Origin of the sequence: Oceanobacillus sp. FSL K6-3682 (assembly GCF_037976165.1) — a bacterium.
GTDB lineage: Bacteria > Bacillota > Bacilli > Bacillales > Amphibacillaceae > Oceanobacillus > Oceanobacillus sojae.
In genome coordinates, this window is sequence record NZ_CP150263.1 from 4,092,211 (window position 1) to 4,149,881 (window position 57,671).

The following is a 57,671-nucleotide window of genomic DNA, read 5'->3' on the forward strand; positions in this document are numbered from 1 at the left end:
TTGTATTGAGATTAGTTTAATTTGTTCCTTCACTTTTCGTACCTCCAACATCGTTATACATCTTCTACAAAAAAATTCATTATTAGTACTTCATTTACATACTCACTCTGTTGCAATCCAAACACTAATATTATTTAAATGTCAATTATATTATTTTACACTCTATATTATATAATTGTAATAGAAAAACGTCGTAATTTGATAATTGTTACCCAATTGTTAATTATTCAATCCAACCCAGTAGGATAAACAGGCCTAAAGACTTATTTTTGTTAAGTATAAAAAGGAAAATTTCGATATTATAGTCCATTTAATATTATTTCTCAGTAAAAGAAAATTTATTTAGCATACAACCGTTTATAACTCTGTTTAATTATTTCACTTGCTATTAGAAATAAATACCACTTCTCTTTTTCATTCATTTTTGTTACTATATTACTAGATAATTAATCACATTTAACCTATTTATTAATTATCTTTTAACACCTTAAATTCTTATTACTTGTGTTATAATAGATTCCAAATAATTAATTGGAGGTTATGTACTATTATGAAGAAAGTAATTACGTACGGAACGTTTGATTTACTTCATACAGGGCATATCAATATACTACGACGCGCAAAGGAATTTGGAGATTATTTGATTGTGGCAATTTCAGCTGATGAATTTAATGCAATTAAAGGAAAGAAAGCTTATTATTCGTTTGAACAGCGGAAAGCGATTTTAGAAGCAATTCGCTATGTAGACGAAGTAATAGCTGAAGAAACATGGGAGCAAAAAATTGAGGATGTGCAAAAGCATGATGTCGATGTTTTTGTCATGGGTGATGACTGGGAAGGTAAATTTGACTTCTTAAAAGGTTATTGTGAAGTCGTCTATTTGCCTCGCACAGTCGGTATTTCAACAACGAAGATAAAAAAGGATTTAAAATTAAGTGAAAATGGCTAGAGAATTTGCGATTACAGCATATTTATTTGCTTTTCGCATCCTCTTCGAAATAGGTAAATGGTTTCCCCAAAAGAACAAAACGGTCGCCGTCGCTTCTTTTGGGGATAATATTTCCTTCACTATCGCTTCATTGCGAAATTTGTCGAACGAAGAGATTTATATTTTAAAAGATTCTTCCTGTCGATATGATTTTGACGATTTGGAGGCAAAGGTTATCCCATTTACCATGAAGCATCCCATCCATTTCTTGAAATCAATCTATCATTTAGCAACAGCGAAAACAATTCTGCTAGATACGTATCAGGGTTTCTTAGCATCTGCTAAATTCCGGGGCGGAACAACTTGTATTCAGCTATGGCATGCAGCCGGTGCCTTAAAACGATTTGGTTTAGAAGACCCAACTAACGAATTACGCAGTAACCATGCAATGAAACGATTTAAGCAAGTGTATTCTCGTTTTGATTACTCTGTAGTTGGTTCGGAAAAAATGGCAGATAGTTTTAAACAGAGTTTTGGTCTGTCTGATCAACAAATTATTCGTACTGGCATTCCACGCTCTGATTTACTATTTAATCAAAAACGTCGTGAGCAAGTGTATAACGATATAAAGAAACATTTTCCTAGTATCCGAGAGCGGAAAATTATTCTCTACACACCGACGTTTCGCAACAATTCCTTAGAAAGCTATGATTTAGAGCTTGATTTGCATCGTATGTATCAAGAGCTTTCTGATGATTACGTGCTATTTATCAAGTTGCATCCAGCTGTTTCTGCGTCCTTTAACTATGAACTGTATGAAGACTTTGTGTATAACGTATCCGATTATAAAGATACCAATGAATTGCTGCTTATCACTGATTTATTGATTAGTGACTATTCTTCTATTCCATTTGAATATGCGATTTTAGAGAGACCAATGATTTTCTTTGCATATGATTTAGAAGAATATAAAATCGAGAGCGGCTTAATTCATGATTATGAACAAGAAGTTCCTGGTCCGGTTGTCGGTTCGACCTATGAGATTATTCGAGTAATTCAGGAAGACGCCTTTGATTATGAAAAAATCCGTCGTTTTAATCAGACTTATAATGAATATTCACAAGGTCATTCCAGCAATGATTTAGCAATGTATATTACTGGGACGGAAGAAAAAGAAGCTGGAAAAATTTCTGTTTAAGCATATGCGCACTTTTTGCGTATATGTTTTTTTGTTTTTCAAAAATGGTATTCCCCTTCATCTTCTATTTGCTTGGACGTTCCCTCTCTTTACTCTCCCATCACTTTTGCTATTATTGCATTTTCGCGAAAGACTTATACATACTCTAACTTTTTCAATATCCCTCTTCTAAAATCCACTTTTCTGGATAGACTAACATCAAAGCATATTTATATAAGCATGATTAAAGAAATTCCCTTCCCCCAATCGCTTAAAAAGGAGCTTTGCCGATGCATCCACTATTCAAAGGAGCTTTATTTCTTACGGTTGCCTCTGCACTGTCAAAATTGATTGGCAGCCTGTTCCGTATTCCAATGCAAAATATTGCGGGGGATGAATTACTTGGTATCTTCAGTATCGTTTATCCAATCTATATGCTGACGTTAACACTGTCTGTCGCAGGAATTCCAATTGCTGTTTCTAAATTGATTTCTGAAAAGCGGATGTATGGTGACAATGCATCTATTACTTCTTTATTTCATTCTGCCCGTCTGCTGGCTGTTCTATTTGGTATCAGCTGCTTTCTGACTATCTGGCTGTTTGCTTCTCCTTTATCTTCTCTTTTGGGCGGTGAACAGACTCGTTTTGCATTAGTAATGGTCTCGGCTACTTTGATTATTGCACCTTATATGGCTGTATACCGCGGATATTTTCAAGGGTTTGAAATGATGCATCAAACAGCTATCTCACAAATTATCGAGCAAATATTCCGTGTAGGAATCATGCTTTTGGTTGTCTATATTCTTGTAGGGCTTGATTTCAGCTATCCGGAGATTGCCGGCTGGATGATGCTTGGTTCTTTTCTGGGAGCAGGTATTTCCCTGATTTACTTATTATTTGCTTATCGAAAGCAGCCCCCGTCTGCTTCGGCTCATAGAACGGCAAACTGGGCACAATTAAAAGCAGATAGTACTTCTCTTTTAAGTCTGGCTATTCCAATTGCATTTGGTTCGCTTAGTTTCTCTCTGATACCTGTGGTTGATTCCTTAACCATCCCATATGGGTTACAGCACTTTGGTATCGCTGCAGAAAATGTACCGTATGCATTTGGAGTGTACAGCCGCGGTATTGTCTTTGTCCAGGTTATTACGATGATTGCAGCTTCGCTTGTTACACCGCTTATTCCCCACCTTTCCCGTATGCGGGCAGCTGGAGATTTATTTCCGGTGCAACAAACCGTTTCTAAAATCATGTTTATTGTGCAATTAACCACCTGGCCCGTGGTTATTATTTCCGCTTTGCTTATTACGCCGCTGAATATTACATTATTCACCAATACAAGTGGCAATTCCATTATTGTTGTCCTTATTATCAGTGGCGGATTTTTAGCGCTGGCAATGCTTAGTACAGCTGTTTTGCAGGCGCTTGGTTATGAAAAACAGGCAGCCGGGTTCGTTTGTATAGCCATCGTCAGTAAGGTGATTGGTAACCTGATATTTCTGCCTATATATGGTTTAATGGCTGCTGCCAGTATGACGTTATTTAGCTATGGTATATTAGTCATTTTCAATTTCTTTTTATTGAAGCGTCATCTGAATGTGCCTTTATTTCCAGTTTCTTTACGCATTGTATTGGTTGTTTCTCTCTGTTTAGGCCTTATCCTTCGCTTTCCAGTGTCCATGTGGGAAGTTGGTGTAAATAGCCGGATAGAAGCGTTTCTCTATTCCCTGGCTGTCGGGATATTTTTAATTATTATCATTATTGCTTTTTTGTTTTTCTGGCGAAAGTCCGGCAAACAAAGCAAGTAGCAAGAAGGAGTTTATATTTCATGAAAAAGCCATTTTATATTTTTAGTCTGGTTGTGCTTTTACTTATTATCAGTTTGCCGGGGATTTTCAATCGGGCTGAAGTGGAGTCTGCCAACCGCATTTATGAGATTATGGTGCCATTTGAAAATTTACGAGCAATTGCTGAAGCAGAAAATCGCTCAGATTATGAAGTACTTCAAGAATTCAAAGCAGCCGGGCTTGAAAAAGTACAACTGGATTATTTAACCCTGGCACGGATGGAAGAGAATCAGCTTTTAAGTATTTATTCCAATGCGGAGCTTACAGAGGCGTTACGCTTTTCTCCAGAATATAAGGATAGCTATGTAGAAAAAGGAATCTATGTGACAATCCCCCGCCAGTCCTCCTATGAAAGTCTTTTGGCGCAGCATTTTTATTTGGATTATCGCATTATTGGCGGAGAAAGATTTTATTATTTCACCGATCCAGGCGTTCTGGAAGAAAACATCGGCTATGATACCTATTATATTCAAATGCTGCATAAGGCAGCTATGGACTATGTATTTAACGTGCCTAATCAAAATAGTTCTGAATCAAGTACACTTTTACATAACTATAAGCACCCTTCCCTTCAAGGTGTTTTATTCTCATCAGGGGAAGTTACCGGCTTTCCTTTCGAGGAAAATATTCAAGTTATTCGTGATGCTCTGCAAAAGAATGACCTTCCTTTTTATCAGCAGGAATTTTCTGCTCTCGCTGGATTGCCCAGCTTAGCAAAAGAAACAAACTATCAATTTATTCGGCAGCATATGATTGCGCTTGGTGAAAAATCGTTGGAAGAAAGTGTGCAGCAGGCTGTCCGTGCAATCAAGGAAAGAAATATCCGTTCGATTCTTGTTACTGTTAATCCTGAAAAAGCAACGGACGGGATTACTTTTATAGAGACACTTCAACAGCAAATGCCTGCTCATTTTATCCATGGGGATGCCCGGCCTTTTCAGACGATTGCTGCGGCAAATTGGATCCAGCCCTTGCTTCTTTTGGCAGGTGTTCTTTTTGGTTATGGATTGTTGAGCTTACTTCCTTTTAAAATGATTCGAATAGCAATGGTTTCTCTGCTGTTTCTCGCAGGTGCTGCCTGGCTGATAACGGATTATCTAATCCTTTTAAAGCTGTTTGCGTGGCTGATTGCTGTATTAACTGCTGTCTGTGCTGTTCTAATCAGTGCAAATTCTAGAGCAAACCTGTGGAAGTCTGCTGAAAAAGGAGCAACGGTTTGGCTTTCTTTTTTGCAGGCGTTAGGAATAACGGTGATTGGCATCCTGCTGATTATCGGGCTATTAAATGGCAATGAATTTATATCGGGAGTAGAGCTTTTCCGTGGAATCAAGCTATTGCATATCGTCCCGCCATTCTTGGTACTTCTTGCTTTATTTGGTTATTACCTGACAAAACAAAATCGGCATTCCTTACTAAATATTTTTAATAAGGAAGTTCGTGTCTGGCATGTTATTATATCCGGCGGTCTCCTGCTGATCTTTGCTTATTATATTATCCGGACAGGAAATAGCAGTCTGGTAAGTCCTTTGGAAATTACCATTCGTCATATCTTAGAAGAAATATTATATGTTCGTCCACGTACGAAAGAGTTTCTGATCGGTTACCCGTCAATGATAGTCGGTCTCTACTTTTTGCCGAGGAAGCCAATTATCGGGAAATTTCTGTTAATCTTTGGTTCTATTGGGTTCTTATCGATGATTAATACGTTTACCCATTTCCACTCCCCGCTCTTTGTCTCTCTATTAAGATCTGTTTATGGCATCGGATTTGGAGTTATTCTGGGATATCTGCTCCTGTTTCTTGTAGTATGGGGACGCAAATACTGGGCAAAATAAGTAAATAAAAGGTTATTTATAAACACTGAAATTCTAAAAGGAGAATGTAGCGATGCATGTTATTTTATCTGGCTATTATGGTTTTGATAATGCCGGTGATGAAGCAATCTTACATAGTATTATTGCAGCCTTGCGCCGGGAGAATCCAGGTCTTGAAATCACCGTTTTATCGAACCATCCTCATCAAACTGAAAAGACATTCCAGGTTAAAAGTGTAAACCGGCATCGCTTCGCTGAAATTAATCAGGTCATGCGGAAGGCAGATGGTTTAATCAGCGGTGGCGGTTCCTTATTTCAGGATGTTACCAGCAGCCGGTCGCTTTTATATTATGCCGGTGTTATTCAGCTTGCCCGGTTCCATAAGATCCCTGTATGTATCTATGCCCAGGGCATCGGCCCATTACGCCGATTATCCAGCAGACGCCTCGTTTCTTATCTATTTAATCGTTCGCAATATATTTCTGTCAGAGACAAAGATTCCAAATCACTTTTACAAATCATTGGTGTAAAGGAAGCTATTCAGGTTGTACCAGATCCTGTTCTTGGACTGCAAACCTCTTTTCCTGAAAAGAAGTGCTCCAATATCATTTGTGTTGCCGTACGCGCCTGGATGGATTATCACGCCTATAAAAAACAGTTAGCTATCTGTTTAGACCGTCTCTATCAGCAAGGGTATACCATAGAATTTCTACCGATGCATGGACAGCAGGATTATGCTGCCTCTCTCGAAATTCAGCAAGCGATGCACGCTCCAAGCAATTTGATTCCCGTTACTTCTTCTTTCACAGAAAAAATGGCGCATATTCACCAGGCAGACGCACTTATTGGGATGCGCCTTCACGCACTTATTTTTGCAGCAATGGCAATGACGCCTTTTGTCGCTTTGTCTTACGATCCCAAAATTGACGCACTCACAAAGCAATTTGAACAGTCTGTCGTCGGTCATGTTGATAAGCTTAATTGGACAGCAGAAACTTTATTTAAACAGGTTCTGGAGCTGTTAGATACAAAGGAGAAACATCCCGCTCTCTGGCAGCAGGTCAAACAATTGCATCAGGAAGCACAGGCTACAGCATCAACAGCTTTAAATACGTTTAAAATGCATAAAACAAGCTAGGTAATCGAAACAGTGATCTTCCTTTAAATCAAGAAAAAGCAGTGACCTCAATCACTGCTTTTTCTTGATTTCTTTCTTTTTTTAAACGGTTTAAATATAAATGTCTTGCCCCGGCGGAGCATGGTTACTACCGGCCTTTTGCCTCCCATAACAAGCCCGGCCAGCTCGGCAAAAATATGTAGAAGAAATATCATAACAGCTGTAAAGAAAAGAGAAATTGTTAAATCAGCTTCTGAGAAGAGAATTCCGATTATCCCGAATAATGCGCTGAACAGATAAATGATGACAACTGTTTTTTGATGGCTGTAGCCGGCATCAATTAACTGGTAGTGAATATGACGGCGGTCTGCTGTCATAATGCTTTCTTTGTTATACATGCGCCGAATCATTGCAACCAGTGTGTCAAAAATAGGCACTGCCAGGATCACAACTGGAATAATAAAACTGAAGAAGGTAATGTTTTTAAACAAACCTAAGATTGAAATGATTGCCACAATGTACCCCAGCAAATTCGAGCCGGTGTCCCCCATATATATCTTGGCGGGGTAAAAATTATGATATAAAAAGCCGATATTAGCCCCGATAAAAGTAATACACAAATAAGCAACCAGGACCTGATAATCGACAAGCGCCATTGCGAAGATGCTGATCAGGGCAATGGTTGTTACCCCTGTCGCCAGGCCGTCTAGTCCATCAATTAAATTAATCGCATTGGTAATTCCGATAATCCAGAAGAAGGTAAGCACTGGACCTAAAAACCCCAGCTCAATAACTCCTAAAAGTGGAATCGTGATACGTTCAATTACCAGGCCTGCATAAATAAGCAGACTTGCAGCAATAACCTGCCCTGATAATTTAATGATGGGACGTATCGTGTACTTATCATCAAGCGCCCCTGTAATCAGAATGATAATAGAACCAATCAGAATTTCATCCACATAGATATGGCTTGGCTGCAAGTAAAGCATACCAAACAGAGCGCCAATAAAAATGGCTAACCCGCCTAATCTTGGCGTAGCTTTTTGATGTATTTTCCGGTGATTCGGTTTATCCATTATTCCTAATTTCACTGCCAGCTTCTTTACCGGGTACGTAACCAGTAATGCCGTAATTGCAGAAATAAAAAAGGCTATTGTTAAATCCAAATAGTTAAACATAGTATTCTCCTAGGTATTACAATTCGCTTGTCTTCAGCATCCACTTAGTTGACAGCAGTAAAAGAGAACAGGGTAAGCTCCCTATTCCATTTCCACTACCTTTCTTTTTTCGACATTATTTCCGGTCGACTTCTTTAAATTATATAAGACTCTTCCTAGATTGCGCAATGATTTATCCGATTATTCTTCAGGAAACTTTCATGGCGGGATTCTGCTCATACAGAAATAGGTAAAGTGCAGCTTTTATTAAGAATAAAGTTATGGTACATTCATTACTAAACAGTTTCTCTAGAAGGAGGTGCTCCAGCATGTATTTGTATATTTTTGTATTAGCAGCTGCTATTGCTGTAGTGGGAATAATCGGTGTATTCCGTTCCACAGTGGATAATATGCTGACCGAGCCTGAAAAGATTCCGCAGTATATGTCGAGTTTTTTCACGAAGGTTGCTCTCGTAGAATTTTTGCCTATCGTCATGGTTGTGCTTGGCTTTACTTTTTCGCCGGGGGAACCGCTGGAAATGGCCGACGCATATGTTCCAATTGCAATTATTGCCGTTTTAATTGTTTTTAATATGTTTTATATTTTCTCCCAGCGGTCGCCTGCAGGTAATGTCGAACAAGACGTGAAGCAGCGTCTTCAAATGTTGATATTTCTTACGATTGCTTTAGCAAACTCGATACCTTTTATTGCAATTATTTTTATACTTTTGACAGTACTTTAATCCTGATGTGCTTTACATCAGGATTTTTTCTGTCTGCTCTTTTGCTGTACCTGAAAATCCTCAGCTTATCTTAGAAAATTTGGTTTATAGCTTTATTTCGCAGCTTTGATTACTTATAATATAGAATGTTATCGTTCTGATTCGGAAATGGGGGTTATGTTTTGAGTAAGCCGTCTGTTACAGTAGAAAAAATTTGTTTACTGGCCGGGAAGATAATGCTGGCTTCTGGAGCTGAGACTTACCGAGTTGAGGATACAATGGACCGGATTGCACGGTGTTACGGTGTAGAAAACCCTCAAAGCTATGCTACATTGACCGGCTTACACTTCTCTCTCGATTATACATCAAGCAGTTATTTCCTACGGATTACCAAGCGGGCTACTGACCTGCATAAAATAGATGAGGTAAATCAGCTTTCCCGGGAAATTGTTGCCCATCAAATGCCGCTTTCCACTGCTTATGATAAGCTGAAAGCCTTAGAAAAAAATGTGCCGACTTTTTCGTTAAGCTTTCAGGTGCTGGCGGCAGCATTGGTGAGCGGATGCTTTTCCTTAATGTTTGGCGGAATCTGGCTGGATTTTCTGCCAGCTTGTCTTGCCGGAGGAATCGGCTATCTGACAATGATTCTTTTTGATAAAATGATTGAAATTCGTTTCCTGGCAGAGTTTTTTGGAGCATCGTTCGTCGGTTTAATAGCCTTATCCTGTTTTTCATTTGGATTTGGCGGCAGTCTGGAAATGATTATTATCGGTGCTGTAATGCCCCTTGTCCCCGGTCTTCCAATTACCAACGCCATCCGTGATTTAATGGCCGGTCATCTTGTTTCTGGTGTTTCTAAGGGAATTGAGTCCTTGCTCACCGCTGTGGCTATTGGGGCAGGGATTGCGATTGTTTATGGATTTTTCCCGGTTTAAGAAGTTTTTTTTAAATTTTCAGGCAGCCTATTGAATGGAGGATGGAACAAAATGTTAGAGATAATCGTACAGCTTGCCGCCAGTTTTATTGCATCTGCAGGCTTCGGGGTATTATTTAATGCACCTAAAAAATCATTAATTCCATGCGGTCTTGTCGGGATGATCGGCTGGATTTTCTTTTATACGCTGACGAATTATCAAGTGGATATCGTTGCTGCAACAGCGTTCGCAGCTATTCTTGTCTCTATTCTCAGTCAGGTATGTTCACGTATTCTAAAGCGTCCAATTATTATATTCACTGTATCCGGCATTATCCCGCTTGTTCCCGGCGGTGTCGCCTATAATGCAATGCGGAACTTTGTGGAGAATGATTATAATACAGCTATCCAGCTCTCCGCCCAGGTGATGCTGCTGGCTGGAGGTATTGCGATAGGTTTAATGTTTTCCCAGGTTATTAATCAAATTATGACAAAGCTGCAGAAGGCGAAGCAGTAATCTGCGCAGGAGTTCTTTAATTAAAGCTTTATTTTGATATTAAAAAGTGAGCCGATTAGGGCTCACTTTTATTACTGTTATATTGCGGGTTGCTTATTCGTCTGCAAATTTTCTAATTTCTTCCTGGCTCAGTTCTGTAATGTCTGCGATTTCACTGATAGGCATACCTTTTTCTATCAATTTTAAAACTACTTCTTGCTTCTCTTTTTCTATTCCTTTTTTCATTCCCTCTTCTATACCTTCCAGTTTTCCTTCTTCTATACCCTCTTGTTTCCCCTTTTCAAAATATGAATTTGGCAATTGCAACATGACTTCCTTCTCCCCTTCCGGCAAGTTTTCGGTTTTCTCCATCATTTGCGCCTCCTCCTCTTTATTTAGTTTCAAATAAGTCTCGAAAAATCCATATAGGAATTCCATTTTAGCTGGATTAATTTTCATCCGGATGATTATTCGCAGAAATTCTAATTTCACCTGGACACGTTCATGCGCTTCATAGCCCATCTGGCTGAGTAATGCTGCCACAGCCAGGTTATCCAATTGAATATATTCTCTCCAGTTTTTCTTGGTCGAGTGCAGTTGTAAAAAATTAAATTGGAGTACGTCCTGGGTGGGTGTATCTATTCTGAATTGAGCCGGCTCTTCTTTCTTCCTATAATAACTCAAATCGGTTTGCGGTGTTTGGCATAGAAGTAAGAAAAATAAAGGAACATTCTTTCGAGGAGGCTGAGCTCAAGCCCACGGAAAGCGGAGTGTATTTCTGTAGCGGCTGACTCCAGTATTTTTATATACTGTCTTATTTTTTAAAAATACAGATATTCTGTTTCCACTGTTAACGCTTTATTTTCCAACAATAACAGGTTATTCCATTTAAATTCTGAAAAATTAATTAATTTTCTGGTTTTCACAGGTATATATATTGACAAAGATACTGTTCATTCTGTAAAGTTAATGATTAATCCCCTTCTAATCTTTAGGGTATTTTTAATGTTTTTAAAGAATGTTCAAAAGCTCCATAAAATAGCGAACTGACAGCAGAAATATCAGCAGATGCGTCATTTTTCAGCTTTTTGAACAAGTACTGTTAACATCTTTATAAACTAAAGAATTGAGGAATATAATCATGAGTGAAACTATACAACCAAAAGCAACTATTGTGATTTTTGGAGCAACTGGAGATTTGGCAAATCGCAAGCTGTACCCATCCATCTATCGTCTTTATAAAAGCGGGAAATTAGATGAGGATTTTGCAGTTATCGGGCTTGCCCGCCGCGGATGGGATAATAATATTATCCGCGAAAAAGTAGAGGAATCGATTCAGGGCTTAATTTCTGAAGGCGAAGACGTATCCGAATTCACTTCTCATTTTTACTATAGATCGTTTGATGTGACATCTACGGATTCCTATAATGACTTAAAGGATATGGTGGAATCTCTCGAGAAAAAATATCAAACGGGTGGAAACCGCCTGTTCTACTTAGCAATGGCCCCAGACTTTTTCGGTACCATTGCAAATCAGCTGAAAAACCATGGTTTAAAAGAGACTTCAGGCTGGACACGATTAGTTATCGAAAAACCATTTGGACATGACTTACCATCCGCTAAAAAATTAAATAAGGAACTCCAGGCTGCTTTTGACGAAAATCAAATCTACCGTATTGATCATTACCTTGGAAAAGAAATGGTTCAAAACATTGAAGTTATCCGTTTTGCGAACGGGATCTTTGAGCACCTGTGGAATAATCAGTTTATCAATAATATTCAAGTTACCAGCAGTGAGACTCTTGGTGTAGAAGAGCGTGCGCACTATTACGATAAATCTGGTGCAACTAGAGATATGATTCAAAACCATATGATGCAAATGGTTGCCCTGCTTGCTATGGAGCCGCCGATTAATCTAAGTACGGAAGAAATCCGTTCTGAAAAAATAAAGGTATTGCGTGCATTGCGTCCTATAAAAGAAGAAAAAGTCAGCAAGTATTTTGTCCGCGGCCAATACGGTGCGGGGAATGTAAACGGTGAAGAGGTCATCGGCTATCAGGATGAAGCAGAAGAGCTAAAAGATTCTGAAACAGAAACCTTTGTTGCCGGCAAGCTGGCGATTGATAACTACCGCTGGGCCGGTGTTCCTTTTTATATTCGTACCGGGAAGCGTATGAAAGAAAAATCAACAAAAATTGTTGTCGAATTTAAAGATATTCCTATGAACCTTTATCATAAAAAAGATGATTTACGCAATCCTAATTTACTTGTCATTAATATTCAGCCAAATGAAGGAATTACACTTCACCTGAATGCGAAGAAAACTGGTAATGGCAATTTAACAGAGCCTATTCAGCTTGCTTATCATCAGGATGCTCAATCCGGCATTAACACCCCAGAGGCCTACGAAAAGCTTATCTACGACAGTATGCTTGGCGATGCGACCAACTTTACACACTGGGATGAGGTAGCATTGTCTTGGGAGTTTGTCGATCGTCTTTTAGCCAGCTGGGCCAAACAAAAGGCGGAGTTCCCGAATTATGAATCTGGATCTATGGGGCCAAAAGCTGCAGACGAATTACTTGAAAAAGATGGCTTCCGCTGGTGGCCTGAATAAAACTATCCAATGATAACGAAAAATAAGCCTCTTGCTGAGATTGCAAGAGGCTTATTTTTAATATCTTCTTGATTGAAATACGGAAACAATAAGCACGATACTTGTTATCCAATGCATCACCATACCAACAATCGGGATAAATCCAATAATACTTGTAATAATTCCTAAAACACTTCCCGCTATCCATCTTCTATCACGGCTGGCAAGCACCAGCGTGATAATATGAAGAACCAGCATTACAAATAATGGCGTATAGCCGGATCCCATAATATATAGGCCGCCAAAAAGCGGAATTCCAAGCAGCCCTTCAAATATTCCTGTCAGTAATTGCATAATTTGAGATAATACCATTTTATCCACCTTCTCCTTGCTTTCCTTTTCTTTTCTTTTATCATACCCGATTTTCGACTAAAACGGACATTTTTTACAGAAAATCGATATATTTTTACTTTATCATTAAAAATTTTTCTACTACGCTAAACTTTATTAAAAAAGGAAGCTCCCGCCAATAAACTTTTTACCTTTATAGCGAGAGCTGACCTTCTTTTTTCACTCTTTTAATTAGCTTTTTGCCGCTTTCTTACGTTTTCTTCTTCCCTTTACTTTCTTCGTCATATTATCAAATATCAGATAGATGACAGGTACAAAGAATAAGGTAAAAATACTGGAAACAGTCAGCCCAAAGATAATCGTTACTGCTAATGGCTGCTGCAATTCTGCTCCTTCACCGATGCCAAGTCCTAATGGAATCATTGCCAGAATTGTGGTGAGGGATGTCATTAGAATTGGACGCAGTCTGGATCGTCCCGCTTCAATGATCGCTTCCAGCTGATCCATGCCCCGTCTGCGCAGAATATTGATATAGTCTACAAGAACGATGGAGTTATTTACAACAATACCGGCGAGCATTATGATGCCGATAAATCCGGCCACACTAAGGGAGATATTGGTTATAAATAATCCGCCGATAACACCGATAATAGTTGTTGGCAGTGCAAACATAATAATAAATGGCTGCAGGAGATTTTCAAATTGTACAGCGAGAACGATATACACTAAGAAAATTGAAAAGATGAGTGCTAATCCAAGATCCATAAAGGCATCTTCCATATCTTCTGCCTGGCCGCCAATACTATAGCTGTAGCCTTCAGGAAAGTCCATTTGATTAAGCTTCGATTCTATATCCGATACGACGCTTCCTAAATCACGGTCAACCACACCGGAGCTGATATTCATCTGCGCCTGCTGATTTTCTCTCAATAGTGTCTGTGGGCCTTCTGCCTGTTCTATCTCGACCAGTTCATCCAATGGCACTGTTGCTCCTGATGGTGATTGAATGCTTGTATCCAACAGATCCTCAATGCTTGTACGCGTATCTTCCGGATAGGAAAGACTAATATCAATTTCCTGTCCACCTTCACGATACTGCCCAATTACCTGCCCGGAAAACTTCATTTCCAGCTGGCTGGTGATTTGCGCTCCTGATAAACCATAGCCGGATGCAAGATCCTCGTCTACACGAATCTCCATTTGCGGGATACCATCTTCTGCTGTGGAGGATAGATTAGTAACGCCTTCTATCTCTTCTACCTCTGTGAGCACCTGCTCCGATAAATCAATAAGTGTCTCATTTTCAGGCCCGTTTAATTGTATAGTAATCGGGTCTCCCATCTGCATACCGCCATCCATGGCAGAGGCCGCAATGTCAGCACCTGCAATATGCTGTATCCGTTCATCAATCTCCACCATAATCTGCCCAGTTGAGCGGTCACGTTCAGATGCCGGTACTAATTGCAGTGTATAGTTTGACTGATTTATGCTCCCTGTAAAGTCGGAAGATCCAATGGTTACATAATTGACCTCCATATATTCCTCATAGTCTGCTAAAATCTCATCCACTTGTTCTGTAATATTCATTGTATACTCTAAACTGCTTCCCGGCGGAGTTTCCACTGAAATCTGCGCCTGCCCCTGGTCTGCTGACGGCATAAATTCCATACCGATTCGCGGGATTAGAAAAAGACTTCCTGCAATCGCTAAAATCGTTACCAGCACGGTTGTTTTTCTAAATTTCAAGACCTTTTCCAGGCCATTGCCATAGCGATCCTTTAACCAGTTTAAGAATTGATCAAACCAATATCTTTTTCCTGAGCCTTCCATGACATTAGCTAACAGCTTGGAAGACAGCATTGGAACCAGGGTAACTGCAACAACTAAGGAAGCCACCAGAGAGAAGGATACCGTAAGTGCCAATGGTGTAAATAAATCAGATGATATACCTTCTACAAAAACGATTGGCAGGAACACTACTAATGTCGTTGTTGTCGAGGCAATAACTGCCGGTGCCAGCTCAATAGATCCCTTGGTTGCTGCTTCAAACAGACTGTAGCCTCTTCTGCGGTACGAGAAGATATTCTCCAATATAATTATTGAACAATCAAGCATCATACCGATTCCGAGTGCCAGTCCTCCCAGAGAAAGAACATTCAATGTCTGGCCTGTAAAGTACATAAGCGCAAAGGTTGCGATAATAGCAATTGGGATTGATAATCCAATAACAATCGTTGCCCGAATACTCTTTAAGAATAAGAGCAGAATTACAAAAGCAATTGCTCCTCCAATTAAAATATTATTCATTACAGAATCAATGGACATCTCGATAAATTCAGATGTATCAATGATTGTTTTCAAATCAAGACCTTCCGGCAATTCTTCAATGACTCCCGGCATTGCATCCTTGATATTTGTTGCCACTTCTACTGTATTTGCATCCGTCTGCTTCATTACAGACAGAACAAGTGCATGCTCCCCGTTTACCATGGTTTCAGAGGAAACATCCTTAAAATCGTCCTGTACCGTTGCAATATCGGAAACACGAACAATACCGCCTGCCTCTGATTGAATTTGTGTATTTTCAATGTCTTCGGTTGTTTCAAATTCACCGACGACACGAATTTGTAAATCCTGATTCCCCTGTTCGACGGTGCCAATGGAAGAAGAGCTGTTTTCACTTCTTAGGGTATCCATCACCGCTTGGGGGGATATGCCGTATTGCTCCAGACTTGCTTCATCTAACTCAACCTGAATCTCTCTTTCCAGTCCTCCTTCAATGGAAACGGAGGCTACGCCCTCCTGTCTTTCAAAGAAAGGGACGATTTGCTGATCTGCTATTTCTGTTAGTTCTGCTAAATCATCACCAGTCAATCCTAAGTACATTACCGGAAGCGAATCTGGGCTAAAGCGAAGAATATTCGGCTCTCCTGCTCCTTCAGGTAAGAATCCTTTTACTTGATCGACTTGCTCCCTTACATCAAGTAAGGCCTGATCTAAATCTGTTCCATTTTGAAACATCATCATAACCATGGATGCACCGGATTGCGATTGTGATTGAACGGTATCTATTCCTTCGACTGCACTCACCGCTGACTCAAGTGGTCTGCTGATTAAATTCTGCACGTCTTCAGGCGCGGCATCCTGATAATTAGTGGCTACAACAGCTACCGGCAAATCTATTTCAGGGAAAAGATCAACTGCAAGATTACGCAGTGACATGAATCCTAAAGCAAGAACAGCTAATACAATCATAATGACACCAATTGGCCGTTTTACAGAAGTTCTTATAAGCTGCTTCAAAATCTATTCCCCTTTCACTACTTCGACAGCATTGCCGTCTTCTAATCCTGTTTGACCTGTTATTACGATTTCTTCTCCTGCTTCTATATCGCCCTCTACGGCTGTTTGCTGTGATTGCATCGTAACTATAGAAACAGCTCGCTGCTCTACCGTTTCATCATCTGTTACAACAAACACAAAGGTTTCTCCTTCAGTCTCTACAACAGCTTCTGTCGGTACTAATAAGGCATCTGATTCCACTGTTTCATCAACTGTTATCTTAGCAACCGATCCGGAGATAAAGGATGAATCTCCAGCTTCAAAGGTTGCCGTAACAGAATATAATCCTGTATCATCAGGAACCCGGTCCATATTTGTAACAGTGGCTGTCTTTTCTTCTCCATTCACTGTTAAAGCTACTTCATCACCGGTATTCAGCAGTCTCAGCATACTTTCCGATACGCCGCCAGCGGCCTGCCATTCATCTGTATCGGCAATCAGCATAAACGGTTCTTCCCGATCAATATTCTCTCCTTCTCCTGCCTGAATTTGAATGATTTCTCCAGCTTCAGGTGCATCAACAGACTGTGTATTGCCGTCGAAAGACAATTCGGCAACTTTATCGTTTTCTTCTACTTTATCTCCTGCCTTTACTTCTAATGTATCCACCTCTAACGGCTGTTCAATCATAATCGGGGTTACTTGAGAGGCTTCAATCCGGGCGTTAAACGTTCTTTCCCTGGTTAAATTCCCTTTCTTGACTTCATCTGTCTGTACAGAAGTAATTCCATCGTCTCCATTTTCTTCTGCTGATTCATTCTCATCTTCTGTGCATGCTGCTAATATAAGCAGCAAAAAAACCAATCCTATTACTCCTATCCTTCTTTTCATCGTTATGTATATGCCCCTTCCATATTTTATCTGGAGATAAGCTCCTCCAGTTTTTTATTAAATTTCACTTCTTTATGTAGTACGAAAGTTTCGTATGCTTTGTTTCAAATAATTCCTCATTTTAGTATATCCGTTGAAATATGCCCTCGCAAACTTAGTCTGGCTGATGAAATTAAACACTTAGCCGGGTATCCAGCTTTCATTTATTAGCTAATTTAACGCCTGGTGCAGGTTTAATCCCTTTTATATGGGGGAACGTATAAACAAATTTTATTTTCTCTCTATTTCGACAAAAATTAGATTTCACTCTTCCGGTTTTCATGACAACTTATATGTATTTTAGAGTATTCTCGACAATTATAAAGATAAACACATCTAAACCTGCTTTAACTTCGCTATATATAGAAATATGCACATTTATACACTTTTAAGCGCTTTGTTTATTCTTACGAGTATAAGGTATAATAAAGAATCGAATCACCGTCATCTTCCATACTAATGCACTATCCTCACTCTGCTTTCGGCACAAATATATAAGTTTATTTGCCCTCTACAAAAGGTTCTTTAAGTTTTAAATACTAGTTTATTTTGAATTTTTATCAAAATATATACCTGAAAATTGCCAAAATAAAAAGGAGACGGAAAAAATGAAAAAATTACTATTTGCTTTGATGACTGCGTCATTCCTGGTGTTAGCTGCATGTGGTGACTCATCAGATGGAGAAATTGATACAATTGTTTTTACTGATGCCGGCTGGGACAGTGTGAATGTACATAACTATATTGCCGGAAAAATTATTGAAGAGGGGTACGGTTATGATACAGATATAACTTCTGGATCGACAGCTGCAACGATGCAGGGGTTAAAGGATGGAGACATTAATGTAAATATGGAGGTATGGACAGATAATATCCGGGAGCTTTATGAAGAGCTGACGGAGAATGGTGATATTGAAACATTATCTGTTAACTTTGATGATAATAATCAGGGGATTTACGTTCCCGCCTTTGTTATTGAAGGAGATCCAGAAAGAGGAATTGAACCGCTTGCTCCCGATTTAAAAACGGTAGAGGATTTAAAAAAGTACCCGGAAGTATTTGAAGACCCGGAAGATCCAGGCAAAGGGCGTTTGATTAATGCTCCAAGCGGCTGGGAAGTAGAGCAGGCAATTAATGATAAGTTTGATTTTTATGGACTGGATGAAACGTTTAACAATTTCAGCCCGGGATCTGACTCTGCCATTATTACAGATTTAGCCCGTGCCTATGAAGCTGGAGAAGGCTGGGTTGGCTACTACTGGTCACCTACTGCAATTACAGCTAAATATGATTTAATTTTACTGGAAGAAGCTCCATATGATGAAGCAATTTGGGAAGAGTCCAGAGGAACAGAATTCCCGCCAAATGATGTCGTTATATCTGTGCATTCTGATTTTCCTGAACAAGCGCCAGAGGTTACAGAATTTCTGGAGAAATACGAAACTAGCAGTGCATTGACTGAAGAAGCTTTGGAGTACATGGAAGATAATGGAGCGTCTACAGAAGAGGCTGCTCTGTGGTGGATGCAGGAGCATGAAGATATTTGGACAGAATGGGTTCCGGATGACGTCGCTCAGGATGTACTTGACTCGCTTGAATAATAGAATATGAAAATATGAAAACATGGAGTAGCTTGCCACCAGGCTGGCTGCTCTTTGTTTACCACTTTAAACACATTAAAGAAGGAGAGGTATATACTGCTTTTTTCAGCAGTTATAATGCTTATGATTAGTTTTCCAGATATTACTTTCGAAGCCGGTAAATATGTTGATGATCTTGTCAGCTTTCTTGCCGATAATTTAGAAGCTTTATTTGATTTTATATTTTTTGTAACCTCCAGATCCATTAGCGGATTGACCGATTTCCTTATGATTATTCCATGGTGGCTGTTTATTATTATCATCTTTTTACTTGGGTGGTATTTTAAATCGATTTTCTCCGGTGTTTTATACGGCATATTCATATTTCTTATCGGGAGTTTTGGACTTTGGGAAGAAATGATGATTACGATTTCCATTATTTTAACTGCTGTTATTATTTGTTTAATTATCGGGATTCCGCTTGGAGTTGCGATGGCATTTAATAAATGGGTTTCGATGATATTGCGTCCAATTCTTGATGCTATGCAGACGATGCCGAGTTTTGTGTATTTAATTCCAGCTATTTTCTTTTTCGGACTGGGTAACGTTTCCGCTATCTTCGCTACTTTGATTTATTCCTTGCCGCCGGTTATCCGTTTAACAGACCTGGCTATCCGCGGTGTAGATAAAGAAGTGGTTGAATCGGCACAGTCTTTCGGTTCTTCCAGATGGCAGACCTTATCAAAGGTTCAGCTGCCGCAAGCATTGCCGACCATTATGGCCGGTGTCAATCAGACAACCATGATGGCACTCGCAATGGTTGTTATTGCATCGATGGTTGGAGCTTCCGGTCTTGGGGAGCAGGTTCTCGTATCAATTAACCGTATTGATATTGCTCTTGGTTTCGAAGCTGGTATCAGTATCGTATTCTTAGCAATTATTATTGACCGAATTACAAATGGAATTGCTGAAAAAGTACAACGTCGTGGGGGTAATAAATAATGACTGTACAAATTCAAGTAAAAAACGTATCTAAAATATTTGGTTCAAAGCCAAAATCCGCTATTCCTTTGATAAAAAAAGGATTATCCAAGGAAGAAATTTTAAAGAAGACCAATCATACAGTTGGTGTTTATGATGCTACCTTTGATATTAATAAAGGCGAAGTTTTCGTGATTATGGGACTGTCCGGGAGTGGAAAATCAACATTGATCCGCTGCTTCAACCTATTGAATAAGCCGACAGACGGTTCAATATTATTAGACGGACAGGATATTACCAAGTGCAGCAAAGACGAATTGAAAAAGGTCCGGCAGGAAAAAATTGCAATGGTGTTCCAGCATTTCGGTCTATTCAGCCACCGGACTATTTTAGCAAATGTAGAGTATGGTTTAGAAATCCGCAATATACCAAAGGAAAAACGACGGGAAATTGCGCAGCAGAATATTGAAACAGTAGGGTTAAAAGGCTATGAGGATAAATATCCGGATGAATTATCCGGCGGGATGCAACAGCGCGTAGGCTTAGCCCGTGCACTCACCAATGACCCCGACATTCTCTTAATGGACGAGCCTTTCAGTGCTCTTGATCCATTAATCCGCCGGGAAATGCAGCTTGAACTGCTGGATATTCAAGAGCGGCTGCAAAAAACCATTATTTTTATTACACATGATGTGAATGAAGCCTTCCGGATTGGTGATCGTGTCGCCGTGATGAAGGATGGTCATGTGGAGCAGGTCGGGACTCCGGAAGAAATCATTGCAAATCCAGCTAATGAGTATATTTCCGAGTTCATTAAGGATATCGACCGTTCAAAGGTATTCCAGGCCAGTCATATTATGACGAAGCCAAATGCGCTTGTTTCCAGTAAAGATGGTTTAAATGTGGCGATAAAAGAAATGCGTGAGAACGGGATTTCCAGTGTATTTGTCGTTGACCGGTCCAGACGTCTTCAAGGGATTGTTACCATTGACGATGCTATTCAGGGGATTAAAGAAAAGAAATCATTAGGCGATATAATCAGAAAAGATATTACCATTGTTAATGAAGAGGAATATATCAATGATTTAATTCCAAAAGCATTAGAATCAAGCTTTCCCTTAGCTGTTGTAAATGAGGATAAAAAGCTTGTCGGCTACATTTTACGTGTGCATGTACTATCCGGACTCACCTCTGATGATGTGAATGAAAGTGAAGAATATGTTTACTAAGCCGTATTAATATAGAGCATAACTGCTCAAAAAGAAAGAAGAAGGTAATGGATGTAGGAGGTTCATTCCCTTCTTCTCTATTTTTTAGAGCTGCTTACTCATTGTTGCGGGGAAGTTCATCATCTTCATTTAAGTTATTATTGTCATCTCTTTCCATCTGATCATTGTTGTCATTGTTGTCGTTATTAAATTCATCTTCTCTTTCTTCATGATCGATGGTTGGGTTATCATCCGCCGGTTCTTCATCATTAGATGTACCGCATGCAGTCATCAATGTAAGAGCAAAAACAGAAGTACCAACTTTTAATAATACCTTTTTCATAAAAAATTCCTCCCTTCTAAAATAACCTATTGCTCGAAATTAGGTTCTCCCAGAAAAGAGGAATCATACATTTTTTATAATATTCATTTAGGAAATTTATTACATTTCTCTTTATTTAATCGCAAATGTAATTTCTGCTTCACATGCAGTTTCTCCATTGACGGTTGCAATACCTTTTCCTTTGCCGATTGGTCCCTTCATGCGGATAATCTCAACTGTCAGCTCCAACTGATCTCCCGGCTTCACTTGACGTTTAAAACGGCATTTATCTACTCCTGCTAAAAAGCCAATTTTACCTTTATTTTGTTCCATCCCTAAAACGGCAATCGCCCCTGTTTGTGCAAGAGCTTCTAATATAAGCACGCCCGGCATTACTGGATAGTCAGGAAAATGGCCGGGGAAAAATGGCTCGTTTGCTGTAACATTTTTAATAGCTGTGACTTTTTTCCCTTCTTCTATATCCTTTACTTGATCTACTAATAAAAACGGATAACGATGTGGCAATACTTCTTTAATTTGTTGAATGTCCATCATTCTTCAACAACTCCTTTTTATATGTATGTATTGTCATTATAGCTGATTTAGAAATTGAATGAAATGGAAAGCCTGCCTTCCTCGAATCAGCTGTGAGAATAGCTTTATGCATTATCTGCAGGGAACAGAAATAATCTTTTACCCATGGATAACTGCCCGGAAAACTTCTACATATGATTATTTGATTTTTACATAAGTCTCTAAAAAGCACGAAAACATATTCGTCCATCATCGAATATGTTTTAATCTACTTTATTTACAATATCGACAATATGCTGCCAGGTTTCCATGCGCAGCACATCTAACGGAGACCCGTCACCCAAGACGGCAAAGCCGATCATTAAACCAACGATAAAAGCAGCTGCGGCGAATATCAATACAACGATAATACGCAACCAGATTGGGAAAATACGCAATCTCGGTCTGCTGAGTTTCTGTCTGCGTTTACTTTGCTGCTTTTCTTCCTTTTCCATTTTCCTGGAAAATTCTTGTTTTACTGCTTGTTCCTCACCCGCCGCTGCTGATTCTTCCTCTGCTTTGTGTGAGGTCTTTTGTGAAGATGGATTATTCGTCATTTCTGTAACTCCTTATAAGAAGATGTTTAAAAAGTTTCATAAAAGTGACACATCGAAGTTTCGGGTCCTTTTTTCCATCTTTTTAAACACTGACTATGTATAGCCCTGTTTATTCCAGCTGTCAGAGCACAACTAATGGATGAGACTCAGGAACGGATTGTATTCACTAATCCGGACATTTGATCACCCATCGTAATCGAACGTGAATTAAATTGATAAAGTCGCTGTGCTGCAACCATATCTGTCATTGCACGTGATAAGTCAACATTAGACTGCTCCAGAGATTGTGGATGAATAACAGCACCCTCTCCGGCATATGCCTGAATAATTTCATCTGCATCAGCCTCTGCTGATACGGAGAAGAAATTATCTCCCTGCGCTTCTAAAGCACTTGGACGCACAGCTTCCATAATGGCTAACTCGGCTTCTGCAGCCTGGTTATCACCGCGGGTCACTATTAACTGCCCCTGATCATTAAATTCAACGGAATCAAATCCATCCTGAATTTCAATAGGGCCTTCTTGTCCGATAATAGGATGTCCATCGGAAGTTGTCAAGGCAAGTGTATCTCCCTCAGCTGGAGAAAGATAAAATGAGCCGTCTCTTGTATAGACTGTTTCTTCTTGTCCATTTTCTACCCGATTCACTTGGAAGAACATATTCTCTCCAGTTAAAGCAGCATCTAATGCCCGGCTCGTCTCAATCAGGCTTCCCTGCTGCTGGTTTAAATGAATTGCACCCAGTCCTGCTCCGGTTCCAACGCGGATTCCATCCGGAGTCAGCCTTCCCTCGGCATTTTCTGGCGAATTTAAATTATTAATCTGTTGGTTTAACAAGGAAGAAAATTCTACTTGTCTGCTCTTATATCCGGTTGTCCCATTATTAGAAATATTATTCCCAATAATATCGAGCTTGTTCTGAATTTGATTCATTGTTACTGCTGCCTGATTCATAATGCGTGACATGTCAGATTCCTCCCTAACTTAAGCGGCCAATTTCTGTGACTGCTTTTCCCAGACTTTCATCATATACCCGTAAAACGCGCTGATTCGATTCAAATAAGCGGTATGCGTTCATCATATCCGTCATTGATTGTGCGGTATTTACGTTAGATTGCTCCAAAGCACCCTGCTGTAACGTATAATCGGTATCTCCCGGCACAGCTTCTGCATCGCCCTGAAAAAGATCATTTCCTTCTTTAATCAATGTGTTTGCATCAGCTACATACTGGGTACCAATTGTAATATCTACGCCAGCTGTTGGAATAACTCCTTCCGGGCTGATGATATCAATGGTTCCATCTGTTTGGATGTTATTGCCGTTTTCATCTAAAACATAGTACCCCTGATTTGTTACGAGGTACCCATCTGCATCAATCGTAAAATTCCCGTTTCGAGTGTAGCGCACATCTCCATCATTATTCTGAACTGTGAAAAAGATGGCTCCATTCTCATCAGGAACCTCTCTTTGATTAATGGCAACATCTGTTGGCAAACCAGATTCGACTATATCTCCTTGAGCATAATGCGGAATTGTTTCCTGGACATATACACCTGTATTCAGCCCGCCTAATTGACGGGAAGAAGGAATGTTGAAACCTCCCTGTGTTGTCGGAATACGATTCGTACCACCCATCTGTTCAATTAATAATTCTGGAAAAGCGCGAATAGCCGTCTGGTCGGACTTATATCCTGGAGTATTTGCATTAGCAATATTATTAGACAATGCTTCCTGTTGCCGCTGCTGCGTTAGCATACCACTTGCTGCTGTGTATAGACCTCTTAACACAAAGCCGCCTCCTCCGTAATAGAAAGTGCTAAAAAGACGTGCCGGCAGCAATAAATAGATTTAATATTGCTGCCAATGGCTGTCTTTTACTGAAGCTTGTCAGTTAACACTTCTTTTTTCAAGCTTATCAATGTTTTCAAGCATAATTCCTGTTCCTTTTGCTACACAATCCATCGGATCCTCTGCAATAAAGATAGGAACCTTTAATTCTTCAGCCAATAATTGATCCACGCCGTGAAGCAGTGCTCCACCACCGGTTAAAATAACACCTCTGTCAATTATGTCTGCTGATAATTCTGGTGGCGTCTGCTCAAGAACTGCTTTTGCAGCTTGAACAATAAGGGCTACAGATTCCATTAATGCCTGCTGGATTTCCTCCGATTCAATCGTTATTGTTCTTGGTAATCCGGATACCATATCACGGCCTCTGATATCCATTGATTCCTTGCGTGAACCAGGGAATACAGTAGCTACATTAATTTTAATATCTTCTGCTGTACGTTCACCGATAAGCAGTTTGTATTGCTTCTTAATATATTGAAGAATATCCCAATCAAATTTATCTCCAGCCATTTTAACGGATTGAGAGGTTACAATACCGCCCATAGACAGTACAGCTACATCGGTTGTACCTCCTCCGATGTCTACCACCATATTTCCGCTTGGCTGATAAATATCCATGCCGGCACCTATTGCAGCTACTTTCGGCTCTTCCTCTAAGTATATGCGTTTTCCGCCAGACTTTTCTGCCGCCTCTTTAATTGCTTTCTGCTCTACCTTTGTTATGTTTGTCGGGCAGCAAATAAGCATTCTCGGCTTCGATAAAACACCTTTGACGTTAATCTTATTTATAAAATATCTTAACATTGCTTCTGTGACATCAAAATCAGCGATAACCCCGTCCTTTAACGGGCGCAGCGCTTCTATGTTACCCGGTGTACGTCCAACCATACGGCGGGCTTCCTCTCCTACTTCAAGCACACGGTTCGTATTACGATCCATGGCAACGACAGATGGTTCATTTAAAACTATTCCTTTTCCTTTAACGTGTATCAATACATTTGCGGTACCAAGATCAATCCCAATATCTCTGGAAAACATGAATCTAAATCCTCCTAGCGTTACTATCTTGCACCGTCCTAAGACAAAATGCTACTAGTATACTATTTTACCACAAAATACGGTAATTAACTGTATGAAAAAAATATTTTTTTGTTTTTTTGGCGGTCTTATTTAAAAAAATTCAAATTATTATCTTTTGGTTGGGTGCATTGATTATTAAAAGCTATAATTTACTCATTTTCATTAAAACAAACAATGTAATTTATTATCTCAACTTTTTCAGCCTATAATAATTAACTCAACTTTCGCACCTAAGAATAAACATATAAACCTTGCTGTTCCAAGATGTTCATGATCTCTATTATCATGCTTGCGGAGGCGGACCGTTTTGACTCCTGAGGGATTAGCACCATCTGAAGATCCACTTTTGCCAAGTGATCTTCTTGGCAAAAGTTAGCTGAAGAGCGTGCCCCTAGGAAAGCGAAACGGTCCGCCGTAGCGGTCGCTTTACACTTTACCTTCTATCTCTGTCAACAGATATATGGAAGTAATGCAACCCCCTGTTCTTATGGATAGGAAGTTACTTTTTAAAGTGCGAAAGTTGAGTAATTAAGTAAATTTATATTAGTCACTATAATATTTGGTCATAAATCACTCCATTTTCTTGTAATAAATCAGTATTTATCATTTAATCAAAGATTTTCCGAGCACCTAAAAAAGCAGTAAAACTATTTTTAATCATTGTTCTACTGCTTTTTTAACATATTTATAATATAAAAAAAATAAATTGCATGGAGATTTTTTAACTACCCTGAGTCTTTGGTCTGCTTGATGAAGCAAGAAATTTTTGTGTGATTTTCGTTTCTTTTAATGTATCTTCTTCATCCTTCGATATTTTGTATTTTTTCCTTGTTGCTTCGCCTCCGCGCAAATGACGGATTGCTTTATGATATTCAAGTATTTCTTTTACTTCCTGAGCCAGTTTAGGATTAATTTCCGGAAGCCGTTCTGTCAGATCTTTATGGACTGTGCTTTTGGATACGCCGAACTCTTTTGCAATCGTCCGGACTGTTTTTCTTGTTTCTACAACATGCCTCCCTATTTTAATTGTCCTTTCTTTGATGTAATCATGCACACCGTTCGCCCCCCTAAGTTGTAATTCCGAGGTGTCGCTTGGACAGGGTGTATGTTTTGGGATAGGACTTATGGATAAGCGGCTGACTATTTTTTATGTAGTCATTGGTCTAAAAAAGAAAAAGGGTTCCACTTTAGATGAATGGTATTTATAAATTACATGTCTTTTCACCTCAGACAGTTCGATTGCATGGTTTGTAATATCATCATATTAAAAAAATCGTTCCTTTATGCTTAAGTTTTGTACAAATAATCATGGGGACAAGGTGTATTTTCAAAAGTATGTTAATAAATTGCTTTTAGGGGAGTCCAAAAAGCCCAATAAAAAAATCCGGCAATGAATTTTATTCATCACCAGATTTTTGGTTTTCCCAGTTACTTTTATTATTCTTCAGACTCGTCCAGTTCTACATCAATTTCTTCGTCTTCACTTGGTGCTTCGTCTTGTTCTACATTTTCTTCTGCATCTTCTTCTTCTTCAGGCTCTACAACATCTTCTCCTGAAGTTGGTTCCTCACTTACTGCTTCATCTTCCGCAGTGCTATCTTCTACAGCAATGCTGGATGCCGGCTGTTCAAAGTAGCTTTCTGGATTTACTTCTGTACCATCTTTACGGATTTCAAAATGCAAGTGTGTTCCATTGTCTTTACCAAACAAGTTTTTACCAGCTGTTCCCAGCTTATCTCCTTGGGCAACTTGGTCACTTACAGAAACTGCTACATCTCCAAGACTAGCATAATACGTTTTTAAGTCTTCACCATGTGATAACACAACTACGTTACCTAGTAATGGGTCTTCCTTCACTTCTTCTACTGTTCCGCTGATAGATGCTAAGACATCAAAAGTTTCTGCATCTGCTGCTGCAATGTCTACTCCTGTACTTTGATAGTAACGATTGTTGTAAAGTACAAGTGCATTTTCTCTGTCTTCCTGCTCTGCGTTGTAATCAAAAAATTTAGTTACGATTTCTGCTTCATCTGTGTTTTCCAGTGGCATTCCTACCAATTCCTGCTGGTCAACTACTGGTACAGCATCTTCATCATTCATTGATGGAAGGTAGTGATCCTCTGCATTTCTTTGGTCATCCTGCTCTGAAACATCAGATCCTGCATTTTGATACCAAATGACTGACGCTAATAAAACAGCTGCAATACTTAAATACAATGCTGGGAAAAACCATTTCTTGCGGAAAATTTGGCTCCATTTATTTTTTGGGCCTTTGAATTCCTCTTTCATTTTCATCACCTCTGCAACCATTGTGAGCAGAAAAAGAGAATTATATACATGACTATGAAAAAAATTTTTGATTTTCATAATAAATAGGTTGCATAGAGGGTTTAGTAGAAACGTTTTTACCTTTACAATAAAAGTAGTTTTACCTATTTAGACAATTAAAACCCCCGCTTAGTTAGAAACGAGGGTTGGTGCAATTTCACTTACCTGACTGATTTCTACATCTGTATAGTAGTAGTGAATAATGTCTTCATAGTTTTTTCCTTCTGCTGCCATGCCATTTGCGCCGTATTGGCTCATTCCGACACCATGCCCATAGCCCTGAGTCGTAAAAATCAGATGATTGTCACTCTGTTCAATGGTAAAATCACTGGATCTCAAGCCCAATTTATCGCGAAATTCCGGTCCTGTAAAAGCATTCCCGGCAACTGTTATTTCTTTTACCCTGCCGCTGTCTGTATGGCTGATTTCCATTGGGATTTTCTTATCATCCTGAAGCGGTATTTGTAATGCCTCCGATACTTCTGCGACACTCAGCGTTGTCTGACTGGTGAATTCTGGTGCATTCTTATCCCAGGGACTCTCTACACTGCGCAGATAGGCAACCTCACTCTCCCAATAATCCTCCGAGTTTTCCGTATATCCGTTACTTGTGGAGAAAAAAGAGGCTGTAATCGGTGCCTTATTATAAGTTATGATTTGTCCTTCTGTTTCCTTAACTGCCTGATTTATTTTATTCATTTTCTCCTGATATTCTGCTCCCCATTGCTCTTGCAGCTCCTGTTCACCTTTATATACCTGATGCTGTGTTGAATCAGTCAAATCATAGTTGCCATTCTTTTCTCCATTCAGCAGGAAGTTGACAGTAAATGTTCTCGCAGCAACTGCCTGGGCTTTTAACGCCTCCATTTCAAACTCTGTCGGCATTTCGGAGGAAACAACACCGGCAACATATTGCTCTACCGGAACATTCTCCACCTCGTCATTGCTCACCCGCATGACAGATACATCAAATGGAGATGCCCCGACCTCCACTGCTTCCTCCCCCGCCGCTGTTTCTTCAGAAGTATCCTCTGCCCCGTTTTCTTTATCAGGATTTTCTTCACCTGTATCCACCACTTCTACACCTGCACTAATTTGATTATCCGTCTTTGTAATCTGGACAATAATTGCCGGGACTGCCAGAATAAAAATAATCAGTACTGCAAAAACACCTATTATCATTTGCTTCCAAGGAGATGGGCGCTGATGATTATAATACGTTGATTTCCGGTTAGAAAAAGGTACGATTTTCTGTAATGGCTGGTTCGGTATCCTTTTCTTCTGCTGCAGCTGCTTCATTTTCTTATGAATTGCTGTGTTTTTCTGTTTATACTTTTTGTTATGCACGTTCCTCCTCCTTTTCTAAAACTTTCTGAATATCCTCTTAAGCTGTTTATCTATCATGCCTACTATTAAATCTATACATTTTATTGGCAAAATAGACCTTTTTCTTATGATAATTTTAGAGAAAAAATATGTGGGAGGCTGGAACTGCTCATAATATGTATGCATTCAAAAACCATAGAAGCTCTCCTTTATTCGTGCAAAGAGCATTCTATGGTTTTTAATTTTATTAAGCCTGTATTTCCTCTTCTTCAATTTCTCTCGACCGCTGTGGTCCAGTCGTCGGACTGTCTTTATAGTTCTCATCATAAAGATGGCAGGCAACGCGATGGCCGGACTTTATTTCCTGCCATATCGGCTTCACATCCTTGCATATATCCATTGCCATCGGGCACCTTGTCCGGAACACGCACCCTGAGGGCGGATTTATAGGGCTTGGCAATTCCCCCTCTAAAATAATCCGTTCTCTCTCTTCTTCTATATCCGGATCGGGAATAGGAATGGCTGATAGAAGAGCTTTTGTATATGGATGCAATGGATTCTCATAGAGATCCTCGCCGTCGGTCTCCTCTACCAAATTCCCTAAATACATCACGCCAATCCGGTCTGAGAATTGCTTAACCATCGATAAATCATGGGCAATAAATAAAAATGTCAGCCCTTTTTCCCGCTGTAGCCGCTTCATCAGATTCACTACCTGCGCCTGTACGGAAACATCCAATGCAGAAATCGGCTCATCGGCAATAATAAAGTCCGGATTCAGTGCCAGCGCTCTCGCAATTCCGATCCGCTGCCGCTGTCCGCCGCTGAATTCATGTGGATAGCGGTTTACATGGTCCCTGCTTAGTCCAACCTCCTCCAGCAGTTCGTACACACGGTTCATCAAATCCTTTTTCTTCTTAAAGATACCATGTACCTCTAAAGGCTCGGAGATAATTTCTTTGATGGTAGACCGTGGATTCAACGAAGCATAGGGATCCTGAAAAATCATCTGCATCTTCCGGTAAAGCGCGAATTGTTCCTTTTCGCTTAATCCATGCACATTTTCATAATTAAACCAGACATCTCCGTCTGTTTTATCATATAATCCCAGAATCGTACGGCCGATAGTAGATTTTCCACAGCCGGATTCTCCAACCAGGCCATAGGTTTCCCCTTTAAAAATATGGAAGGATACACCATTGACTGCTTTTAAAATATCTGCCTTTCCAACATCAAAGTATTTCACAAGGTTTTTTACTTCCAGTATTTTATCTTCCATCTCTTCACCTCCAGTACCTTCTTGCTGCGCATAGCTCCCTTTCATACTTGGTTCCTTTTAAAGGTGTAATTTCAATTCCTTTTCCTGTTTGTGGTGAATGCAGCATCTCTCCATTTCCTTTATAGATGCCGACGTGATGAATTTCACCTTTTCCTTCCTGATATGCAAAGAAGAGTAAATCTCCCGGCTCTATTTTCTCAAAAGCAATCTCTTCACCTGCATCTGCCTGGTCCCCTGCATCACGGGCAATCCAGTAACCATTTGCTTTATGTGCCGCATATGCGAGCCCAGAGCAATCATAGCCAAAGGAGCTCATACCGCCCCAGAAATAATCGAGGCCGATAAAAGAGAGGCCGGCAGCCACAATATCTTCGCCGCTACCCGGCTCTATGCCAGCTTCATTGGCAACTATTATTGTTTTTTCTTTAGCAATCTGCTGTTTTCCTGTTGGAGTCTGCACATAAACATGTATATCATCCTCATCTAAGTAAGGCAAAATTGTTAAATAACTCAGCTGCATACTGATTTGCTCGTCTGGATCTTCCAGCCGGGCATCCTTTGCGATCACGACGCTATATTTATCCTGCAGCCAATTTTCTTTGTTAACACGTGTCAACTGCCGAATTGGAATATAGCCCGGATAGCCTCTTTTATCTTTTTTGGATGGCTGAAATGGAGCAATAACATGTGCCCACTCTCCTTCTTCCTCCAGAACAAGAACAGGCTCTCCATATAAAGTCTGCGACTGTACCAGATTGTCATTACATAAAGCCAAACCCTGCTCATATGTTAAGCTGTTCACCCACTTAAGTATATCTGTCGGGCTTGAGACCCCATATTCATCCTCTGCTCTGGCAGACTGCGGATTAGTCCAAATCGTTGCAGCCTGCACATTTGTTACATGAAACATTTCCGGGAGCTTCTCAAACATCTCTTTCATTCTACCAACTCCTTTCACTTTTGATTCCTCCAAGATAAGCTTCTTTTACAGATTTTATTCCAAGTCCAGACTGATCAGGAAATGTAATTTGATTTCCTTTTCCCACGTAATGAATACCGCCTTCTAAAATATCATCTGACAGCATAAGAGGTGCATCAAAGTCAAAGCGTGTCACTGCCGGATGGCTAGCTGCAAAATGAGCAGCTGCTGTAATTCCCAGTTTAGTCTCAATCATGCTCCCAGCCATACAGGAGATTCCATAAGCTTCACAAAGGTTCGCAATTTTTATCGCCTGGTGGATTCCTCCAGACTTCATCAGCTTAATATTAATCAAATCTGCAGCACCCATTTCCAGGACACGCCGTGCATCGTGCACAGAGAATACAGCTTCATCCGCCATAATTAGCGTTGTGGTATGGTCGGTAATATATTTAAGCCCGGTGATATCATAGGCTGGCACAGGCTGTTCTACCAATTCAATATTTAAGCCCAGCTCTTCCATTTTTGTTATTGCTTTAACAGCTTCTTTTGCGGTCCAGCCCTGATTTGCATCTAATCGGATCAGAACATCCTCTCCTGCCGCTTTCCGGACAGCAGCTATCCGTTCTATATCTTTGTCTGCCGAATCTTTACCTACCTTTACCTTTAAAATATCGAACCCATTTTCTTTATATAATTTTGCATCCTTCTGCATTTGATCAATCTTATTCACACTGACGGTATAATCATTTTCAATCTGAGAACGGTATCCTCCCAAATATTGATATAAAGGCTGATTTGCTGCTTGTGCCAGACAATCATATAACGCCATATCCACAGCAGCCTTGGCACTGGTATTATGAACAATCGCCTTCTCCAACTGCGTAAAAATATGTGCGTAGGATGATAACTCTGCATCCTTTAAAATCGGGCGGATTACCTTATCGATTGTGTAGTGGATGCTTGCCAGACTATCTCCTGTAATCACATGCGTCGGCGGGGCCTCTCCCCAGCCGAGGACGCCATTATCACAGGTGATTTTCACAAAAATACTTTCTGCAACAGTTACCGTTCGCAGTGCTGTTTTAAAAGGTGTATGCAAAGGGATCGAGCTATGATAAAGTTCTAAATCAACTATCTTCACGGTAAACGCCCCTTTCTAAATATATGACTCCTCTTATATGCTTAACGCACTCCCGGTGACAGCTGGAGAGTCTTCGTCCTGCTGGATAAAGTTGCTTCTACTCCCAAAGGGATAGAGAAATGTGGAAAGCAATGACCAATTCGGAAACCGGCAATAACCGGCTTTCTATAATTTTTAAAATAATGCTTCCAAACTTCTTCCAATCTCAGACTTGGTTGTACTTTAGGGTCTGCTTCTGCAAAATCACCGATAATTATCCCGGCAGCCTGCTGCAGCTTGCCGGCCAAACGCAGCTGATTCATCATCGCGTCAACCCGGTAAGGCTCCTCACCAATATCCTCTATGAATAATAATTTATCCTTTGTGGAAATTTCATAAGGGGTGCCAAGCGTTTGTACCAGCAGCGACAGATTTCCGCCGACGATTTTCCCTGATGCCTCTCCTTCTCGATAGACAGTAAGCCGGGAAATACTCTCCGAATAAATAAGGTTAGTCGGACCAAACAGCTGCCTGAATAATTGACTCGAAAGTGTATCAAAGTCTTTTTTCACCATATCCGATGCCGGCATTGGACCGTGAAAAGTAATTAAGCCGGTCGCTTGGCGGATTGCTGTATGTAAAAATGTAATATCACTGTATCCCCAGATAATTTTAGGGTTCTTTTTGATTAATTCCATGTCTATTTTATCAATGATGCGACCTGTTCCATAACCTCCCCTTGCGAAAATAATTGCTTTCACATTCCGGTCAGCAACCATTCGATGAAAATCGGCTAAACGATTTGTGTCCTTCCCTGCTAAATAGCCATATTGATCATAGACATGTTCTCCTAACTTTATCTTTAAGCCCATATTTTCAAAAAAGGAGAATGATCTTTCCAGTTTTTCTTGCTCTATAGGACCTGCCGGCGCAATAATTCCAATGGTATCCCCAGGCTTTAAACGATAAGAAAGCATGTATGTATCCCCCTTTTCCGACAAACAGGAAAGTATATTTCTTTAAAATAGAGATAGGCTCAAGGGACCTGAAGGCCGGTACATGAGCCTATCTATTTTCTTATTCTGTCTTGTCTGCGTATTTCAGATCAAAGTATCCTACCGGATGACGAAGAATTCCTTCCACACCATCTGCTTCAAGTACAACTACATTGTAGTAGCGGATTGGCATAGCAATCATTTCTTCAGCCAGAATTCTTTCAGCCTCATATAAATACTCATAGCGCTGCTCTTCATCTGTTTCACTTTTACCTTTTTCAATAAGCTCATCGTATTCTTCACTTGAAAAACCAGTCCGGTTCATATAAGAATCCGTTATAAAGCTTTCCAGGAAGTTGACCGGGTCAGCATAATCATTAAGAAACGAACTTCTGGAGAACTGTAATTCAAGGTTTTGCTGTGCTTCTGCGAATACGTTCCATTCCTGATTTTCCAGTGTGACATCGACACCCAAGTTTTCACTCAACATATTTTGCATTGTTTCTGCTACTGCCTGGTTAACATCACTAGTACTGTAAGTTAAAACAACCGGCGGAAGTTCGTCATATCCTTCTTCCTGCATTCCTTCTTCCAGCAGTTCCTGAGCAAGCTCCGGATCAAATGACAGCAAATCACCATTTTCTTCACGGAAATCTTTTCCGTCCGGCGCTGTAAAGCCTGGTGATACAAAACCATATGCCGGTTCTACTCCCTGTTTTACTACGTATTCTGCAATATCATCTCTGTTAATTGCGTAAGAAATTGCCTGCCTGATTTTCTTATTTTGAAATGGCTCTTCTGTCAGATTAAAACGATAGAATTCCAGACCGCCGCTTTCGCCGATAAATACATTGTCTCCATCAATTAATTCATCTGACATTTCTGGAGGAATGCTCGCTGTATCTAACTCACCTGTCTGGAACATTTGATATTGTGTATTTGTGTCGTTAACCATGGAAAAATGCACATAATCTAAATTAACTGCATCGGCATCCCAATACTCCGGATTCTTGGCAAAAATCATTTCACTGTCATGTTCCCATGAGTCCAGCATAAATGGCCCATTTGCCACAAATGTATCTGCTTCTGCATACCAGTCAGGTGTTTCTTCTGCAACCTGATGATTAATCGGGAAAAATGCCGGATTTGTAAGCAGGTCTAAGAAAAATCCAGTCGGCTGGATTAAAACGACTTCCAATGTCTTATCATCAATGGCAGTTACATTCACATCATCGGCTGATCCTTCACCGCTGTTATATTCCTCGCCGCCTTCAATGTAGTAAGCTAAAAATGCTGCCGCAGAAGCTGTTTCTGGATCTAACATATGCTTCCAGGCAAAGACAAAGTCCTCTGCTACTACCGGATCCCCATTGGACCAGTTGGCATCTTCACGTATATGAAAGGTATACGTCAAACCATCTTCAGAAATGTCCCAGCTCTCTGCCACACCTTCAGCAGCCTCTGAATTTTCATCTAAACGCGTTAACCCTTCCATCAGGTTGTTCAAAGGATCCCAGGATAGCTGATCAAATCCAACTGACGGATCGAATGATGTCGGTTCCTGGCCGTTATTAATATATAATGTCTTTCCATCCAGATCTGGCGTTTCTTCTGCTGCTTCACCATCTTCACCATTACCTTCTTCTGTTGTGTCTGTATTCTCCGGCTCTTCCCCAGCATCCTCATTCGCTGTACATGCAGCGAGAAATAGTGCCGTTAACATCACCAGGAGAACCCATAAAAGCTTCCTTTCCTTCATTGTCTTGCCCCCTTTTTAAGTTTGTAAGACTTCAGCAGCTATAAGCTGCTTAGCCCGTTCATCCTGCAGCCAGCAATCCACTTGATGTGAATCACTGACTCTATTGGAAACGGGATAAACTTTATCACACACCTCCATCGCAAAAGGACAGCGTGCCGTAAATGGACATCCTTTTGGAGGTGAGAATAAATCAGGTGGAGTGCCGGCAATCGGCTTCAGCTCTTCTTTTGCGTCTAATCTGGGGACAGAATTCAGCAGCCCCTGCGTATATGGATGCTCCGGCCGATAGAATATGTCCCGCTTACTTCCAGATTCAATAATTTTTCCTGCGTACATGACGATAATACGGTTCGCTATTTTTGCAACAACACCTAAATCATGCGTAATCAAAATAATTGATACACCAGTCCGCTGCTGAATCGTTGAAAACAGCTCCAGTATCTGTGCTTGAATCGTTACGTCCAATGCAGTTGTCGGTTCATCTGCTATCAGTAAATCAGGGTCACAAATAAGTGCAATAGCTATGACAATCCGCTGACGCATTCCTCCGCTGAATTGATGAGGATATTGTTTTAAGCGTTCTTCCGGATTGGGAATACCAACCAGATCCATCATTTCAATCGCTTTTCGCTTCGCTTGAGCACCTGTAATTTTCTTATGTTCTTTTAAACCTTCCATAAGCTGTGTACCTATCGTTAAGGTCGGATTCAACGCTGTCATTGGGTCTTGAAAAATCATAGAAATATCAACACCGCGAATGGCACGCATTTTTTTCTCTGAATAAGCTGCTAAATCCTGTCCTTTAAAAATAATGGAGCCCTTTGTAATTTTTCCTGGAGGATCTGGAATCAGCCGCATAATGGCATTAGAGGTAACGCTCTTACCACATCCTGATTCACCGACAATCGCCAGTGTTTCCCCTTTATCCAAGTGAAAATTGACACCTCTGACAGCTTGGACTGTCCCTCCATAGGTTGTAAATGTAACATGCAAATCATTTACTTCAAGTATTCTTTCCAAGTTGTCCACCTACTTTCTTAATTTCGGATCGAGTGCATCCTGAAGACCGTCTCCCAGCACATTAAAAGCAAACATCGTAAAGGAAATAAAGAATGCCGGGAAGAACAATGTCCACCAGTTTCCGGATAAAATGGCCCCCAGCGAATCATTTGCCATTACTCCCCAGCTGGCAAATGGAGCCTGAATTCCCAGACCGATAAAACTTAAAAATGCTTCGGCAAATATTGCTGATGGGATCGTCAAAGTCATCTGAACAATAATTGGCCCCATCGCATTCGGCAGGAGATTCTTCCGGATAATCCGGGATGTTTTTGTGCCAAATGACTTAGATGCGAGGACAAATTCATAGTTCTTTATTTGCAAAACCTGTCCCCGCACGATTCGGGCCATCCCTACCCAGCCGGTGATTGTCAGTGCCAGAATAATGGTTCCAAGGCTTGGACCAAGCACAACTAAGAGTAAAATAACAACTAATAAGTATGGTAAACCATATAAAACTTCAATAATACGCATCATCACGTTATCAGTACGGCCACCTTTATAGCCGGAGATTCCTCCCCAGATAATACCGATGGTTACGTCGATTAAAGCAGCTATAAAACCTACAAACAAGGATATTCTGGCGCCATACCAAGTACGTGTAAAAACATCTCTCCCTGCATTATCTGTACCGAACCAATGCTCCATAGACGGCGGCTGATATTGATCGGGAAGGCTCTGTCTGTTCACCTCATAAGGTGAGAATATTGGACCGATAATTGCCATAATAGTAAGCAGCACCAAAAATATAAGACCAAGCATAGCCATTTTATTTTTAACTAAGCGGCGCCAGGCATCCTGCCAATAGGACAGGGATGGCCGGGATACCTGCTCCAGCTTTTCCTTATCCCGTTCTTTCCAGGAAAACCATTCATCAGGGACATTGGCAGCAGCTTGCGTGTTTTCCATCTCTTCCTTTGATTTCATCTCTATCTGCCCCCTTTTTGGTGCATTTTAATACGTGGATCCAGTATGCCGTAGACAATATCCACGATAAAAAGCATAATAATCAAAAAGGCGCTGTAGAAAACAGTCGTCCCCATAATAACCGGGTAGTCACGCTGATTAATACTTTCCACAAAGTATCTTCCCATTCCCGGGATCGCAAAAATTTGTTCAATCACAAAGGTTCCTGTCAAAATTCCGGCAAATAGAGTCCCCATAATTGTTACTACTGGCATTAATGCGTTTCTAAGCGCATGTTTAAAGATTACCTTCCAAGGAGACAAGCCCTTTGCTCTAGCCATTTTGATATAATCCTGTGTCAGCACCTCCAGCATGGTGGATCGAGTCAGCCGGGCAATGATTGCCATTGGCCCGGTGGCCAGCGCAAGCACCGGCAGCACCATATGAGCAGGGCTTCTCCAGGTAGCTGTCGGGAATATTTCCAGGTTTACAGCCAACTGTTGGATAAGAAGTGTCGCTAAAATAAAGTTTGGTATGGAAATACCTAAAACTGCGATTCCCATTGTTAAATAATCCAGAAATCCGTTATGTCTGAGCGCGGCAATGATTCCAACTAGTATCCCTGAAACTACTGCAACGGCAATCGTGATAATCCCCAGCTCAAAAGAAATCGGAAATCCTCTCGATAAGAGATCGTTCACAGTCTGGTTAGGTTGTTTGATAGAAGGTCCAAAATCAAAAGTGACAATCGATTTTATGTAGAGCAGATATTGTATATAATAAGGCTGATCCAGATTATAATGGGCCTCCAGGTTGGCCTGTACCGTCGCATTGGAGGACTGATCGCTATTAAAAGGAGAGCCGGGTATATTGATCATCAATATAAAAGTAAGTGTAATAATCACCCATAGTGTGATAATCATAATTAATAAACGCTTTAAAATATATTTCAGCATATGTTTCACCACGCTATCCTAAAATTTTTCATACACTATTCCTGTCAGACATCCCCTTCATAAACAGAAGGAGAAAAGTAAGCTTGTATAAATAAGAGAATAAACCGGCTTGTTATTAATGATAAATATGTTTGTTTTTTGTATTCATTACACTTTAAGAGGATGTTCAAGAACTCTAAGAAAAAGTTGTCTGCATTGCTAATTCTGTCATTACCAGCATAGCTTGATAAGCTTCCTTTATATCTTTTGCCTGAAAACGGACTTTTGTTGTACCTGGAATCCATATTGTTCCTGGCATTAAATTCGCCCATTCTGCCTGACCGCTATTATTAAACTCCATTGTCAGCTCTGGCTTTTCTGGAGGTATCAGCGGCTTTACAAGACCGCGTTGATCGAGGGCAAGCTTGACTTTTTCCTTAAGCAGCAGCCCGGCCTTTTTTGGTGTTAAACTTTTTACGGATGATCTGGAAATGGTCTCTTTCACAGCAGCAGTAGTCACATTAGGTATTAATTTCTCTGCTTCTGCTGCTGCCTGATCATCTCCTGCTACAAATAAAACAGGGACACCATAATATCCGGCAAGATAGGCATTCATCCCCATTTCACCAATACAATGATCATTAATATAGAAATTCCTGACAGCATGTATCATGGAATGTGACATCACTCCATACTGTCCAGCTCTTGCATGATAGCCTACAAAAAAAGCACCGCTATACGTATCATTTAAGCCTTGCATCATCGAAAACGGTTTCACTTCTCCAGTTATTAAAAGTGCATCCGGATGAATTCGATCAATAAGCAAATTATTCATCTTAGAATGACTGTCATTAACTAAAACTTCTTCGGCTCCATAATCAAACGTAGCCTGAATGACATAATTCGCTTCCTCCGTCATGATTTTTCGGGCTCTTTCATAATTATGCTTTCTCCAGTCTACAAAGGTAGCATCTGGAAGACCAGTTATTCCTTCCATATCAACGGACATATAAATTTTCATTCTCATCATCCAATCGAAATATTAGTAATTTTCTCTAAATATAGCATGTTTTTGCCAAAGTGAGAAGAGATATATTGGGAAAAAGTGAATTGATATTCATTTTATTTTCTAACCATTTTTTCAGAAAAACGAATAGACTGCTATTTAAGCATAACATATTACTAATCATATCTATTTAATACGAATTCAAAAAATAATTCTTTGTACCTACGTACGCTGTATAGAAATATATACTGCTACCATTTAGGAGCATTCTAACAATCATTTGATCTTTAAAGTTTTGGTGTTCTTGCCAAGAAGATGTCCGCTCCGGGAAGCCGCTCCCATCTATGAATAAATATGCTTCATTTTGCTTTCTTACAAGAAATGAAACTAATGCAAGCGGACATTTTTTGGTGGAACGAATAATTGTAGTCCTAGTCCCGTTGAAAAGAGTAACGCGGGAACGAATGTTCTTATTTTTTTACTAGGGGATAAGCGACACTTTAGCTCTGGCTGCACCTATAGTTTGGGAGCCACAGAAAACGTAGTGTATTTCTGGGCCTAATAAGATTACTTGCCCAATCAAACCCGTTGGAGCTGCTATCTTTTATATAGATTGTAATAAATCAAAAAAAGATGTACCCGCATAAGGTACATCTTTTTTTGATTTATTCATAGTTAATTATTCAGTGATAAATTCATTTAATTCGACATTTTCTTCTGCGCCCAACGGCTGAATCACGACACCATTTTCATCGATGCGTCTAATGTCTGCGCCAAGATTCGCTAATTTACCTACGATATCGACATATCCGCGATCTAAGTGTTTTAATTCTGTAACCCTTGTATAGCCTTCACTTACAAGTCCTGCAAGGATAAGTGCTGCCGCTGCACGTAAATCTGTAGCTGCTACTTCTGCACCTTGAAGTTCAGAAAGACCTTCGATAATCACACTGCGACCTTCAATTTTAATATTTGCATTCATACGGCGGAATTCTTCCACATGCATGAAACGATTCTCAAATACAGTTTCTGTTATTACGCTTGTTCCTTTAGCACACAACATCAATGCCATCATTTGTGATTGCATATCTGTTGGGAAACCGGGATGAGGTAAGGTTTTGATGTCTGTAGAGCGAATAGCATCGGAGCCAATAACCCGTAAGCCGCCATCTTCGTCTAAAACTTGAACGTTCATTTCCTCTAATTTTGAAACAACAGAACTTAAATGTTCACGTACAGCATTTTCTATTAGTATGTTTCCATTTGTAATTGCTGCTGCAACCATAAATGTTCCTGCTTCAATACGATCTGGAATCATTGTATGTTCTGTACCATGAAGTTTCTCCACACCAATAATACGAATTGTTTCTGTACCAGCTCCAACAATTCTTGCTCCCATTTTATTCAGGTAGTTAGCTAAGTCAACAATTTCAGGTTCTTTCGCTGCATTTTCGATAACAGTTTTTCCATCTGCTAATGCAGCTGCCATCATAATGTTTTCTGTAGCTCCTACACTTGGCATATCTAAATAAATTTTCGCACCTTGAAGACGGCCGTTTGATTTTGCTTCTACAAAACCATTACCGACATGAATGTCGGCGCCCATTGCTTCAAAGCCTTTTAAGTGTAAATCAATTGGACGTGATCCAATTGCACATCCTCCCGGCATAGCTACCTTTGCGTGTCCATAGCGGGCTAATAACGGTCCCAGCACAAGCACGGATGCACGCATTTTTCTTACATATTCAAATGGGGCTTCTGTTTCCAACTTGTTAGAAGCGTCAATCATTACTGTATTTTCTGTTGAATCAAATTCCACATTGGCATTTAAGTTTCGAAGTACTTCATTAATTGTGTATACATCTGCTAATACTGGCACTTCTTTTATAATACTTTTTCCTTCACTAGCAATTAAGCTAGCAGCAAGTACAGGCAGGACTGCGTTTTTAGCACCTTCTACACGTACAGTGCCTTCTAACTTTCGTCCGCCACCAACGATGATTTTTTCCATGTCATAAATCCCCTTCAGAATCTAATTTCCCTATTATTAATATTCATTGATTAGGATAGGTGTTCCTACCATAAAACTTATTTCCCCTTGACGATCAGCAACAGCAGCAATTTGCACATTTTTTGGGTTATTTTCCATGTAATAAAACTGCTCCCATGTTTTTGTATACCCATATGTACTTTTTTCAATCCTTGAATTTTCTATATTGTCATATTTAGTCGATATATGCTTTATATTAAAATATATTTTTGCTTTATTTACAAATACATCGTGATTCATTATACCACTATCTTGTACAGATAGACAAGTATATAATTGTGACTCTTTTGTTAAATAATCCTTTAGTATAGCTGTTTTTTCTTTCTGATACTTTTGGCTTATTTGATTATCCCAATCAGTCCCGTGCAATACAATAATTACTTCTGCTGATTCATTCTTATCCAAAGGAAGAATCACATTATATATTACGTAGAAAGGATCATTTTTGTGACGACTTTCAAATGTATATTTTAAACGGTTTTCATCCTTATCCTCATATGATGTATACTTTGCTTCCAAGTTTTGAATAAGACCCTCTGCACGCTCTGTTTCCAGCTGTTCTTTCATTGTAACCTCCCAAAAGTTAATTGACAGATCATACTCTTCTGCAAAAGCCGCTAAGTCTTCCATTTCATCTGTCTGATGAGGCTGACTGAAGGCTTGATTCACAACAAAGCAAATAACAAGCAGTAAGCAAAAAGCCTGCTTTTTAAGCTGAACCGGATTTTGAAATGCATGAAAGAATCTTACGTTTATAAAGGGGAAATTAGAACTGAAAAGAATTCTATGAAACATAAAAAACCCTCCTATCAAATCTATTAATCTTAGTTTTGACAGAAGTGTTTAGTTCAATACATATTTATGAAAGAAAACAGATAAATTAAATCACCTGACCATTTTAATATATCGAGGAAAAAATTGCTTACTCCTGTTCCGATAACAATCGTTATAAACAAAAGAAAAACTCTCGCTTCGGCAGATCTTCCTTTTTTAAATATTGTTTCAATCCGAATCGCTGTAATAACTTTCCAGGTCAGATAAATAAACATGAGATGTGAAAAGATACTGATTAAAGCCAATTGGCCTGCTGAAAACATGGAAATCTCCTTTCTTTCAATGGTGGATTAAAAATTACCTCATAGGAATATATGATGACAATTTCATTAGAGATTATATGGTGAGTACTCACACCCCGCAAAATGGATGGCAATTTTAAAATTTTTACTCTAATTCATCCGCATTGAAAAAGTAAGTAAATAAATATCTAATCCAACTTTTATATTTTGTCTTATAATGCAAAATCATATTTGCATCAAATCATTTCCCGGGAAATTATAACATATTTCACTTTTTTTTCGGTAATCACTACTTTAAGAATGAATTACAGTGTCAATTTATGATGATTTTTTCTACTGCTTATAAAATAAACTCCCTGCCTAAATAAATGGACAAGGAGTTTATTTCAAAATATTCTCTTATGAATTTGCGATTTCCAGACGATTAATTGCCCGTTTTAATGCAAGTTCAGCACGATATCTATCTATTGTATCGCTTTTATCCTGAAGACGTTTCTCCGCACGTTCTTTTGCCTCTTTTGCACGCAGAATATCAATATGATCAGCGGTTTCAGCAGACTGTGCCAGGATAGTAACCTTATCAGGCTGTACTTCCATAAAACCTCCACTGATTGCAACCTGCCGCGTATCGCCTGCTTTTTTCAAGCGGGCAATACTAATCTGTAATGGAGCGACAAGCGGAATATGTTTTGGCAGGATACCAATTTCACCGGTTTCCGCTTTACAGACGACCATATCAAAGCTATCTTCCAGAATCGGACCTTCAGGAGTGACGACACTTACTGTTAATGTACTCACTGTTTACCCCTCCTAACAGCTGGCTGGAAGGCCTTAAAGGATGATACACTTTTATGAATTATCCTCAGCTGTCTATTATTCCGAAGCTTTTGCTTTTTCAACAACTTCTTCAATTCTTCCAACAAGACGGAAGGCATCCTCAGGAAGATCGTCGTACTTTCCTGCGAGAATTTCTTTAAAGCCTTGAACCGTTTCTTTTACCGGAACATACGAACCAGGCTGGCCAGTAAACTGCTCAGCAACGTGGAAGTTTTGCGATAAGAAGAACTGAATACGACGTGCGCGGGAAACAACTAACTTGTCCTCTTCACTTAACTCATCCATACCAAGGATTGCAATAATATCCTGCAATTCACGATATTTTTGAAGTGTACGTTGTACTTCTACTGCTACTTCATAATGCTCCTGACCAACTACTTCCGGGTCAAGCGCACGGGAAGTTGATGCTAATGGATCCACGGCAGGATAAATACCTTGCTCAGAAAGCTTACGATCTAAGTTAGTCGTTGCGTCTAAGTGGGCAAAAGTAGTTGCCGGTGCCGGATCAGTATAGTCATCGGCAGGAACATAGATTGCTTGAATAGAGGTTACAGAACCTTTATCCGTTGAAGTGATACGTTCCTGTAATTGTCCCATTTCGGTAGCAAGTGTCGGCTGGTAACCAACGGCTGACGGCATACGCCCAAGAAGTGCGGATACCTCAGAACCTGCTTGTGTGAAACGGAAAATGTTATCAATGAACAATAATACGTCCTGACCTTGTTCATCACGGAAATATTCTGCCATTGTAAGACCAGTTAATGCTACACGCATACGTGCACCGGGCGGCTCGTTCATCTGGCCGAATACCATTGCTGTTTTTGCAATAACACCAGAGTCACTCATTTCATAGTAAAGGTCATTTCCTTCACGAGTTCGTTCACCTACACCCGCAAATACGGAAATACCACCATGCTCCTGAGCGATATTGTTGATTAATTCCTGAATTAATACGGTTTTACCTACGCCGGCTCCACCAAACAGACCAATCTTACCACCTTTGATATATGGTGCAAGTAAGTCTACAACCTTAATACCAGTTTCCAAAATTTCAGTTTCTGTAGACAGATTTTCAAATTTTGGAGCTTCACGGTGAATTGGCTCTAAGCGTACATCATTCGGCAGCGGCTCATCTAAGTCAATTTTTTCACCTAAAACGTTAAATACTCGTCCTAATGTAACATCTCCAACCGGTACAGAAATTGGTCGACCTAAATCTTCTACTTCTGCTCCACGCTGGAAACCATCTGTTGAGGACATAGCAATTGTACGAACACTATTATCCCCAAGATGAAGTGCTACTTCCAGCGTTAAATCTTCACCTGGTCTTTCACTGCGTACTATCAGTGCATTGTTTACAGCCGGGAGCTGTCCATCTTCAAATCGTACATCAACGACCGGCCCCATCAGCTGTGTTACGCGTCCTTTCGTCATCTGTTTCCCTCCTGACTTAACTTACCTGAGTGACTATTCAAGTGCTGCTACACCGCCGACAATCTCGGTAATTTCTTGTGTAATAGCTGCTTGACGTGCACGGTTATATGAAAGTTCTAAATCACCAATCAGTTCATTTGCATTATCAGTAGCACTTCGCATTGCTGTCATACTTGCAGCATGCTCACTTGCTTTTCCATCAAGTAATGCACCAAAAATCAAGCTTTCAGCATATTGAGGTAAAAGTACTTCCAGAATTTCTTCCTGATTCGGATCAAATTCATAATCAGACGCAGGAGCTTCCTGTTCACCTAAATCAGCAATTGGTAAAAGCTGTTTGTTTGTAACTACTTGAGAGATTGCACTTACATAATGATTATAAATAATGTGAAGCTCATCAATTTCCTGATCAGCATACATTTGCACTGCTTCAGAAGCAAGGTTTTTCACATCCGCAAATGTTGGATGGTCCGGCATTCCCAATATACTTTGAGAAACCGGAAGTCCGCGCTTACGGCAGAAATCATAACCTTTTCTTCCAATAACAATAATTGTATATTCATCCTTGCTGGAATGTTTTTTCTCAATGTTATTTACAAGACTTTTTAAAATATGACTGTTGTAAGCTCCAACCAAACCACGGTCAGAAGTGATAATTAAATAACCAGTTTTCTTCACTTCCCGTTTAATAAGCATTGGATGCTGTGCATCCGTACTGGAATTCGCAATACTGCTCACGACTTCCTGCAATTTATCCGCATAAGGAACAAATCCACGTGCATTCTGTTCTGCCTTGGACATTTTCGATGCTGATACAAGCTCCATTGCTCCGGTGATTTGTTTTGTTTTTTTCGTTGAGTCAATTCTTCCTTTTAAATCTCTAAGTGATGCCAAGCTTTTCACCACACTTTCCTATAAGGAATGCGGACCGAAGATTTTCGTTTCGGTCCTTTTTACTTCTCTATTATAGACATCTTATTGATTAGATGGTAAGAATGTTTTCTTGAAGCTTTCGATTGCTCCGCTGAATTCTTTTTCATCCGGCAGGTTGCCTGTTTCACGAATTGTTGTGAAAATATCATTTTGATTATGCTCAATCCAGATATTCATTTCTTCTTCAAAGCGTAAAATATCTTCAACAGGAATATCATCTAAGAATCCTCTTGTTAATGCATAAATAATTGCAACCTGCTTTTCAACGCTCATTGGTTTATGAAGACCCTGCTTCAATACTTCAACAGTGCGTTGACCACGATTAAGCTTTGCCTGAGTAGCTTTATCCAAATCAGAACCGAATTGCGAGAATGCCTCCAATTCACGGAAGGAAGCTAAGTCAAGACGTAATGTCCCGGCAACTTTTTTCATGGCTTTAATTTGTGCGGATCCACCTACACGAGATACGGATAAACCTGCGTTAATCGCCGGACGTACCCCTGAGAAGAATAAGTCGGATTGTAAGAAAATCTGACCATCTGTAATAGAGATAACGTTTGTAGGGATATACGCTGCGATATCGCCTGCCTGTGTTTCAACAAAAGGTAATGCAGTTAAAGAACCGCCGCCTCTTGCATCACTCAGCTTAGCTGCACGCTCTAATAAGCGTGAATGCAGATAGAATACGTCTCCCGGGAATGCTTCACGGCCTGGCGGGCGGCGTAATAGCAAGGAAAGTTCACGATAAGCTACTGCCTGCTTAGATAAATCATCATATACAACAAGAACATGCTTCCCGTTATACATGAACTCCTCACCCATCGCTACACCTGCATAAGGTGATAAGTATAGTAATGGAGCCGGATCAGATGCACCTGCAGTTACAACAATCGTGTAATCTAACGCACCATGTTTACGGAATGTTTCTACTGTAGCACGGACGGTAGATTCTTTTTGGCCAATTGCCACATAAATACAAATCATATCCTGGTCAGCCTGATTCAAAATGGTGTCAACGGCAACAGTTGTTTTACCTGTTTGACGGTCACCAATAATCAACTCACGCTGTCCACGTCCAATTGGCACAAGTGCATCAATTGCTTTAATACCTGTCTGTAATGGCTCATCAACGGATTTACGATCCATTACACCTGGTGCCTGCGCTTCGATTGGGCGGGTTTTGGATGTTTCAATTGCTCCTCTTCCGTCAATTGGCTGACCAAGAGGGTTGACTACACGTCCTAAAAGCTCCTCCCCAACCGGTACTTGCATAATACGACCTGTGCGACGAACTTCGTCACCTTCTTTAATATCCTGGTAAGGCCCAAGAATAACGATACCAACATTGCTTTCCTCTAAGTTCTGAGCTAAGCCCATTACTCCATTAGAAAACTCCAGCAGCTCTCCGGCCATTGCATTATCAAGTCCGTGTGCACGTGCAATACCGTCTCCAACTTCAATAACTGTTCCAACATCAGTAACTTCTATGTCTGAATCAAAATTTTCAATTTGCTTTTTTATCAGCGTACTAATTTCTTCAGCATTAATGCTCATACCATTTCACCCCTATCATCAATTATTAGCAGACACAATACTACGGGAGATTCGATTTAGCTTACCCTTAACCGTACCATCATAAATCGTATTTCCAACTCTGATTTTTACTCCGCCAAGAATGGACGGGTCGACGATATTGTTAAGCTGAACTGCGCTTTTTCCCAAACGGACAGCAAAAGAGCGTTCTAATTGACTCTTTTCTTCATCCGATAAACTTCTTGTCGAATAAACTGTAGCATCTGCCATTCCTTTTGCATCATTTACTAAAGAAATGTATTCGTCGATAATGGTTGGAATGATCGATGTTCTATGGCGATCCACCAGTAATTGAAGTGTATTCAAAACGGTCTTGTCCAACCCTTGGAATGCTTCAACTACAAGCTGTTTCTTTTTTGCATTATCAATCTTTGGATGCGTCAGGAATTTAGCTAATTTCTTATCATTTTGAAAAACAGGCTTTACAACTTTTAAATCTGCTGCAAACTGTTCTAATTTTTGCTGTTCTACTCCAAGTCTGAAAAGAGCATCTGCGTATCGTTTTGCAACTACTGCACTACTCATCGCTCTTCTCCTACCTCTTTAATGTATTCGTTGATCAACTTCTCCTGATCCTGCTCGCTTAGTTCTTTCTCAATAACTTTGCTTGCAATTAATACAGATAGAGAGGCCACTTTATCTTGTAATGCTTGAATAGCTCTTTCTTTCTCATTTTGAATATCTGCCTGAGCTGCTTCTTTAATACGCTCTGCTTCTTTTCTTGCAGATTCAATAATTTGTTCTTCCTGCTTGATACCGGCTGATTTTGCATCTTCAATCATTTTTTGAGCTTCTGCTCTTACCTGATTTAATTGCTCAGCTGCATCTTTAGAAGCTTTTTCTGCATCTGCTCTGCTTTTTTCAGCTTCTTCGATTTCATTCGCCACGTATTGCTCACGTTCTTCCATTTTATTCATTAATGGACCCCAGGCGAATTTCTTCACCAATGCAAGGAGTACAATAAAGAAAAATAGCTGAACCAGCATATCCGGCCAACGTAATCCGCCGACACTTGCACCAACTGTTAATAAATCAATATATGAATGCACGAACTCCACTCCTTCCGCTAAGACATCATCATAGAATAGAACTGGTTCTATTCTGTATGTTACACACGAAAACTTGTACTAGTTGTTTTTTGTAAAATGTTTATCCTGCATAAAGGAATGGCGAAGATTCTCCCCTAAGATGAACTTCGCCATTATATTTTAGAAAATGCGGTTTATTGGAAAATTGCCATAAACGCGATAACCGCTGCGATAATTGGAATCGCCTCAACTAGTGCTACCCCGATAAACATAGTACCTTGTAGCGGACCTCTTAATTCTGGCTGACGTGCAATTCCCTCTACTGTTTTACTTACGATCATACCGTTACCAAGACCAGCACCTAATGCTGCTAATCCTATTGCGATTGCTGCTGCTAAAGCTCCCATAAATAATTTCCTCCTTTTTATGTGTAAAAAATAAATTATTGCTTTATTTAATGGTCTGAGCTCACTTTATGAGACATGTACACCATTGTTAACATGACGAATACATATGACTGAATACCGCCGATAAACACACTGAATCCTTGCCATGCCAGCATTGGAATGGCAGCTCCAAAAAATCCGAATATACTTGATGTTGCTAAACCTACCAGGAGTCCTAATAAAATTTCTCCAGCGTAAATGTTACCGAATAGACGAAGACCCAACGTTAATGTATTTGTGAATTCTTCGACAATTTTAAATGGCAACATAAGCGGTACTGGACTTACATATGTTTTAAAGTAAGCTTTTGTACCCTGAACTTTTATACCGTAGTAATGTGTCAACACGATGATCATTGCTGACAGCGTTAATGTCATAACAGCATCTGCTGTCGGTGACTTCCACCACAGGGTATGTCCGACTGTTCCAACAGTGGCTACCCCAATAAGGTTACTTACTAAGATATAAAAGATAAGTGTTAATCCAAGTGGAAGAAATACTCTTCCTGTTTTCCAATCCATATTGTCTTTTATAATGCCTCGTACAAACTCTACTGCCCACTCCATAAAGTTTTGCATCCCTTTAGGCTTCATTTGTAATTTTCTGCTTCCCCATACACAAAAAACAAATACAATAAGTGACACAATAAAAGTCATTAATAGATTTGAAAGATTTAAATCCGCACCTGGTATCCCAAAAATATCATGAACTATTGGATTATCGTGATCCAAAATTATCACCCCTTTACCAAGAACTATTTGTAAGTAAAATGGAATACTGGAGGATTAGTCTTCTTTCTGGTTACGCATAGTAATCTGATAGACAATAAAATCTATCATCATAATCAAGTAAGAAGAAACAATCCCAATAATTACAGCATATAGATGAAAATACTCCTCAAAACGCATGGCGATGACAACTGCCAAAACTGCCGCAGCCATTCTGGAGAATGTACCTAGCCCACTCCTCGATTTCCTGCCTGCCGCAATCGTTTCGCCGAGTTTTTCCGACTTGTATTGCAGTAACCACAAGTTATAAAGACTAATACTACTACCTAAGATTAATCCGAGAAAAATTCGGGTATAGGGTAGAAATCCAGCGCAAAGTACCAAGATTGCTAACCAGTAAAGCATCCATTTTCGTTGACGTGTAACCATACTATCAAAATTAGACATCATTGCTGTTTCACTCCTAATGCTGCCCGTCAACTAGATACACTACTGCGATAGAACATAGGTTTGCATCCGTTTTCAATCAAGTTGGGGAATTTCTTGCTAGGCAATACTACTTGTAGTCTTAGATGCGGAGGTGTTACATACTATTTGCATCTATGTATAGAAGGCAGAGAAATGCTGTTTAGCATCCTTTAGAAAGCGTCTTAATTTCACATGGGCTCTACCTGCTCTCCCTTTTTCTCCACACTAAATAAGTTTACAATACGCCTGTAACAGTTGTCAATGTGTATAACGCAATATACGAGGTATTTCTTAAACCGTAATAAATTGCTTCAAATCAACCTTTATACTTATTAAAATAAGCACTTGTGAACCCCATTTCCGGCAAATGGATTCACAAATGCTTTTTGTTCAATTTGACAGTTTTGTGAACATGTCTTTTCAACTATAAAAAATGTCGAATTCTGGTTTATTTTATTGTATAAAAATCAGGGTCTCTACCTGTTCAAATTCTCCGTTCTCAAGCTCAGCAGTAATTAATGCGAGGTAATATCCGGGTGCTCCGGCCTCTTCTTTACTGAGAACTCCTTCATGCATCCCTTTTTCAAGCTCTGCTTCCTTCAGCAGCTTCCGTTCAAATACGAAAGTCTCCGGCTGGTACAGGTTGATTTCCAGGCTCTTCACTGGTTCTGTTAAGTAATATTGATATTTATAGTTTTCTTGTTCGAAGGGTTCCAGGTAAAATTCAAAGCCTGCTGTCTTTGGCTGATCGGCCTCCTGGTTTACAATAATGTATGGCAGATCATAGTTTTTCTCAGCCTCTCTAAGTGTCAGCCATCCTTCATGAACACCTTCTTCTAAACGGTCCCGGTTCATGGACAGCTTCAATGTTATTTCTTTTTGCTCCTTAGGCTGGACGGTGAAGCTCTGTGGAAGACTCCACACTAAACCGTCTTTTCGCTTGGGTGTCTCAAAATAATATGTTTGTTCTTTCTCCGATTTATTTTCTATTGTTACTGTTTCCGTAAACTCTTCCTGATAGCGGCTCAACTTGCCAAACTCCAATTGCGGGTCATAGATAATTGCAGAAGTATCTATCGCAGCTTCAAGCTGCAGGAGTCCCATTCCCTGAGTTGTTGCATTTAAGCGGTGCTCTTTTTCTTCAAAAGGCTGTGCTGTTGTTTTTAGAGCACCAATCAGCTGCTTGTCGGTCCAGTTTGGATGTGCTTCTTTCAAAACCGCAAAGGCTCCTGCCACGTGAGGAGCGGCCATACTGGTTCCATCCATTGCCTGGTATCCTCCTGGAACAGTACTCCAAACAGCAGACCCTGGCGCTGAGATATCCGGTTTAATAGCCCATTGAACGGCAACCGGCCCCCTGGAGCTAAAAGGAGCAATCGTTAGTAAATTGTCTTTTTGAGCAGCATCGATAAAATAAGTACTTTGATTGATTTGCGACTGCAGCCATTCTCCTTCTTCCTTTTGAATAGAGGCAACCGGAATATTTACAGGCTGCCGGTTATTCTGAACAGAAGCCTGGAGCGGTCCAGGCTCCGAATTATAAATAATTAAAGCCTCTGCTCCCATACTTTCGGCTTGAAGAGCCAATTCAAAGAAGGGTATTTCCTTACGTCTGGTAAGAGCAATTTTTCCGTGCATGGATTGTCCCTGTTCCATATTATCCATATCTTCCAGCTGGTAAGAACGATTCAGCTCCCACGCAGGGGCTCCTACCGCTTCTACTAAGGAAATTTCCTTTTTTTCAAATGTATCAATAAGTACAGGATTTTTCTGTGGGGTGGTGGATGCTCCTACAGATACAGACCGGTCTGCTGTTGCCGGTGATCCGACTGTCCATGCATCTGGGCCGCTGTTTCCATTGGCAATCACAACAATAATCCCAAGCTCACTAGCACGATTAACAGCAATACTTGTCGGGTAATCAGGAACATTTACGTCATTTCCTAATGAAAGGTTTATAATATCAACCTCATCTTCTATCGCTTTTTCCATAGCAGCTAATACTTGAACCGTAGAGCCTGTCCCCCCTGGTCCCAATGCACGATATGCGTAGATTTCTGCATCTGGAGCTACACCTTTCATATCCCCGTCACCGGCAATGATTCCTGCAACATGCGTTCCATGTGAGGTGGCAGGGCCTTCCTCCGGTGTCGTTTCCATCGGCTCATCATCAAAATCAACAAGATCATAGCCGCCCTGATAATTTTTCTCTAAATCCGGATGATTATAATCAATTCCTGTATCAATAATGCCAACCTTAACTCCCTTGCCAGTGTAAGATGTTTCATTCAAATCATAGGCTTTAGATTTGGAAGGATCCATCTTTTCAATTACATCAGCATTATCAGCTTGGAAAGGCAGGGCTTGATAAGTTTGATTCTGATGAAATGCCTTAATCTGTTCTATCGAACCCAGTCCAGCTAATTGTTCTGCTTTCCCTTCCACGGCCAGCCCCTTAAAAACAATATCGTAAACAGCTACCACTTCCACAAATGGATGATAAGCTTCTATTTCTTCTTTTACTTTATTAGGGTCGCCTTCCACTTCTATAATGAGTGTTTGCTTGAGCTCTTCGGCATGCGTATCATTATCAATCTGCATCTGCGTTAAAATCAAGCAGACAGCAAAAAAGCATATCATCTTTTTCCACATAACATCTCCACCTCTGTAGAGTAGTTTTCGTGAATAGATGTTATTTTATGCAAATTTTTAAACCTTTAAAGTTATACACAACGTGCTTAGAGGATATTTTCTAATGTTTATCCACGGGAACTGAAGCTGTGATTTTCTGCTGGATATAAAAACAGACTGAATACTATTATCCAGTCTGTTTTTCGTTCTGTTATTTAGTTCCAAATAAACGGTCTCCCGCATCTCCAAGACCAGGAATAATATAACCATGGTCATCAAGCCGTTCATCTAATGCTGCTAAGTAAATATCCACGTCCGGATGTTCTTCCTGTACTGCTTTCACGCCTTCTGGAGCGGCAATCAGGCACATCAAACGAATGTTTTTAGCACCGCGTTTTTTCAAAGCACCAATTGCATCATTTGCTGATCCGCCTGTTGCGAGCATTGGATCAATTACGATAAGCTCACGTTCTTCAATATCATTCGGTAATTTGACGTAGTATTCTACCGGCTTCAACGTTTCTGGATCACGGTATAAGCCTACATGTCCAACTTTTGCCGCCGGGATCAATTTCCGCACACCATCTACCATTCCTAAGCCTGCACGAAGAATAGGTACCAGTCCAAGCTTTTTACCAGCCAATACTTTTGATTTTGATGTAGTTACAGGTGTTTCCACTTCTACATCAGATGTTGGTAAGTCTCTTGTAATTTCAAATGCCATTAGCATTGCAACTTCATCCACAAGCTCGCGAAATTCTTTTGTTCCTGTATTTTTATCACGAATATACGTTAATTTATGTTGAATTAACGGATGATCAAATACAAATACATTACTCATGCCGATCACTCCCTAAAATTATATATCGTTCAAATTGTACTGAAAATCATGTATGCTTTCAAGTAATCTTTGTGGTTATATTAATAATAGTTTATTTCAGAAATTTTAATTTCCTTTTTATTATCGCTTTGATTTGTTGAGAAATCAAGTTGGTTTTATATTTATTCTTTTATATGTAATGGGTACTAATGGAAGTCTAGCAGCGGCCGCTCCAGAAAAACACTACGCATTCCCACAGGAATCTCCGTGTTTTTCTGGAGCTAGTTAGAATTTCTTATGAAAAATTAAAAATATAATTTAACCACTCAATTTATATAGTCAGACTCAAAAAAAGCAAAAAATTAAATATAGAAATAAAAAATCTGCGGAGTAGTTGTGGACTACTCTGCAGATTTTTGAGTTTTATTTAAAATAATAATCTATTATCCACAATGGGGATAATTTATTTATAGAGTGGGAATTTTTCTGTTAGTGCTTGTACGCGTTGTTTGGCTTCTTTTAGTTTTGCTTCGTCTTCGTAATTTTTTAATGTAAGTGAGATGATTTCTGCTATTTCTTTCATTTCTTCAATGCCGAATCCGCGTGTTGTTACTGCTGCGGTTCCGATGCGGACCCCGCTTGTTACAAATGGGCTTTCGGTATCAAATGGAATTGTATTTTTGTTTGTTGTTACGCCAACATCATCTAGAGCTTTTTCTGCTACTTTTCCTGTAAGGTTCAATGGTGTAACGTCTAATAATAACAAATGGTTGTCTGTTCCGCCTGAAACAATGCGGATGCCTTCTTTTTGCAATGCTTCGCCAAGTGCTTTTGCATTGTCGATAATGTTTCCGGAATATGCTTTAAAATCATCAGATAAGACTTCCTTAAAGGAAACAGCTTTTGCTGCAATGATATGCATTAAAGGCCCGCCCTGAATTCCCGGGAAGATCGCTTTATCAATTTTTTTCGCATATTCTTCTTTACAAAGAATCATACCTCCACGTGGTCCGCGCAATGTTTTATGCGTTGTTGTTGTGACAAAATCAGCATGCGGAACCGGATTTTCATGATGACCTGTAGCAACCAACCCGGCAATGTGTGCCATGTCAACCATCAGATAAGCACCGACAGCATCTGCAATTTCCCTAAACTTTTTAAAATCGATGCTTCTTGAATAGGCACTTGCACCGGCAACAATCAATTTCGGTTTTACTTCTTTTGCTTTTTCCAAAACAGCGTCATAATCCAGCTGTTCTGTCTCTTTATCCACACCATAGTCAACAAAATTGTACAAACCGCCACTGAAGTTAACCGGGCTTCCATGTGTTAAATGTCCGCCGTGGTTCAAATTCATTCCCAATACCGTATCTCCCGGCTCAAGAAAAGTAAAATAAACTGCCATATTCGCCTGAGAACCGGAATGAGGCTGTACATTGGCATGATCTGCGCCGAATATTTCCTTGGCACGTTCTCTTGCAAGGTCCTCTACAATATCAACATACTCACAACCGCCATAATAGCGCTTATCCGGGTAACCTTCAGCATATTTATTTGTAAGTATGGAGCCCATTGCATCCATAACTGCTCTGGATACAAAGTTTTCTGAAGCAATCAGCTCAATTTTATCCTGCTGACGCTCTTTCTCCTGTAACATTGCCTGAAAAACTTCATTATCTGCTTGTTTTACATATTCCATCATTAGTGTACAGCCTCCTATGTAAGGTAAAGTGTGAAAGAATTATTATTTGTTGTCCAAACTGAGGGGAAAGGAATAAAGAATCCAATCTGTTATCTAGATGGATTCTCTCCGTAAAATGCCCGGTGCCCGCCAATCAGCTTCGGACGAGTCCTTGCAGCGCGGACTCTGGCATGGCCAATCGTACGCTGCTTTAGCTTGAGCGGAACGGCTACCGGTTTCAAGTGCATTCCAATCATTGTTTCACCAATGTCTATTCCGGCATGTGCGCTTATATTTTCAACAACAGCAGGATTTTCCATTTGCTGATAAGCATAGCTCGCCATCGAACCTCCTGCTTTTGGAACAGGCACGACGGCTACCTCCTCTAAACCATACTGTACTGCTGTCTGTCTCTCTACGACAAGAGACCGGTTTAAGTGCTCACAGCATTGAAAAGCAAGATGGACACCTGTTTGTTTTTGAAGCTTTGTCATCTGCTCATAAATTGTTTTTGCAATTTCTGAACTTCCGCTTGTTCCAATGGGCTCGCCGGCCACTTCACTTGTCGAACAGCCGATGACAACAATCTCATCTTCCCGCAGGCAGTCCAGCGCCAGCCACTCCTCAATAACCAGCTTCAGGTCTTTGATTATCATAAATGACACACACCTTTACAGTCATTCATTCCATTCCTCCGTTTGACACAGCAAATAATAGAATCATTTATAGCATACCATGATTTTTTAAAAATTACGATACATCTTGATGACTGGTTTCTTCTAAAGATTCCTTATTGGTATTTAAAGGCTGTATAGGGGTAACACTGGCAGATTCAGCCACCTGCTTCACTTTAAATTGTTTAATCTGTTCTCTCAAAGCTCCTGCATGCTCCTCCATTTCACGAGCCAATTGATCTACTTGTTCCATTGTTACAACCTGCTCCTGAATTGCGGCATTAACCTCTTGTGTTCCAGCAGATGTCTCTTCGGCAATCGCCGCTACTTCCTGAGACTGGTTTGCTGTATTTTGAATCGACTGCAGCTGCTGTTCCACTAATCTATAAATTGTATCAATCTGTGTAGCTGTTTCCGTTACAGTACTGCCCATTTTAGCAATGGTACGGTTTGTATTTTCTCCACGGTCCACTTCCTCGCGAGCAGACTTCACATTCGTATTAATTTTTGTTGCCACCTGCTTTACATCATCCTGGATAGAAAGCAAGAGTGTTGAGATATCGTTAACTGCTTTCCCGCTTTGATCAGCCAGCTTTCTTACTTCTTCAGCAACAACAGCAAAGCCTTTTCCGTGTTCACCTGCCCGGGCAGCTTCAATAGAGGCATTTAAAGCTAATAAGTTGGTCTGTTCTGCAATTTCGCCAACTAAGGTAATAATTCCTTCAATCTCCATCGTACTCTTGCGTAAGTGATTCACATCTTCTAATGATACTTCCTGTTCCACTGCGATACGCTGAATTCCGTCAACCAGCTGTTTTACGACATTCTGCCCCTCTTCCAGCATATTGATCATGGAGTTAGACTGCTGTTTGGAAACCTCTGCTTTATTCTGTACCTCTTTGGCTAATCCCGTTGCTATTTCAATAGAACCCACCGTTTCCTGCGTGGCACGTGATGAATTCTCTGCTCCATCTGAAATTTCGGTGATAGATTCACCAATCGCTGCGGAATGCTGTGTAGCCCTGTTTGAAGCCTCTTTCAACTGAGTCACTGTCTCATTTGTTTCCTCAAAATGCTGGTCAATATTTGTCACCATTTTATTTAAGCTTTGCAGCATACTGTTTACAGCAACAGACAAGGATTTAATCTCATCATCAGATTTTGGTATTTCTACCTGCAGTTCCAGGTTTCCTTTTGCTGCCTCTCCCGTAATCTGCTCTAATTTCTGCAAAGGCTTCGTAATCCATCTAGCTGCAAAAAACGCAAGGATTCCTGACCAGATTACACCTAACAGTAATGTTACAATAACAAAAAACTGCTGTGATACATTAATCCATGACTGTATATAGTCAAATAAAATATAAATAAAAACTGCACTTGTTGAATACGTGATAAGCGCTAAAAAGGTTGTAAACACAACAAGCTTTAACCTTAAACTAAACCGATATTTATTCCCCATTAAACCTTCCACTCCCCCGATTAAACTTTCTTTCGCTGCCGGTATTTATCATTGATAGTTGTCCGTAAAACTCCACGAAATGAAGTTTCATTTCATAAGCTTAAGCTTCCAGCTCTAAACAGAAAGGAAATATGAATAAAAAGCATCAGCAGAGCATTCAAAACTCCCAGTATAAGGTTTTTCCTGAAAATACACCAGTGCCATTATCCTCTTTGAATTACAAATATTTCACGGATTACCATACTTCGAATGTATCACTCAAAGGTATTTACTCTTCAGGAGACAGCCATTGATTCAGACACGTTTCAATCTCCTGCTTCGTTTCCAGGTAATACGCTGCCGGACCGCCAAATGGGTCAGCAATATCCGAATGAACCAGCTGGCTTTTTAAGCAGTGAATCGTTTCAAGCTCTTCATGGCACGCTTCATACAGGAGCTGATTCTGTTTTATCGGATCTACTTCTGCATCCAATTGTTCTAAACAGCGCTTTCTTTTTTCTTCCAATTCTGTATAGACTTTTTCTAATTCACTCCATATTTGTATATCGGCATGTAGTGCAAATTCTTTAAGTGTATATATCTTTTTTCTTTCTTCCGGGTATTTAGCCCAGACCATTTCCTTATGTGAAGCAGTCATTGTCAGGATAAGATCTGCCCACTGAACCAATTCCTGGCTGATCGGGGAAGCTTGATGAT

The 57,671-nt window shown here is 40.0% G+C and carries 54 protein-coding genes (2 of these 54 only partly in view); 12 read left to right on the forward strand and 42 right to left on the reverse strand.

The features are described 5' to 3' along the window. Positions 1-33, reverse strand: the beginning of a protein-coding gene (locus MHH51_RS19930) for a CDP-glycerol glycerophosphotransferase family protein (RefSeq protein WP_339283222.1). The gene continues 2,739 nt to the left of window position 1, outside the view; 33 of the gene's 2,772 nt are visible here — the first part of the coding sequence; its start codon is at positions 31-33; the stop codon falls past the left edge of the window. Between the two features lie 517 nt (positions 34-550). On the opposite strand from MHH51_RS19930, the gene tagD reads away from it, so the two are divergent. The 5 genes from tagD (at position 551) to csaB (ending at position 6,904) form a co-directional block, all read left to right on the forward strand. Further along, positions 551-949 carry a glycerol-3-phosphate cytidylyltransferase gene (gene tagD, locus MHH51_RS19935; RefSeq protein WP_339283224.1) on the forward strand — a complete coding sequence of 133 codons (399 nt, stop codon included), beginning with the start codon at positions 551-553 and terminating at the stop codon, positions 947-949. Then, positions 942-2,126, forward strand: coding sequence for a CDP-glycerol glycerophosphotransferase family protein (locus tag MHH51_RS19940; RefSeq protein ID WP_339286331.1), 1,185 nt, complete (start codon positions 942-944; stop codon positions 2,124-2,126). The genes tagD and MHH51_RS19940 overlap by 8 nt, the downstream gene beginning before the upstream one ends. 269 nt (positions 2,127-2,395) lie before the next feature. After that, positions 2,396-3,913, forward strand: a complete 1,518-nt coding sequence (locus MHH51_RS19945; RefSeq protein ID WP_339283225.1) for a polysaccharide biosynthesis protein — start codon at positions 2,396-2,398, stop codon at positions 3,911-3,913. Between the two features lie 20 nt (positions 3,914-3,933). After that, positions 3,934-5,787, forward strand: coding sequence for a DUF5693 family protein (locus tag MHH51_RS19950; RefSeq protein WP_339283227.1), 1,854 nt, complete (start codon positions 3,934-3,936; stop codon positions 5,785-5,787). A 52-nt stretch (positions 5,788-5,839) separates the two neighbouring features. Continuing rightward, complete coding sequence (csaB, locus tag MHH51_RS19955; protein WP_339283228.1) at positions 5,840-6,904, forward strand: polysaccharide pyruvyl transferase CsaB; 1,065 nt, start codon at positions 5,840-5,842, stop codon at positions 6,902-6,904. A 47-nt stretch (positions 6,905-6,951) separates the two neighbouring features. On the opposite strand, the gene MHH51_RS19960 is transcribed toward csaB, so the two are convergent. Further along, positions 6,952-8,061 carry an MraY family glycosyltransferase gene (locus MHH51_RS19960; RefSeq protein WP_339283230.1) on the reverse strand — a complete coding sequence of 370 codons (1,110 nt, stop codon included), beginning with the start codon at positions 8,059-8,061 and terminating at the stop codon, positions 6,952-6,954. A 308-nt stretch (positions 8,062-8,369) separates the two neighbouring features. Between MHH51_RS19960 and MHH51_RS19965 the strand changes: the two genes are divergently transcribed. The 3 genes from MHH51_RS19965 (at position 8,370) to MHH51_RS19975 (ending at position 10,192) form a co-directional block, all read left to right on the forward strand. Beyond that, entirely contained in the window at positions 8,370-8,783 is a 414-nt protein-coding gene (locus tag MHH51_RS19965; protein ID WP_339283232.1) for a hypothetical protein, read from the forward strand. A 161-nt stretch (positions 8,784-8,944) separates the two neighbouring features. Then, positions 8,945-9,697: a threonine/serine exporter family protein gene (locus MHH51_RS19970; protein ID WP_147212626.1), complete on the forward strand. Its 753-nt coding sequence runs from the start codon at positions 8,945-8,947 to the stop codon at positions 9,695-9,697. Between the two features lie 51 nt (positions 9,698-9,748). Further along, the gene (locus MHH51_RS19975; RefSeq protein WP_147212627.1) at positions 9,749-10,192 is read left to right on the forward strand and encodes a threonine/serine exporter family protein; all 444 of its coding nucleotides are present in this window, start codon (positions 9,749-9,751) and stop codon (positions 10,190-10,192) included. 93 nt (positions 10,193-10,285) lie between these two features. On the opposite strand, the gene MHH51_RS19980 is transcribed toward MHH51_RS19975, so the two are convergent. Next, positions 10,286-10,714: a helix-turn-helix domain-containing protein gene (locus tag MHH51_RS19980; protein WP_339283235.1), complete on the reverse strand. Its 429-nt coding sequence runs from the start codon at positions 10,712-10,714 to the stop codon at positions 10,286-10,288. Between the two features lie 598 nt (positions 10,715-11,312). Here MHH51_RS19980 and zwf point away from each other — a divergent pair. Next, complete coding sequence (gene zwf, locus MHH51_RS19985; protein ID WP_339283237.1) at positions 11,313-12,788, forward strand: glucose-6-phosphate dehydrogenase; 1,476 nt, start codon at positions 11,313-11,315, stop codon at positions 12,786-12,788. Positions 12,789-12,845: 57 nt separating this feature from the next. Here the strand turns inward: zwf and MHH51_RS19990 are convergent, their stop codons facing one another. The 3 genes from MHH51_RS19990 to MHH51_RS20000 all read right to left on the reverse strand — a co-directional run bounded on the left by MHH51_RS19990 (position 12,846) and on the right by MHH51_RS20000 (position 17,264). Beyond that, positions 12,846-13,139 carry a hypothetical protein gene (locus MHH51_RS19990; protein WP_147212641.1) on the reverse strand — a complete coding sequence of 98 codons (294 nt, stop codon included), beginning with the start codon at positions 13,137-13,139 and terminating at the stop codon, positions 12,846-12,848. A 210-nt stretch (positions 13,140-13,349) separates the two neighbouring features. Further along, a complete protein-coding gene (locus MHH51_RS19995) occupies positions 13,350-16,421 on the reverse strand; it encodes an efflux RND transporter permease subunit (protein WP_339283238.1) in 3,072 nt (1,023 codons plus the stop codon). 3 nt (positions 16,422-16,424) lie between these two features. After that, positions 16,425-17,264, reverse strand: a complete 840-nt coding sequence (locus MHH51_RS20000) for an efflux RND transporter periplasmic adaptor subunit (protein ID WP_339283240.1) — start codon at positions 17,262-17,264, stop codon at positions 16,425-16,427. 674 nt (positions 17,265-17,938) lie between these two features. Between MHH51_RS20000 and MHH51_RS20005 the strand changes: the two genes are divergently transcribed. The 3 genes from MHH51_RS20005 to MHH51_RS20015 all read left to right on the forward strand — a co-directional run bounded on the left by MHH51_RS20005 (position 17,939) and on the right by MHH51_RS20015 (position 21,120). Beyond that, entirely contained in the window at positions 17,939-18,931 is a 993-nt protein-coding gene (locus tag MHH51_RS20005; protein ID WP_339283241.1) for an ABC transporter substrate-binding protein, read from the forward strand. Positions 18,932-19,054: 123 nt separating this feature from the next. After that, positions 19,055-19,912: a proline/glycine betaine ABC transporter permease gene (locus MHH51_RS20010; RefSeq protein WP_147212631.1), complete on the forward strand. Its 858-nt coding sequence runs from the start codon at positions 19,055-19,057 to the stop codon at positions 19,910-19,912. After that, the gene (locus MHH51_RS20015; protein ID WP_147212632.1) at positions 19,912-21,120 is read left to right on the forward strand and encodes a glycine betaine/L-proline ABC transporter ATP-binding protein; all 1,209 of its coding nucleotides are present in this window, start codon (positions 19,912-19,914) and stop codon (positions 21,118-21,120) included. Before MHH51_RS20010 ends, MHH51_RS20015 begins: the two co-directional genes overlap by 1 nt. Positions 21,121-21,214: 94 nt before the next feature. Here the strand turns inward: MHH51_RS20015 and MHH51_RS20020 are convergent, their stop codons facing one another. The 36 genes from MHH51_RS20020 to MHH51_RS20195 form a co-directional block, all read right to left on the reverse strand. Continuing rightward, positions 21,215-21,442: a hypothetical protein gene (locus MHH51_RS20020; protein WP_147212633.1), complete on the reverse strand. Its 228-nt coding sequence runs from the start codon at positions 21,440-21,442 to the stop codon at positions 21,215-21,217. Between the two features lie 111 nt (positions 21,443-21,553). Beyond that, positions 21,554-21,976: a 3-hydroxyacyl-ACP dehydratase FabZ gene (fabZ, locus tag MHH51_RS20025; protein ID WP_147212634.1), complete on the reverse strand. Its 423-nt coding sequence runs from the start codon at positions 21,974-21,976 to the stop codon at positions 21,554-21,556. A gap of 242 nt (positions 21,977-22,218) precedes the next feature. Continuing rightward, positions 22,219-22,551 (reverse strand): DNA-directed RNA polymerase subunit beta, encoded by a 333-nt coding sequence (locus MHH51_RS20030; RefSeq protein ID WP_147212635.1) that lies wholly within the window; start codon positions 22,549-22,551, stop codon positions 22,219-22,221. Between the two features lie 146 nt (positions 22,552-22,697). After that, positions 22,698-23,516 (reverse strand): flagellar hook-basal body protein, encoded by an 819-nt coding sequence (locus MHH51_RS20035; protein WP_339283242.1) that lies wholly within the window; start codon positions 23,514-23,516, stop codon positions 22,698-22,700. Positions 23,517-23,529: 13 nt separating this feature from the next. After that, positions 23,530-24,339 carry a flagellar hook-basal body protein gene (locus MHH51_RS20040; protein ID WP_339283243.1) on the reverse strand — a complete coding sequence of 270 codons (810 nt, stop codon included), beginning with the start codon at positions 24,337-24,339 and terminating at the stop codon, positions 23,530-23,532. A 99-nt stretch (positions 24,340-24,438) separates the two neighbouring features. Then, entirely contained in the window at positions 24,439-25,440 is a 1,002-nt protein-coding gene (locus MHH51_RS20045; protein ID WP_147212638.1) for a rod shape-determining protein, read from the reverse strand. A gap of 763 nt (positions 25,441-26,203) precedes the next feature. Next, positions 26,204-26,536, reverse strand: coding sequence for a sporulation transcriptional regulator SpoIIID (spoIIID, locus tag MHH51_RS20050; protein WP_147212457.1), 333 nt, complete (start codon positions 26,534-26,536; stop codon positions 26,204-26,206). A 383-nt stretch (positions 26,537-26,919) separates the two neighbouring features. Next, positions 26,920-27,771: a M23 family metallopeptidase gene (locus tag MHH51_RS20055; RefSeq protein ID WP_339283247.1), complete on the reverse strand. Its 852-nt coding sequence runs from the start codon at positions 27,769-27,771 to the stop codon at positions 26,920-26,922. Between the two features lie 168 nt (positions 27,772-27,939). Further along, the gene (gene spoIID / locus MHH51_RS20060) at positions 27,940-29,157 is read right to left on the reverse strand and encodes a stage II sporulation protein D (protein ID WP_246145271.1); all 1,218 of its coding nucleotides are present in this window, start codon (positions 29,155-29,157) and stop codon (positions 27,940-27,942) included. A gap of 226 nt (positions 29,158-29,383) precedes the next feature. Then, positions 29,384-30,415: an oligopeptide/dipeptide ABC transporter ATP-binding protein gene (locus tag MHH51_RS20065; protein WP_339283249.1), complete on the reverse strand. Its 1,032-nt coding sequence runs from the start codon at positions 30,413-30,415 to the stop codon at positions 29,384-29,386. A 4-nt stretch (positions 30,416-30,419) separates the two neighbouring features. Next, positions 30,420-31,355: a C40 family peptidase gene (locus tag MHH51_RS20070; protein WP_339283251.1), complete on the reverse strand. Its 936-nt coding sequence runs from the start codon at positions 31,353-31,355 to the stop codon at positions 30,420-30,422. 1 nt (position 31,356) lies between these two features. Continuing rightward, positions 31,357-32,478 (reverse strand): dipeptide epimerase, encoded by a 1,122-nt coding sequence (locus MHH51_RS20075; protein ID WP_339283252.1) that lies wholly within the window; start codon positions 32,476-32,478, stop codon positions 31,357-31,359. A gap of 41 nt (positions 32,479-32,519) precedes the next feature. Then, a complete protein-coding gene (locus MHH51_RS20080) occupies positions 32,520-33,434 on the reverse strand; it encodes an LD-carboxypeptidase (RefSeq protein ID WP_147212452.1) in 915 nt (304 codons plus the stop codon). 100 nt (positions 33,435-33,534) lie between these two features. Further along, on the reverse strand, positions 33,535-35,211 hold the full coding sequence (locus MHH51_RS20085; RefSeq protein WP_339283253.1) for a peptide ABC transporter substrate-binding protein: 1,677 nt from the start codon (positions 35,209-35,211) through the stop codon (positions 33,535-33,537). 15 nt (positions 35,212-35,226) lie between these two features. Further along, positions 35,227-36,231 (reverse strand): ABC transporter ATP-binding protein, encoded by a 1,005-nt coding sequence (locus tag MHH51_RS20090; RefSeq protein WP_339283255.1) that lies wholly within the window; start codon positions 36,229-36,231, stop codon positions 35,227-35,229. A 9-nt stretch (positions 36,232-36,240) separates the two neighbouring features. Continuing rightward, positions 36,241-37,197, reverse strand: coding sequence for an ABC transporter permease (locus tag MHH51_RS20095; RefSeq protein ID WP_339283257.1), 957 nt, complete (start codon positions 37,195-37,197; stop codon positions 36,241-36,243). Positions 37,198-37,199: 2 nt separating this feature from the next. Further along, positions 37,200-38,132 carry an ABC transporter permease gene (locus MHH51_RS20100; protein WP_339283259.1) on the reverse strand — a complete coding sequence of 311 codons (933 nt, stop codon included), beginning with the start codon at positions 38,130-38,132 and terminating at the stop codon, positions 37,200-37,202. Positions 38,133-38,307: 175 nt separating this feature from the next. Continuing rightward, positions 38,308-39,132, reverse strand: coding sequence for a M55 family metallopeptidase (locus MHH51_RS20105; RefSeq protein WP_147212447.1), 825 nt, complete (start codon positions 39,130-39,132; stop codon positions 38,308-38,310). 664 nt (positions 39,133-39,796) lie between these two features. Further along, positions 39,797-41,128, reverse strand: a complete 1,332-nt coding sequence (gene murA, locus MHH51_RS20110; RefSeq protein ID WP_339283261.1) for a UDP-N-acetylglucosamine 1-carboxyvinyltransferase — start codon at positions 41,126-41,128, stop codon at positions 39,797-39,799. 36 nt (positions 41,129-41,164) lie between these two features. After that, positions 41,165-41,962: a YwmB family TATA-box binding protein gene (locus MHH51_RS20115; protein WP_339283263.1), complete on the reverse strand. Its 798-nt coding sequence runs from the start codon at positions 41,960-41,962 to the stop codon at positions 41,165-41,167. A gap of 53 nt (positions 41,963-42,015) precedes the next feature. Next, positions 42,016-42,264 (reverse strand): DUF1146 family protein, encoded by a 249-nt coding sequence (locus MHH51_RS20120; protein ID WP_147212444.1) that lies wholly within the window; start codon positions 42,262-42,264, stop codon positions 42,016-42,018. Between the two features lie 378 nt (positions 42,265-42,642). Beyond that, positions 42,643-43,041: a F0F1 ATP synthase subunit epsilon gene (locus MHH51_RS20125; RefSeq protein WP_147212443.1), complete on the reverse strand. Its 399-nt coding sequence runs from the start codon at positions 43,039-43,041 to the stop codon at positions 42,643-42,645. A 75-nt stretch (positions 43,042-43,116) separates the two neighbouring features. Continuing rightward, on the reverse strand, positions 43,117-44,514 hold the full coding sequence (gene atpD / locus MHH51_RS20130; protein WP_147212442.1) for a F0F1 ATP synthase subunit beta: 1,398 nt from the start codon (positions 44,512-44,514) through the stop codon (positions 43,117-43,119). A 33-nt stretch (positions 44,515-44,547) separates the two neighbouring features. Further along, positions 44,548-45,408, reverse strand: coding sequence for an ATP synthase F1 subunit gamma (gene atpG / locus MHH51_RS20135; RefSeq protein WP_339283265.1), 861 nt, complete (start codon positions 45,406-45,408; stop codon positions 44,548-44,550). Between the two features lie 81 nt (positions 45,409-45,489). Then, complete coding sequence (gene atpA / locus MHH51_RS20140; RefSeq protein WP_147212440.1) at positions 45,490-47,001, reverse strand: F0F1 ATP synthase subunit alpha; 1,512 nt, start codon at positions 46,999-47,001, stop codon at positions 45,490-45,492. A gap of 18 nt (positions 47,002-47,019) precedes the next feature. After that, positions 47,020-47,565: a F0F1 ATP synthase subunit delta gene (locus tag MHH51_RS20145; protein WP_147212439.1), complete on the reverse strand. Its 546-nt coding sequence runs from the start codon at positions 47,563-47,565 to the stop codon at positions 47,020-47,022. After that, positions 47,562-48,089, reverse strand: coding sequence for a F0F1 ATP synthase subunit B (gene atpF / locus MHH51_RS20150; protein ID WP_147212438.1), 528 nt, complete (start codon positions 48,087-48,089; stop codon positions 47,562-47,564). Before atpF ends, MHH51_RS20145 begins: the two co-directional genes overlap by 4 nt. 173 nt (positions 48,090-48,262) lie before the next feature. Then, the gene (gene atpE, locus MHH51_RS20155) at positions 48,263-48,475 is read right to left on the reverse strand and encodes a F0F1 ATP synthase subunit C (protein WP_147212437.1); all 213 of its coding nucleotides are present in this window, start codon (positions 48,473-48,475) and stop codon (positions 48,263-48,265) included. A 47-nt stretch (positions 48,476-48,522) separates the two neighbouring features. Beyond that, positions 48,523-49,245: a F0F1 ATP synthase subunit A gene (gene atpB, locus MHH51_RS20160; protein ID WP_147212436.1), complete on the reverse strand. Its 723-nt coding sequence runs from the start codon at positions 49,243-49,245 to the stop codon at positions 48,523-48,525. Positions 49,246-49,299: 54 nt separating this feature from the next. Next, positions 49,300-49,692 (reverse strand): ATP synthase subunit I, encoded by a 393-nt coding sequence (locus tag MHH51_RS20165; protein WP_339283267.1) that lies wholly within the window; start codon positions 49,690-49,692, stop codon positions 49,300-49,302. A gap of 471 nt (positions 49,693-50,163) precedes the next feature. Continuing rightward, on the reverse strand, positions 50,164-52,362 hold the full coding sequence (locus MHH51_RS20170; protein WP_339283268.1) for a S8 family serine peptidase: 2,199 nt from the start codon (positions 52,360-52,362) through the stop codon (positions 50,164-50,166). A 190-nt stretch (positions 52,363-52,552) separates the two neighbouring features. Next, positions 52,553-53,182, reverse strand: a complete 630-nt coding sequence (gene upp, locus MHH51_RS20175) for a uracil phosphoribosyltransferase (protein ID WP_147212435.1) — start codon at positions 53,180-53,182, stop codon at positions 52,553-52,555. A gap of 442 nt (positions 53,183-53,624) precedes the next feature. Next, positions 53,625-54,860 carry a serine hydroxymethyltransferase gene (glyA, locus tag MHH51_RS20180; RefSeq protein WP_339286332.1) on the reverse strand — a complete coding sequence of 412 codons (1,236 nt, stop codon included), beginning with the start codon at positions 54,858-54,860 and terminating at the stop codon, positions 53,625-53,627. 92 nt (positions 54,861-54,952) lie between these two features. Beyond that, a complete protein-coding gene (locus MHH51_RS20185; protein WP_339283269.1) occupies positions 54,953-55,498 on the reverse strand; it encodes a TIGR01440 family protein in 546 nt (181 codons plus the stop codon). A 94-nt stretch (positions 55,499-55,592) separates the two neighbouring features. Continuing rightward, positions 55,593-56,975, reverse strand: coding sequence for a methyl-accepting chemotaxis protein (locus MHH51_RS20190; protein WP_156985151.1), 1,383 nt, complete (start codon positions 56,973-56,975; stop codon positions 55,593-55,595). A gap of 268 nt (positions 56,976-57,243) precedes the next feature. Then, positions 57,244-57,671, reverse strand: the 3' portion of a protein-coding gene (locus tag MHH51_RS20195) for a low molecular weight protein arginine phosphatase (protein ID WP_339283272.1). Its footprint extends 178 nt past the window's final position; the window shows 428 of its 606 coding nt (coding positions 179-606); its start codon lies beyond the right edge, outside the window; the stop codon is at positions 57,244-57,246.

What these genes read in the sequence shown, in the direction of transcription:
- tagD (WP_339283224.1), top strand. Translation starts at nt 551, where the DNA reads ATGAAGAAAGTAATTACGTACGGAACGTTTGATTTACTTCATACAGGG.
- MHH51_RS19940 (WP_339286331.1), top strand. Translation starts at nt 942, where the DNA reads ATGGCTAGAGAATTTGCGATTACAGCATATTTATTTGCTTTTCGCATC.
- MHH51_RS19945 (WP_339283225.1), top strand. Translation starts at nt 2,396, where the DNA reads ATGCATCCACTATTCAAAGGAGCTTTATTTCTTACGGTTGCCTCTGCA.
- MHH51_RS19950 (WP_339283227.1), top strand. Translation starts at nt 3,934, where the DNA reads ATGAAAAAGCCATTTTATATTTTTAGTCTGGTTGTGCTTTTACTTATT.
- csaB (WP_339283228.1), top strand. Translation starts at nt 5,840, where the DNA reads ATGCATGTTATTTTATCTGGCTATTATGGTTTTGATAATGCCGGTGAT.
- MHH51_RS19960 (WP_339283230.1), bottom strand. Translation starts at nt 8,061, where the DNA reads ATGTTTAACTATTTGGATTTAACAATAGCCTTTTTTATTTCTGCAATT.
- MHH51_RS19965 (WP_339283232.1), top strand. Translation starts at nt 8,370, where the DNA reads ATGTATTTGTATATTTTTGTATTAGCAGCTGCTATTGCTGTAGTGGGA.
- MHH51_RS19975 (WP_147212627.1), top strand. Translation starts at nt 9,749, where the DNA reads ATGTTAGAGATAATCGTACAGCTTGCCGCCAGTTTTATTGCATCTGCA.
- zwf (WP_339283237.1), top strand. Translation starts at nt 11,313, where the DNA reads ATGAGTGAAACTATACAACCAAAAGCAACTATTGTGATTTTTGGAGCA.
- MHH51_RS19990 (WP_147212641.1), bottom strand. Translation starts at nt 13,139, where the DNA reads ATGGTATTATCTCAAATTATGCAATTACTGACAGGAATATTTGAAGGG.
- MHH51_RS20005 (WP_339283241.1), top strand. Translation starts at nt 17,939, where the DNA reads ATGAAAAAATTACTATTTGCTTTGATGACTGCGTCATTCCTGGTGTTA.
- MHH51_RS20010 (WP_147212631.1), top strand. Translation starts at nt 19,055, where the DNA reads ATGATTAGTTTTCCAGATATTACTTTCGAAGCCGGTAAATATGTTGAT.
- MHH51_RS20015 (WP_147212632.1), top strand. Translation starts at nt 19,912, where the DNA reads ATGACTGTACAAATTCAAGTAAAAAACGTATCTAAAATATTTGGTTCA.
- MHH51_RS20020 (WP_147212633.1), bottom strand. Translation starts at nt 21,442, where the DNA reads ATGAAAAAGGTATTATTAAAAGTTGGTACTTCTGTTTTTGCTCTTACA.
- fabZ (WP_147212634.1), bottom strand. Translation starts at nt 21,976, where the DNA reads ATGATGGACATTCAACAAATTAAAGAAGTATTGCCACATCGTTATCCG.
- MHH51_RS20030 (WP_147212635.1), bottom strand. Translation starts at nt 22,551, where the DNA reads ATGACGAATAATCCATCTTCACAAAAGACCTCACACAAAGCAGAGGAA.
- MHH51_RS20035 (WP_339283242.1), bottom strand. Translation starts at nt 23,516, where the DNA reads ATGTCACGCATTATGAATCAGGCAGCAGTAACAATGAATCAAATTCAG.
- MHH51_RS20045 (WP_147212638.1), bottom strand. Translation starts at nt 25,440, where the DNA reads ATGTTTTCCAGAGATATTGGGATTGATCTTGGTACCGCAAATGTATTG.
- MHH51_RS20055 (WP_339283247.1), bottom strand. Translation starts at nt 27,771, where the DNA reads ATGAAAGAGGAATTCAAAGGCCCAAAAAATAAATGGAGCCAAATTTTC.
- MHH51_RS20065 (WP_339283249.1), bottom strand. Translation starts at nt 30,415, where the DNA reads ATGGAAGATAAAATACTGGAAGTAAAAAACCTTGTGAAATACTTTGAT.
- MHH51_RS20070 (WP_339283251.1), bottom strand. Translation starts at nt 31,355, where the DNA reads ATGAAAGAGATGTTTGAGAAGCTCCCGGAAATGTTTCATGTAACAAAT.
- MHH51_RS20080 (WP_147212452.1), bottom strand. Translation starts at nt 33,434, where the DNA reads ATGCTTTCTTATCGTTTAAAGCCTGGGGATACCATTGGAATTATTGCG.
- MHH51_RS20085 (WP_339283253.1), bottom strand. Translation starts at nt 35,211, where the DNA reads ATGAAGGAAAGGAAGCTTTTATGGGTTCTCCTGGTGATGTTAACGGCA.
- MHH51_RS20095 (WP_339283257.1), bottom strand. Translation starts at nt 37,197, where the DNA reads ATGAAATCAAAGGAAGAGATGGAAAACACGCAAGCTGCTGCCAATGTC.
- MHH51_RS20100 (WP_339283259.1), bottom strand. Translation starts at nt 38,132, where the DNA reads ATGCTGAAATATATTTTAAAGCGTTTATTAATTATGATTATCACACTA.
- MHH51_RS20105 (WP_147212447.1), bottom strand. Translation starts at nt 39,132, where the DNA reads ATGAAAATTTATATGTCCGTTGATATGGAAGGAATAACTGGTCTTCCA.
- murA (WP_339283261.1), bottom strand. Translation starts at nt 41,128, where the DNA reads ATGGAAAAAATCATCGTTGGTGGCGGACGAAAGTTAGAAGGCACTGTA.
- MHH51_RS20115 (WP_339283263.1), bottom strand. Translation starts at nt 41,962, where the DNA reads ATGTTTCATAGAATTCTTTTCAGTTCTAATTTCCCCTTTATAAACGTA.
- MHH51_RS20120 (WP_147212444.1), bottom strand. Translation starts at nt 42,264, where the DNA reads ATGTTTTCAGCAGGCCAATTGGCTTTAATCAGTATCTTTTCACATCTC.
- atpD (WP_147212442.1), bottom strand. Translation starts at nt 44,514, where the DNA reads ATGACGAAAGGACGCGTAACACAGCTGATGGGGCCGGTCGTTGATGTA.
- atpA (WP_147212440.1), bottom strand. Translation starts at nt 47,001, where the DNA reads ATGAGCATTAATGCTGAAGAAATTAGTACGCTGATAAAAAAGCAAATT.
- MHH51_RS20145 (WP_147212439.1), bottom strand. Translation starts at nt 47,565, where the DNA reads ATGAGTAGTGCAGTAGTTGCAAAACGATACGCAGATGCTCTTTTCAGA.
- atpE (WP_147212437.1), bottom strand. Translation starts at nt 48,475, where the DNA reads ATGGGAGCTTTAGCAGCAGCAATCGCAATAGGATTAGCAGCATTAGGT.
- MHH51_RS20165 (WP_339283267.1), bottom strand. Translation starts at nt 49,692, where the DNA reads ATGATGTCTAATTTTGATAGTATGGTTACACGTCAACGAAAATGGATG.
- MHH51_RS20170 (WP_339283268.1), bottom strand. Translation starts at nt 52,362, where the DNA reads ATGTGGAAAAAGATGATATGCTTTTTTGCTGTCTGCTTGATTTTAACG.
- upp (WP_147212435.1), bottom strand. Translation starts at nt 53,182, where the DNA reads ATGAGTAATGTATTTGTATTTGATCATCCGTTAATTCAACATAAATTA.
- glyA (WP_339286332.1), bottom strand. Translation starts at nt 54,860, where the DNA reads ATGGAATATGTAAAACAAGCAGATAATGAAGTTTTTCAGGCAATGTTA.
- MHH51_RS20185 (WP_339283269.1), bottom strand. Translation starts at nt 55,498, where the DNA reads ATGATAATCAAAGACCTGAAGCTGGTTATTGAGGAGTGGCTGGCGCTG.
- MHH51_RS20190 (WP_156985151.1), bottom strand. Translation starts at nt 56,975, where the DNA reads ATGGGGAATAAATATCGGTTTAGTTTAAGGTTAAAGCTTGTTGTGTTT.